Origin of the sequence: Prosthecobacter algae (genome assembly GCF_039542385.1) — a bacterium.
GTDB lineage: Bacteria > Verrucomicrobiota > Verrucomicrobiia > Verrucomicrobiales > Verrucomicrobiaceae > Prosthecobacter > Prosthecobacter algae.
The window spans coordinates 288,358-346,028 of the sequence record NZ_BAABIA010000004.1 but is presented as its reverse complement, the minus strand read 5'-3'; the positions used below and the strand labels follow the sequence as shown (position 1 = coordinate 346,028).

General features: G+C 59.3%; 38 protein-coding genes (1 of these 38 running past the window's edge). 21 read left to right on the top strand and 17 right to left on the bottom strand.

Features of this window, described 5'->3' with window-relative positions; translation table 11 throughout:
• Together ABEB25_RS11330 and ABEB25_RS11325 are read left to right on the top strand one after the other, a co-directional pair.
• Window positions 1-44, top strand: partial view of a PSD1 and planctomycete cytochrome C domain-containing protein gene (locus tag ABEB25_RS11330; protein WP_345736519.1) — the 3' end only. 2,440 nt of this gene lie to the left of the window's left edge; the window shows 44 of its 2,484 coding nt (coding positions 2,441-2,484); its start codon lies beyond the left edge, outside the window; the stop codon is at window positions 42-44.
• Window positions 45-122: 78 nt separating this feature from the next.
• A complete protein-coding gene (locus tag ABEB25_RS11325) occupies window positions 123-1,544 on the top strand; it encodes a cryptochrome/photolyase family protein (protein WP_345736518.1) in 1,422 nt (473 codons plus the stop codon).
• Between the two features lie 40 nt (window positions 1,545-1,584).
• On the opposite strand, the gene ABEB25_RS11320 is transcribed toward ABEB25_RS11325, so the two are convergent.
• On the bottom strand, window positions 1,585-2,352 hold the full coding sequence (locus ABEB25_RS11320) for a hypothetical protein (RefSeq protein WP_345736517.1): 768 nt from the start codon (window positions 2,350-2,352) through the stop codon (window positions 1,585-1,587).
• Window positions 2,353-2,603: 251 nt separating this feature from the next.
• Here ABEB25_RS11320 and ABEB25_RS11315 point away from each other — a divergent pair, with 251 nt between their 5' ends.
• The 3 genes from ABEB25_RS11315 (at window position 2,604) to ABEB25_RS11305 (ending at window position 5,937) form a co-directional block, all read left to right on the top strand.
• Window positions 2,604-3,473, top strand: a complete 870-nt coding sequence (locus ABEB25_RS11315; protein WP_345736516.1) for an alpha/beta hydrolase — start codon at window positions 2,604-2,606, stop codon at window positions 3,471-3,473.
• A gap of 121 nt (window positions 3,474-3,594) precedes the next feature.
• Window positions 3,595-4,629: a permease gene (locus ABEB25_RS11310; protein ID WP_345736515.1), complete on the top strand. Its 1,035-nt coding sequence runs from the start codon at window positions 3,595-3,597 to the stop codon at window positions 4,627-4,629.
• Window positions 4,630-4,656: 27 nt separating this feature from the next.
• The gene (locus tag ABEB25_RS11305; protein ID WP_345736514.1) at window positions 4,657-5,937 is read left to right on the top strand and encodes a TIGR03943 family putative permease subunit; all 1,281 of its coding nucleotides are present in this window, start codon (window positions 4,657-4,659) and stop codon (window positions 5,935-5,937) included.
• 74 nt (window positions 5,938-6,011) lie between these two features.
• Here the strand turns inward: ABEB25_RS11305 and ABEB25_RS11300 are convergent, their stop codons facing one another.
• The 3 genes from ABEB25_RS11300 to ABEB25_RS11290 form a co-directional block, all read right to left on the bottom strand.
• Window positions 6,012-6,758, bottom strand: a complete 747-nt coding sequence (locus tag ABEB25_RS11300) for a LamG domain-containing protein (protein ID WP_345736513.1) — start codon at window positions 6,756-6,758, stop codon at window positions 6,012-6,014.
• A 482-nt stretch (window positions 6,759-7,240) separates the two neighbouring features.
• A complete protein-coding gene (locus ABEB25_RS11295) occupies window positions 7,241-8,113 on the bottom strand; it encodes an alpha/beta hydrolase (RefSeq protein ID WP_345736512.1) in 873 nt (290 codons plus the stop codon).
• 115 nt (window positions 8,114-8,228) lie between these two features.
• Window positions 8,229-9,392 carry a KamA family radical SAM protein gene (locus ABEB25_RS11290; protein ID WP_345736511.1) on the bottom strand — a complete coding sequence of 388 codons (1,164 nt, stop codon included), beginning with the start codon at window positions 9,390-9,392 and terminating at the stop codon, window positions 8,229-8,231.
• 166 nt (window positions 9,393-9,558) lie between these two features.
• Between ABEB25_RS11290 and ABEB25_RS11285 the strand changes: the two genes are divergently transcribed.
• From ABEB25_RS11285 to ABEB25_RS11270, 4 genes are all read left to right on the top strand, one after another.
• The gene (locus tag ABEB25_RS11285) at window positions 9,559-13,494 is read left to right on the top strand and encodes a beta strand repeat-containing protein (protein ID WP_345736510.1); all 3,936 of its coding nucleotides are present in this window, start codon (window positions 9,559-9,561) and stop codon (window positions 13,492-13,494) included.
• 65 nt (window positions 13,495-13,559) lie between these two features.
• Window positions 13,560-14,210 (top strand): helix-turn-helix transcriptional regulator, encoded by a 651-nt coding sequence (locus ABEB25_RS11280; RefSeq protein WP_345736509.1) that lies wholly within the window; start codon window positions 13,560-13,562, stop codon window positions 14,208-14,210.
• A gap of 258 nt (window positions 14,211-14,468) precedes the next feature.
• Complete coding sequence (locus ABEB25_RS11275) at window positions 14,469-16,145, top strand: MbnP family protein (protein WP_345736508.1); 1,677 nt, start codon at window positions 14,469-14,471, stop codon at window positions 16,143-16,145.
• Complete coding sequence (locus ABEB25_RS11270) at window positions 16,142-24,985, top strand: lectin-like domain-containing protein (RefSeq protein ID WP_345736507.1); 8,844 nt, start codon at window positions 16,142-16,144, stop codon at window positions 24,983-24,985. Before ABEB25_RS11275 ends, ABEB25_RS11270 begins: the two co-directional genes overlap by 4 nt.
• Before the next feature lie 20 nt (window positions 24,986-25,005).
• Here ABEB25_RS11270 and ABEB25_RS11265 read toward each other — a convergent pair whose 3' ends face one another.
• Window positions 25,006-25,878 (bottom strand): alpha/beta hydrolase, encoded by an 873-nt coding sequence (locus tag ABEB25_RS11265; RefSeq protein WP_345736506.1) that lies wholly within the window; start codon window positions 25,876-25,878, stop codon window positions 25,006-25,008.
• A gap of 91 nt (window positions 25,879-25,969) precedes the next feature.
• Between ABEB25_RS11265 and ABEB25_RS11260 the strand changes: the two genes are divergently transcribed.
• The 5 genes from ABEB25_RS11260 to ABEB25_RS11240 are packed head-to-tail and all read left to right on the top strand — an operon-like array spanning window position 25,970 to window position 31,019.
• The gene (locus ABEB25_RS11260) at window positions 25,970-27,082 is read left to right on the top strand and encodes a zinc-binding dehydrogenase (protein ID WP_345736505.1); all 1,113 of its coding nucleotides are present in this window, start codon (window positions 25,970-25,972) and stop codon (window positions 27,080-27,082) included.
• Window positions 27,083-27,123: 41 nt separating this feature from the next.
• A complete protein-coding gene (locus tag ABEB25_RS11255; protein ID WP_345736504.1) occupies window positions 27,124-27,627 on the top strand; it encodes an NfeD family protein in 504 nt (167 codons plus the stop codon).
• Between the two features lie 15 nt (window positions 27,628-27,642).
• The gene (floA, locus tag ABEB25_RS11250) at window positions 27,643-28,659 is read left to right on the top strand and encodes a flotillin-like protein FloA (protein ID WP_345736503.1); all 1,017 of its coding nucleotides are present in this window, start codon (window positions 27,643-27,645) and stop codon (window positions 28,657-28,659) included.
• Window positions 28,660-28,665: 6 nt separating this feature from the next.
• Complete coding sequence (locus tag ABEB25_RS11245; RefSeq protein WP_345736502.1) at window positions 28,666-29,481, top strand: sugar phosphate isomerase/epimerase family protein; 816 nt, start codon at window positions 28,666-28,668, stop codon at window positions 29,479-29,481.
• A gap of 29 nt (window positions 29,482-29,510) precedes the next feature.
• Window positions 29,511-31,019: an arylsulfatase gene (locus ABEB25_RS11240; protein WP_345736501.1), complete on the top strand. Its 1,509-nt coding sequence runs from the start codon at window positions 29,511-29,513 to the stop codon at window positions 31,017-31,019.
• 41 nt (window positions 31,020-31,060) lie between these two features.
• Here ABEB25_RS11240 and ABEB25_RS11235 read toward each other — a convergent pair whose 3' ends face one another.
• From ABEB25_RS11235 to ABEB25_RS11200, 8 genes are all read right to left on the bottom strand, one after another.
• Complete coding sequence (locus tag ABEB25_RS11235) at window positions 31,061-32,446, bottom strand: sulfatase (RefSeq protein WP_345736500.1); 1,386 nt, start codon at window positions 32,444-32,446, stop codon at window positions 31,061-31,063.
• Between the two features lie 76 nt (window positions 32,447-32,522).
• Window positions 32,523-34,844, bottom strand: a complete 2,322-nt coding sequence (locus tag ABEB25_RS11230) for a prolyl oligopeptidase family serine peptidase (RefSeq protein WP_345736499.1) — start codon at window positions 34,842-34,844, stop codon at window positions 32,523-32,525.
• 72 nt (window positions 34,845-34,916) lie between these two features.
• Window positions 34,917-36,635 carry a hypothetical protein gene (locus tag ABEB25_RS11225; protein WP_345736498.1) on the bottom strand — a complete coding sequence of 573 codons (1,719 nt, stop codon included), beginning with the start codon at window positions 36,633-36,635 and terminating at the stop codon, window positions 34,917-34,919.
• A 119-nt stretch (window positions 36,636-36,754) separates the two neighbouring features.
• Window positions 36,755-38,479 carry a dynamin family protein gene (locus ABEB25_RS11220; protein ID WP_345736497.1) on the bottom strand — a complete coding sequence of 575 codons (1,725 nt, stop codon included), beginning with the start codon at window positions 38,477-38,479 and terminating at the stop codon, window positions 36,755-36,757.
• Between the two features lie 113 nt (window positions 38,480-38,592).
• Window positions 38,593-39,462 (bottom strand): polysaccharide deacetylase family protein, encoded by an 870-nt coding sequence (locus ABEB25_RS11215; protein ID WP_345736496.1) that lies wholly within the window; start codon window positions 39,460-39,462, stop codon window positions 38,593-38,595.
• 172 nt (window positions 39,463-39,634) lie between these two features.
• Window positions 39,635-40,693 (bottom strand): sialidase family protein, encoded by a 1,059-nt coding sequence (locus ABEB25_RS11210; protein WP_345736718.1) that lies wholly within the window; start codon window positions 40,691-40,693, stop codon window positions 39,635-39,637.
• 120 nt (window positions 40,694-40,813) lie between these two features.
• Window positions 40,814-41,734, bottom strand: a complete 921-nt coding sequence (locus ABEB25_RS11205) for a dihydrodipicolinate synthase family protein (protein WP_345736495.1) — start codon at window positions 41,732-41,734, stop codon at window positions 40,814-40,816.
• 57 nt (window positions 41,735-41,791) lie between these two features.
• Window positions 41,792-43,009: an AGE family epimerase/isomerase gene (locus ABEB25_RS11200; RefSeq protein WP_345736494.1), complete on the bottom strand. Its 1,218-nt coding sequence runs from the start codon at window positions 43,007-43,009 to the stop codon at window positions 41,792-41,794.
• Window positions 43,010-43,138: 129 nt separating this feature from the next.
• Between ABEB25_RS11200 and ABEB25_RS11195 the strand changes: the two genes are divergently transcribed.
• The 6 genes from ABEB25_RS11195 (at window position 43,139) to ABEB25_RS11170 (ending at window position 49,650) form a co-directional block, all read left to right on the top strand.
• A complete protein-coding gene (locus ABEB25_RS11195) occupies window positions 43,139-44,155 on the top strand; it encodes an NAD(P)H-dependent glycerol-3-phosphate dehydrogenase (protein ID WP_345736493.1) in 1,017 nt (338 codons plus the stop codon).
• 123 nt (window positions 44,156-44,278) lie between these two features.
• Window positions 44,279-45,307 carry an L-threonine 3-dehydrogenase gene (gene tdh, locus ABEB25_RS11190; RefSeq protein ID WP_345736492.1) on the top strand — a complete coding sequence of 343 codons (1,029 nt, stop codon included), beginning with the start codon at window positions 44,279-44,281 and terminating at the stop codon, window positions 45,305-45,307.
• A 25-nt stretch (window positions 45,308-45,332) separates the two neighbouring features.
• Window positions 45,333-46,529, top strand: a complete 1,197-nt coding sequence (locus tag ABEB25_RS11185; protein ID WP_345736491.1) for a glycine C-acetyltransferase — start codon at window positions 45,333-45,335, stop codon at window positions 46,527-46,529.
• Window positions 46,530-46,609: 80 nt separating this feature from the next.
• Complete coding sequence (locus tag ABEB25_RS11180) at window positions 46,610-47,590, top strand: alkaline phosphatase family protein (RefSeq protein WP_345736490.1); 981 nt, start codon at window positions 46,610-46,612, stop codon at window positions 47,588-47,590.
• 66 nt (window positions 47,591-47,656) lie between these two features.
• On the top strand, window positions 47,657-49,177 hold the full coding sequence (locus ABEB25_RS11175) for a sulfatase family protein (protein WP_345736489.1): 1,521 nt from the start codon (window positions 47,657-47,659) through the stop codon (window positions 49,175-49,177).
• Window positions 49,178-49,242: 65 nt separating this feature from the next.
• Window positions 49,243-49,650: a hypothetical protein gene (locus ABEB25_RS11170; protein ID WP_345736488.1), complete on the top strand. Its 408-nt coding sequence runs from the start codon at window positions 49,243-49,245 to the stop codon at window positions 49,648-49,650.
• Here the strand turns inward: ABEB25_RS11170 and ABEB25_RS11165 are convergent.
• Entirely contained in the window at window positions 49,626-50,882 is a 1,257-nt protein-coding gene (locus ABEB25_RS11165) for an NAD(P)/FAD-dependent oxidoreductase (RefSeq protein WP_345736487.1), read from the bottom strand. The two genes, ABEB25_RS11170 and ABEB25_RS11165, sit on opposite strands and share 25 nt — an antisense overlap.
• A 187-nt stretch (window positions 50,883-51,069) precedes the next feature.
• Here ABEB25_RS11165 and ABEB25_RS11160 point away from each other — a divergent pair, with 187 nt between their 5' ends.
• Window positions 51,070-52,803 (top strand): alpha/beta hydrolase-fold protein, encoded by a 1,734-nt coding sequence (locus ABEB25_RS11160; protein ID WP_345736486.1) that lies wholly within the window; start codon window positions 51,070-51,072, stop codon window positions 52,801-52,803.
• Between the two features lie 233 nt (window positions 52,804-53,036).
• Here the strand turns inward: ABEB25_RS11160 and ABEB25_RS11155 are convergent, their stop codons facing one another.
• From ABEB25_RS11155 to ABEB25_RS11145, 3 genes are all read right to left on the bottom strand, one after another.
• The gene (locus tag ABEB25_RS11155; RefSeq protein ID WP_345736485.1) at window positions 53,037-53,804 is read right to left on the bottom strand and encodes a hypothetical protein; all 768 of its coding nucleotides are present in this window, start codon (window positions 53,802-53,804) and stop codon (window positions 53,037-53,039) included.
• Window positions 53,805-53,877: 73 nt separating this feature from the next.
• On the bottom strand, window positions 53,878-56,604 hold the full coding sequence (locus ABEB25_RS11150; protein WP_345736484.1) for a DUF1592 domain-containing protein: 2,727 nt from the start codon (window positions 56,602-56,604) through the stop codon (window positions 53,878-53,880).
• A 129-nt stretch (window positions 56,605-56,733) separates the two neighbouring features.
• Window positions 56,734-57,669, bottom strand: a complete 936-nt coding sequence (locus tag ABEB25_RS11145; protein ID WP_345736483.1) for a LysR substrate-binding domain-containing protein — start codon at window positions 57,667-57,669, stop codon at window positions 56,734-56,736.
• Window positions 57,670-57,671: the final 2 nt, after the last annotated feature.

Here is a 57,671-nt window from a genome sequence, read left to right as displayed (position 1 = left end):
GCCAATCGCTGCTGGCCGGGGCGGAGTTCCGCTATGTGGACTGAAGGACCTTTTCTGCTGAAAGCCATCCATCTGCCCAAATTGATCTCGTCCAGGTTCATCGGGCCGGCGTAACCTGCGCCATGCCTCAGCATTCCACCGTCATTCATTGGTTCCGCCGCGATCTCCGGCTGATGGACAACACCGCACTCCATCACGCCGCGAAAGACGGGGTCCAAGTGGTGCCTGTCTATGTGCTGAGCGAGTGGAAGAGCCATCACGGCTGGACAGGCCCGGGACGGCAGCAGTTTCTGTGCGGTTGTCTGGAGTCCCTGAGCAAGAACTTGGAGTCCTTGGGCAGCCGGCTCATCCTGCGCTGTGGGCGGGCCGATGAAGAGCTGGAAAAGCTGATCCGGGAGACGGAGGCCAAGGCCGTGTATTTTAATCGCGACTACGATCCCTATGGGCGTGAGATGGAAAAGAAGGTGCAGGAGGTGTGTCGGCGCATCGGCATTGAGTGCCACAGCTACAAAGACCGGGTGCTGCATGAGGCCGATGAAGTGCTGACTGGCAGCGGGGGGCAGTATCGAGTTTACACCCCGTATTCCCGCAACTGGCTGGGACTGGACAAAACCGCGACGCAGGGAAAACTCGGCAGCCTGGGGACCGCCCCCTCCGAGAAGGTGAAAAGCCTGCCGCTGCCAACGCTGGAACACTGGCAGCTTCCAGAAAATACGGCCCACCTTCCCGCCCCTGGAGAGCGTGCAGCCCGCGAGCGGATGAAGACCTTCATCGAGAACCGCACCCTGCACAGCTATGCGCAGAAGCGGAACATTCCGGCAGGCACCACGACCTCACGGCTGGGCCAAGATTTGCGCTTTGGGCTCATCTCGATTCGCGAGCTCTTTTCACGCTGCCAGAGTGCGGCCGCCCAGGCCACGACAGCGGACGCCCGCACCTCCATTGAAACCTACATCAAGGAACTAGCTTGGCGTGAATTTTACCTGGCCATTCTCTGGCATTACCCGACGGTGTTTGACGAGGAATTTGCCCCGGAATTTCGTGGCATGCCCTGGCCCGGTTCCGATGAGCACTTCCTGGCCTGGAGCCAGGGGCGGACGGGATTCCCCATCGTGGATGCCGGCATGCGCGAGCTGCTGGCCACAGGTTTCATGCATAACCGGGTGCGCATGATCGTCTCCATGTTTCTCACCAAGGATCTCCACTGTCACTGGCGGCTGGGGGAGAGCTTTTTCATGCAGCACCTTCTGGATGGCGAAAACGCCAGCAACAATGGCGGCTGGCAATGGAGCGCGGGAACAGGCGCGGATGCCGCCCCTTACTTCCGCATTCAGAATCCATGGACCCAGACGAAGAGCTATGACCCGGAAGGCACTTACATACGCACCTGGGTGCCAGAACTGAAAGGCGTGTCCCCGGAGAAATTTCTAGCTCCGCCCAAAGACAACCGGGCCATCGCGCCCGGCTATCCGCTGCCGATGGTGGATCACTCCACGGAGCGCGACCGCACGCTCGCCATCTTTGCCAAGCATCGCGGCAAGTGACCGACACCTAACCAATGATGGTATTATCGCTCTTCTGAGTTCAGCGTCCTTTGTCGAGGACATCAGGAGTGATGACCACGGGCAGCTTCAGGGGGCTGGTGACGGCCCCGTCCTTGGTCTCATAATGGAAGACACGGACAGGCGGCTTGCCACTCTTGCCCGTGAGGACAAAAAAGTCGAGCTGCAGCAGCCGCGTCTCGCTTTCGGGCAACTCGGTCGGCTTAACAATGAGTGAGACATCATTGGCCCCATTTTTGAGTCCGCCAATGACGAAGAGCTTCTCGGCATGGTCCTGCATGATGGGATAATCAAAACCATTGATTCTCATGCGAGCCTCGTAACCAAAGGACTGGAGCGTGCAGCCCGCCACATTTTCCGGCACCTCACAGAGAGCTGGAACGGCAGGTGCCTTGCCCGGTGGCGTGAACTCCGGGTAGTTAAGAAAGTCCATCGGCCCAGAGCCTTTCAACTGAGCAATGAGATCGGCCTGGCCCAGCAGCTTGAGGACTTTGCTGCTATCAAAACGCCAGGTGCCGTTCTCATTGAAGAACTTCAGCATGAGGACGCTTTCAGGGATTTGCCCAGGCTCACCCCCCAGGTCCACCTTGCCGAAGTATAACGTGTGCGCCGTGTCACCCACAGCATCTGCCTCCAGCAGGCGAAGGCTTGAAATGTCAGGCGGATCCAGAGGCACGGCAAAGACCGCATCAGGAAAAGACTGCCGCTGGCTGACGATGAGATTCCGAGTCACCACCTGACGGTAACGGGTGATGGATGCCGCCCAGGCGCGTGCATCTTTCGCAAGCATGGCCGCACGCCAGGTCTGGTAAGCACGGTCAAGTTTGGAGCGTAAAGCAGGATCTTGGGCAGCGGCCTGCCCCGTGAAGATCAGGATTAAAAAAAGGCAGAGAAGACGCACAAAAGTGTTCACGGGGGGAGTGTGGCAGATTTTAGGGAGGCTTGGCACGCAAATACATCCTGAATGGAGGCTCCAAGCTAGGAAAAGATGTTGCCGGATCGAGTATTTTTGCAAGAGTCACGTTTCTGCCACACGCAATCATGGAATCACCCGGCGAAGGTCATCAACGAACACTCCCACTCGACCGAAATCGGGAACTCCTCAAATCTGCTCGCGAAGAGATCTACAAGACCGTCGGCGACATCAGCCTGCCTGTGTACATCTGGGAACCGAATGCAGACAAGACACCGCCTTATCCAAAATCGGTGGCGGCTTTCTTTTTTAGCAGCGGGTGGGACAATGGCCAGATCGCGCAGTTTGCGCCGCACTGTGTTTACTTCGCCTCGCGCGGCATGATGACGATGGCCTTTGACTATCGCATCACGCACAGAAATCGTGGCGGTCCGTTGGAAGCGATTGCGGATGCACGGTCTGCCATGCGTTGGATCCGACTCAATGCAGTGGAGCTAGGTATCAATCCGGGCAAGATCGTCGGCATCGGCGGCAGTGGCGGTGCCCATGCCATCACCTCCTCCGCGATGCTCAGCGGCTTTGATGATCCTTCGGACATTCTGGACAGCAGCCCCGCGCCGAATGCGCTGGCCCTGTTCAATCCCGTGCTGGACACTTCCAAAAAAGGCTTTGGCCTGGACCGCTTCCCCGATGCAGGCGTGGCCAAGGATGCCAACCTCATCCGCGCCATCCGCCCCGGTCTGCCCCCCATGCTGATCATGCATGGCACGGCCGACCGTGTGGTCCCCTTTGCCGGGACCTATGAGTTCGCGAAAAAGTCCTCCAAGAAAAAGAACTTCTGCCGCCTCATCGAATTCGAAGGCCAGGGACACGGGTTCTTTAACTTCAACCTCTCCTTTGAGATGTATGAAGCCACCCTCATGGCCATGGACGAGTTTTTTGTGGAACTCGGATTCCTGGAACCCGACCCAGAAGCGGGCCTGGGCAAAGTGGACTGAGCGGGCTAGCTTTTCTGCCAGGACTGTCACCTGCCGAGGGCGAATTTCTGCGCCTGAATTGTTCAGGGTGAAGGTTTACCGCTTGAACCGGGCAGCGACGCACGTTTAAAGCAGCTACTGCATGATTTTAGCTGCCTTGCCCGAACCCAGTCCCTTTGGAGATGTCCTGATGGCCTTTCTGAGCATTCTTTTCGAAGGTGCTCCCTACATCATGATCGGCACCCTGCTTTCAGGACTGATTGATGCCTTTTTGCCCGCCAAGCTCCTGGAGCGGGTACTGCCCAAAAACAAGGTATTGTCCACCCTGATGGCAGGCTTTCTGGGTCTGATCTTTCCCGTCTGCGAATGCGCGGTGGTGCCGGTGATTCGGCGGCTGGTGAAAAAGGGGCTGCCGCTTTCCTGTGCGCTCTCATACATGCTGTCCGCGCCGATCATGAACCCCATCGTGGCGGTGAGTACGCTGACGGCTTTCAAGGAATTCGAAAAAGTGACCGGCTGGGCCACCATCGGCAATGCCACCATGACCATCTCACGGCTGGCCCTGGGCTACCTGGTGGCCGTCACCATCGGTCTCATCGTCCTGCGCTTCAAACCCGCCCAAGTGCTGAAATCCAGCATCGCCCAGGACATCGAGGACTCCGCTGCAGAAAATGCCCACGGGCACGCGCCGAAGGCCAGCTTCAATGCCCGTCTGGTGCACGCCTTCCGCACCGCGATGGGTGACTTCCTGGATACCGGGATGTACTTCACCATCGGGGTCATCATCACCTCCGTCTTCAATACGCAGGTGGACCAGAGCCTGCTGGATAGCGTGGCAGGCAATGAACTGGCCGCCATTCCGTCCATCATGGGGCTGGCCTTCGTATTGTCACTATGCAGCACGTCGGATGCCTTCATCGCCGCGCCTATGGCGTCCTTCTCCATGGCGGCCAAACTGGCCTTCCTGGTCTTTGGCCCAATGATGGACATCAAGCTGATGTTCATGTACGCTGCCGTATTCAAACGCCGCATGGTCATCGCCATGCTGCTCGGCACGTTCATCCTCATCGCGCTGCTTTCCGGGCCGATGATGCTTTTCGTCACCGATCCCCGCGCCTTTCCTGAAAAATTCTGGGAGCTTATCACCGCTCCGTTTGCCGCTTTTCCTTCCAAGTAATCTCAGCCTTCAGCCCATTCTCATCCCATGAGCGGAACCCGCACTTTCACCCATCTCATCAGCATTGCTCTGCTGCTCCTCTGGAGCGCCGTGCTGCTGTATTTCCATTACTCGGGCCGTGTGAACGAGTACCTCCCGGGCGACGGCATCTTCCGTCCGATGGTTTTGTACACGGGCATCGGCCTGGCCATCATGGGCCTGTTCAATCTGCTGACCATGGGGTCCGAAGTCGCCGGCTGCGAAGGCCACGACCATGGGGCAGGCGGCTGTGGTCACGACCACGACAAGGACTGCGGCCATGATCACTCCAAAGAAGCCAAAAGCGGCTGCGGGCATGATCATGACCACAAACACGAGCATGTGCATCATGAAGGTTGCGGGCATGACCATGGCCACGTGCATCATGAAGGCTGTGGGCACGATCACGCACATGACCAGGCTCATCATGAAGGCTGCGGCCATGACCACGCACACGCCCATGGCGGTGATCATGATCACGGTCATGCGGCCAAATCCGGCTGCGGCCATGATCATAGCCACGACCATGTACACGCGCCGCACGACCATCACGGCCACGGCATCCTGGAAGAAAGCGGGTGGACTGGCAGGCTGGTGGCCATCCTGATCCTGGCAGCCCCCATTACCTGGGCGGCCATCAAATCACCCGACCGCTACAGTGCCAATGCGGTGATGAATAAAGGGGTGTATAACCAAAATTACAACTCTACCGCACGGGCTGATGAATTCACCCTGCGTGGGGACGGCTCCAAACCGAGCCGTGCGGCCCCCAAGCCGGTGCCGATGCCCGACACTCCCCTGCCCGCTCCTGACAAATTTAATGATCCCGAAGCCGTAGCTAAGGCCTCCTCAGCTCCACCGAAGGAAGCCCAGAGCTATGGCAGCTTCACCCTGGAAGACCTCAAGCAGCAGATCGAGCAAAACAGCAAAGGCGAATTTGTCCTTCAGGTGCCGGAGATCTACTACACCGGCGGCGACCTGGAAGTGCAGCGTGTGATCACGGGCCAGCCGATCGAGACGACCGCCCAGGTGCTGCCTGAAAAGGTGAACAATGCCGACGGCCACCGCCTGCGCATCTTCCGCATGCTGGTGCAGTGCTGCGCGGCGGATGCCCGCCCCTACTCGGTGCCTGTGGACTTTGGCAAAAAGGCACCCGACTTCAAAGAAATGACCTGGGTGAAAATCTCCGGCATCATGAGCTATGAGAAGGATGGCGACCAGACCATCCCAGTCATCAAAGCCACGAGCATTGAAGAGACCACCGCCCCCGATAACACGATGATCTACTGATCACCTGCAGGGCACGATTCCTAACCACAAAAATCCCCGGCCATTCTTTGCAATGACCGGGGATTTTTTTGTGATCAAGGTTTGGCAGGAACGGCAGCCGCCTGGACCTTGGTTTTGTTTTTTGCCCAGTCTGGGTTGGGCGCAGCCTCCCACACCTTGAGATGGCGCACACTGCCCTCGACACCCATGACAAACATGAGACTGTGCTTTTCACGGTCAATCAAGTCGTGGCTGCCGGTGAGACTTTGGCCATCCACCGTGCCGACCATTTCATTGCCCAGCACCTCAAAGACAACCGTGTGCCATTCATCGAGTTTGAGAGGCACTTTGGCAGCACCCAGCGGGACGGATTTGTCAGGGCCAGCATGGTCGTTGTCATCCTTGGTGATGCGAAAGCCGCCTTCATTCATGTGAATGCTGCAGACGTAGTCTTTGGCATCCACGGTGCGCACGCTGAGGCTGCGATACTTGCGGCCAGCCAGCGGCACATTGTTCATGCGCACCTCACATTGGATGACGACGTTCTTGTAAAGAAAGCCATAAGAGGCCGTGGCCGGGTGCTTCACCTCCGCCGTTTCGCGACCCGTGAACACGCCATTTTCCACGGCCCACTTGCCACCGCGAGGCACGGCATTCCAGCGCCAGCCGGAAAAGCCCGAGGCAAATCCGTTCGACTTGCCATCGAAGGGTTTCAGCGGCTGCGAAAAGTTCTGGTCCACCAGCAGCTTGCCACGAGTGGTCATGAGGGTGGGTTGATCCTCCAAGGCCAAAGCCGTGAGGGTGGTCAGCGAAAACGCGAGGATGCAAAACAGTTTTGTCATGGGCGAAAGGACCAACGTCCGAAGCGGCCCAAATATGACGAAGAATGCGCAGATCCCTGAGCAGCCCTTTTCAGCCTAAAAACGGGAATGAGAAGTATCTTTTTCCTTGCGGTGCAGCCGCCCGAGGGGAGCGCGGAGACTCTTCTCCGCAAATCGAAACAAGATGCGGCGCAGCCGTCACACTATTCAATGAAGGTGACGAACCAACACATCTTCTTCCATTCAAGACGCTTTGTGAGTTAGGCGACTTCGTCGTATGGTTTTAGGATGCGGTCAAGAGTGACCACGCTCCTCTCAATGCCATATCACCCGCAGGGTGAGCTGCCCAAGTCAACGTTTTGCCCACCCTCAGCCCATTGCGCAGATATCCTGGATCTCCGACAACTTTTCCATTTCCGTTTTTAACGATTAGCTCCTGCCCGCAAGCAGCACCGCCATCGTTTGTTAGGCTACAATCCGCCGTCTGTCAGGATTATCCAGCTTCAGGGTTTCGGCAGCAGGCCCAGCGATGCGAGGAAGGCATCGCTGCGGGCCAGGGTATCGTCCAGCAGGGTACGGTCGCGCATGAGGTAGCCGTGGACGCCGCCTTCATTGACGACGAGTTCGCTGCGGTTGCCCAGCTTTTGCATGGATTCATGAAAAGCCTTGGCTCCGGCGAAGGGAGTCACCGTATCGCCCGTGCCATGGAAGGTGAGGGTGGGAGGCACCCCGGCTCGCACATGGTGAACGGGAGAGATTTCGTGCCAGCGGTCGCCGATTTTGGCCTGGCCATAACCTTCCTTAGAGCAGTCAATCACGGGAAACAGAAGCACCAGCGCATTAGGCCGGGGCGAGACGGAGAGGTCTTCCCCCTCTTCATTCACCCCGTCAAAGAGGGCGGTGGCTACAGCCAGGTGACCACCGGCGGAGCCACCACTGACGATGATTTTCTGGGGATCAATGCCGAACTCCTGGGCATGGGCACGGAGGTAGCGGATGGCACTGCGCGCGTCTTTGACGCAGTCAAAAACCGTCAGGCCGGCCTTGGCCTGATGCAGGCGGTACTGCACGCTGATGCCCACCAGCCCCTGCTTCATGTAATGCGCGGCAAAGGGGTACATGCGCTGCGGGTTGCCACCGGTCCAGCCACCGCCATGAATGCTGACAAAACAGGGCCGCGTATCGGTGGCCTTGTGGCCCTCTGGCTCAAAGACGTGCAAGGCAAGCTCGCGGTCGCCGACTTTCTTGTAAACGACCGTCCGGGACGGGGCAAGTTTGGCCGCCAGCTCATCCACAGGGTCCGGCTTTTTGGTCTGCGCATTCAGCGATGGCAAAGCCAGGGCAACAAGGGTCAGCAAAAGAAAGAGGCGGGTCATGACAGGACCGAGTAAACGCAAGGATGGGCCGCAGCTTGCGAGAGAAAAATGCCCGCGAAGAGGTGAGTAACCTCTGGCGGGCATGAACGGGTTCCGAGGATACTTTTGGGATGGGTCAGGCCCGGACCATGGCCGGCTCCGGATACTCAAACGTGCGACCTTCAAAGTTGCGGATGAGCGTGCGCTGCTCATCCCGAAGAAGGACGTAGTCGGGGTTCACGGGCACCTTGCCACCGCCGCCGGGGGCATCAATGACGAACTGCGGCACGCCGTACCCGGTGGTGTGGCCGCGAAGCTGCTCGATGATTTCCACGCCGGTATTGACGCTGGCACGGAGGTGGGAGCTGCCCTGAATGAGGTCGCACTGATAAAGGTAATACGGACGCACACGGCACATGAGCAGCTTGTGAACGAGCGACTTCATGACATTGGCATCGTCATTGACGCCGCGCAGCAGAACGCTCTGATTGCCGAGGGGCACACCGTGGTTGGCCAGCATTTCCAGGCCAGTCTTCACCTCGGTGGTGAGCTCGCGCGGATGGTTAGTATGGATGCTGAGCCAGAGGGGGTGATACTTTTGCAACATCTGGCAGAGCTCCGGCGTGATGCGCTGGGGCAGGAAGATGGGGACGCGGCTGCCGATGCGCAGAAACTCGATATGGGGAATGGAGCGGAGACGCTTGAGGATGGCCTCCAGCTTCCCATCGCTGAACAGCAGCGGGTCACCGCCGCTGAGCAGCACGTCGCGGACTTCGTCGTGTTTTTCGAGGTAACGGAAGACGGCTTCGTAGTCGGTGTGCAGTTCCTGCTCGCCCACACCGCTGACGACACGGCTGCGGGTGCAGTAGCGGCAGTAGCTGGCGCAGCGGTCCGTCACCAGGAAGAGGACGCGGTCTGGGTAACGATGCACCAGCCCAGGGACAGGCATGTGGCTATCTTCCCCACAGGGATCGGCCATTTCATCCGGATCTTCCCAGGTTTCCTCAATCCGGGGAATGACCTGACGACGGATGGGATCCTCGATGTCATCCGGATCGATCAGATTAAAATAGTGTGGCGTGATGGCCATGGCCAGCTTGTTGCCACTGAGGAGAACGCCGGCGCGCTCCTCGTCCGTGAGGGTGATGTGCTCTTCCAGTCCGGCGAGGGTGGTCACCCGGTTGCGGAGCTGCCAGGCGGATGAATTCCAGTCCTGGGGGGCTATTTTTTTTTCCTTCCAAAAGCCGGGGGCGTGAGAGCGGAATTCCTTCTCCGGGAGCAGGGGGGGCGGCGTGCGCATTGAAGTGATGATTGGTAAGAGGTTACGCCTCTAGATTTCGGCGTGTCAAACTTGTTGCTGAAAAAGATCGGGAAGAATGGACGTTTGGGCAGAATCTTTATTCCTCCCAGGCGGCCTGAATTCTTCTTGGCTCTGGATTCGCAGGGCTCTATCCTTTTGGTCCCCCATGAAAAAGAGTCCTTCACTGGTCAGCTTGATTTCCCAGACGTTTGGCCCGGCTGTGATTGCCTTTGCGACACTGCTGCCATGGCCTGCCCCTGTGAAGGCTGCCGACCAGAACTGGATTCCGGCCAATTTGAACAATGACTGGAGCCTAACGGCCCCTAACTGGGATGCAGCCCTGCCCTGGACCAACGGGAACAATGCCATTTTCGGCGGCACCGGAGAAATCGTGGAGATCGCCAGCGACCTGACCGTGGGCAACCTGACCTTCAACAGCAACGGCTACATCATCGCCGATGCCAATAGCGACAGCCTTTTCTACCTCACCAGCAGCAGCGTGATCACGACGGCTGCGGGCGTGACGGCGACCATCAGCGAGGCGATTAACGCAGGGGCCATCACCAAGGAAGGCACCGGGACACTGGTGCTTTCGGGGGCAAACCTGTTTTCCGGAAATGTCCTGATCAATGCCGGACGGCTGAGCCTGGCTAACAATGGAGCCCTGGGAGACAGCACGGGCACCACCACCATCGCGGCTAACGGGCAACTGGAACTGCAAAACGGGGTGACCATCACGGGAGAGACGCTGAACTTGGCAGGCGGAGGCACGGACTTCTTCGGCGGCCTGCGCACGGCGGAAAACGCCACGGCCACCTGGGCAGGAACGGTGAACCTACAGGGAGGTGGGCGACTGGGCAGCCTGGGAGGCGGGGTTCTGAACATTAGCGGCCCCATCCAAAACGGCAACACGGGGAACCTCGTCATCTCGGCCACCACCTCCGCCGCAGGCCTGGGCACGGTGCGGATCTCTGGCACGGGCAACACCTACAACGGCAGCACCACCGTCTTCCGCGGGCGCTTGCAACTGGGGGCCACGGATGCACTACCGACGGGCACCACCCTGGACCTGGACTCCACCTCCGCGATCGAAGACTCCGTGTTCGATCTCAATGGCTTCAATCAGACCTTGGGCGGGTTGACACGCTCCGGCGCCGCCGCTGGGACAGGCGGCAGCTTCATCACCAACAGCAGCAGCACCGAGGCCCGGCTGACGGTGAATCAAAGCGCTATCACTACCTTCAGCGGCATCCTTCAGGATGGCACAGGTGTACTTGGCCTCACCAAGTCAGGCACAGGCGGCCTCACCCTCTCCGGCAACAACACTTACACGGGCAGCACGATCCTTTCAGCTATCGCCAACAATGAACTCGTGGTGGCCAGCAACACCGCTCTGGGCAGCACGGCAGGTGGCACCACGGTGGGGTCAGGCGCGCGTGTGACTCTGGCGAATGGCATTGTCGTGACCGGGGAAACCATCTCAATCACGGGCACCGGTGGCAACAACAACGGAGCCCTGCAAACCGCCACCGGTGCCACGGCTGAATGGGCAGGAAACATCGTAGCGAGTGGTGCTGAAGCGCGCCTCGGGGGCGGCGCGGGAGGCACGCTGATCGTATCTGGCATCATCAGCGGCGGTGCTACCACCAATATCCTTTACAGCCGGGCCAACAATGGCACCACCGTGCTGAACAACGTCAATACTTACACAGGCGACACGCAGCTTTTTGCCAATAGCGGCGCTGGTGCACGGCTGGTGATGGGGGTGGACAATGCCATCAGTGCCAGCAGCCGGCTTTCCGTCATCGCAACACAGGCCACCGTCAGCATGGCACTGGATCTCAACGGTCATGCATTGACCCTGCGCGGGCTGGACACTGCGGGCAACCACCTGAGTGGAGCCGTCCTATTTGTGGAAAACAACGGGACAGCGCCCGCGACCTTGACTGTTTCGGACAGCACCGGCACTTCCCTGTTTGCAGGGCGGCTGCGCGATGGCAGCGGCGGGCTTTCTCTGGTGAAGAATGGCAACAGTACCCAGACATTCATCGCCGCCCAGACTTACACCGGCAGCACCACGGTGAATGCAGGCACCTTGCAGATCGGCGGAGCGGTTTCTACCTTTGGAGCGAGCGGGGCCCTGGCCTCGACGAACCTCATTCTCAATGGCGGCACCCTCGCACTGGACAATGTGGGGGCCAACAACAACAGCGGCAACCGTCTGGCAGACAATGCCAGCCTCAGCTTCCGTGGGGGCAACTTTGTCTATCGGGGATCCGAGCTCGCCGCATCCACTGAAACGGTGGGCAACTTGGTTCTCGAACCGCGTCGCTCCACCCTAACGGTCAGTTTTGGCGGCAGCCAGAGCGCCACGCTGACGGCCAACCAGTTCACCCGTGCCGCGAATGGCGGTACACTGCTCGTCAATGGTACCAACCTCGGCATGAACAGCGGCACCGCCAGCATCGCCCGCATCCTGCTGACCAATGCCCCAGCCCTGGTGGGAACCACTGCCGCCCTGAATACGGGCATCAATGCAGCGGCCAAAGACACTCAGATCGTGCCCTACCTGTTGGGCGAAGCCGCCATCGGCACGGGCGGCACAGGCACGGCGACCGGTGTGATCAACACCTTTGTGACCTATGATCCCAGCACCGGATTGCGCCCGCTGAACCTGACGGATGAGTTTACCAGCAACGCCTTCACCGCTGGTCACAACACCTACATCACGGCCAACACCTCACTTGGCACCAGCACGTCCATCAATTCCCTGATCGTCAACGGCGCCACGACGACCGTCACCATCAGCTCGGGCCGCACTCTCACCGTGGCCAGCGGGGCGATTCTCTTCTCCGGCGGCACGGGGCTAGCGATCAACGGAGGCACCCTCGCCTTCGGCAACCGCGAAGGCATCGTGACGATCAATTCCGCAGGCAACACCTTCATCACCTCGCTAATCACGGGCACGGCTGGTGTCTCCTACTACGGCACGGGCACCTTGGTGATCAACCAGCAGAATCTTTACAGCGGCAACACCGGCCTGTATGTGGGCACTGTCATCCCGCAAGTGAGCTCTCAGGGAACACCGGGGGCAGCCACCAGTGGTCCTTTTGGCACAGGCACTCTGATTCTTGGCGGTGCAGCCATGCGGGCCAGCAGCGGAGGTGATGTGCTGCTGCACAATGATGTGCGCTTCCAGGCCGATACCACCATCATCAATGGATCCGTGAACCGCACGCTCACTTTCGCTGGGGATGTGACCCTGACTTCCGGCACCCGAACACTGACGCACCAATCCGCCACCAACACGTCCTTCACGGGTGTGATAGACGATGGCGGCCTGGGATATGGATTGACGGTGAATGGCACCAGCAGCGGCTTTGTCATCCTGAGCGGTGACAATACCTACACCGGACCCACGTCCCTCACAGGCAGCACCACCCTGCTGATCAATGGCAACCAAAGCGCGGCCACGGGAGCCATCACGGTCAGTGCCGGGGTGCTGGGCGGCACCGGCACGCTGGGGGGAGCCACCACCATCGGCAACGGTGGCAGTCTGAGCCCCGGTGATCCCGCGACAGCCGGTGGGCTGGGCAGGCTGAACCTGGCGCAGGGCCTCACCCTACAGGCCGGGGCCATGACCACCCTGCAAATCAGCGGAGCCACCTTCACCAGCACGGACTTTTTCGGAGGCAATGCCGTGGGCAGCCCAGGCTACATGAGCTATGTCCTGGCCAATGCCGCCGGACAGGGCAACCACGACCAGCTAAGCATCGCAGGCAGCATCAATCAGGCGACAGGGGCCAAAATCCAGGTCCTACCAGTGAGTTTTGTCCCGGCTGAAGGCCAGATTTTTAACCTGCTGGACTGGGGAGCAGCGACCGGAAACTCCTTCTCCGACAACCTCGGCAGCGCCTACCGCACGGGGGCGGAAGACAACGGCTTTGACCTCGACCTCCCGGACATCTCGGGGAGTGGCCTGAGCTGGGATACCAGCTTATTCGCCAGCCATGGCATCATCGTCGTGATTCCCGAACCCGGCAGGGCCATGCTGGTGCTTCTTGGGCTGGGTGCTCTGGGCCTGCTCCGTCGCCGCCCGTGAAATGATGTCACTGGCAGGTTGGCAAAAGGTTTCAAACCCGCTAATCTGCTGCGCATCCGGCGGTTATGATATTTCCCATCCTGCGTGACATCCTGCACACCCCGGCGGTGGACATCATTCTGCATTTGAAGCAGTCCTCCGGCATGACGGTGAAGGAGCTGTGCGCCCTCATGAAAATGAGCTACATGGGAGTGAAGCAACACTGCGATGCCCTGGCGGACAAAGGTTATCTGGACACATGGCGGCACCCGGTGCCCCATGGTCGGCCGGAAAAGATCTATCGGCTGACCGCCAGGCTGGACCCACTTTTCCCCTCCACCAATGCCGAACAGTTCATCGAACTGCTGAATCAGGCAGAGCGTTTGTTTGGTGCCACGGCACCTGAAAAGCTTTTGTATGCCTTTTTTGGTTCCAAAGCAGAACGCTATGCCCGGAAGGTGTCTGTGGAAGCCGAACTCGAAAACCGGGTACTCGTTCTGGCCCGGCTGCGCAGTGCCGATGGGTGCATGTCCGTGGTGGAAATGAGCGGCAATGGCGGGCTGCGCATGGTGGATTACCATTGCCCCTATGGGGAACTGTTGAAGCAGTATCCGCTGATCGAAGAGATCGAGTGTGAGATGATCGAGCGACTGCTGGGCTGCCCGGTGGAGCGTCAGGTGGTGGAGAAATCCGGACTCCGGCGGGTGACTTTCACCCTGGGCCGCGCTTCGGTCTAAGAAGCGGATGGAGGCAGAATGACCGCTGTGAGAGCGGTTCATTACGGTCAATCTAGGCAAAACGCCTGCCAAAGAGGCAGAAAAAGGGCGCGTTTTGCATCAATTTTACATTTTCCAGATAGAAACTGGTAAAAAAGTGGCCACTTTCCCCTCGTTTTTCAAAAACGAGAATCAATGTTGATTACGTCCGCAATTTCGAAAGTTAAGCACAGCTTAGGTTGGGTCGCTTGCTTCGTTGTAGGCGCAGTTCAGGCCCAGATGCTGGAACTGGAAATTCAACCCCAGTGGAATGACCAAGGGTTGAAAGCTGCCCCAGCTCAAAAGCAGACCACCCCGACCGTGCAGAGGCTCGATTTCCTCCTTTCCCGTCTGGCCCTCCAGCGTGCAGACGGCAGTTGGCTGGAATCGGCAGACTGGTTTGCCTTTTACAGCCTGGATAAAGGACGTCTCAAAGCCAAGACAGAGGGGCTGCCTGCGGGGCAGTTTAAGGCCATCCGTTTTGAGGTGGGTGTGCCCGAGGCGCAAGATCTGGCAGATCCCCATCTGCTGCCTGCCGACCACCCCTTGAATCCAGATGTCTGCGGGCTGCACTGGGGCTGGCAGGGCGGCTATATCTGCATGGCCCTGGAAGGTCGTTGGCTGAGAGAAGACGGCGAACTCGGGGGCTTTTCCTATCATCTGGCCAAGGCTGCCAACTCAGTGAAAGTGGAGATCCCCGTGGAGTTCCAGGGAGGCGGTCCCGTGACCCTGCAACTGACGCTGGATGTGGCTCAAATTCTGAAGGGCATTGATTTCAGCAAGGATGGCAGCTCCACCCATTCCCGGGAGGGAGATCCCCTGCTGCCGCGGCTGAGGAGCAATCTTGCCCGCGCCTTCCATCTCCAATCGGTGCGTTATGACCTCTATCAGACCGTCACCAAAAGCAGGACTGACAAAGCCTCCCTGGCCCCCACGAGTGAAGGCTACCCACTGGCGGTGACCCGCCGCTTTCCCCAGGTGAAGCTGCCAGCGGACAATCCGCTAACTCTCCAGGGAGTGGCCCTGGGCGAAAAACTGTTCCATGACCGCCGCCTGTCCATCAACAGCAGCCAGTCCTGCGCGAGCTGCCACAGCCGAGGAGCTGCCTTCAGCGATCCTCGCCAGTTCAGCACCGGGGCGGAAGGTCAAATAGGCACACGCCATGCGATGCCACTTTTCAATCTGGCCTGGGAGCAGTCCTTCTTTTGGGACGGCCGGGCCAAGAGTCTTCGGGAGCAGGTGCTGGCCCCCATCCAGGATCCGCATGAAATGAATGAGACGCTGGAACGTGTGGTGCTCAAGATCGCGGATGCGAAAGAGGACTTTGCCGCCGCCTTTGGTAGCACCGAAATCACCCCGGAGCGCATTGCCAAAGCGTTGGAGCAATATTTGTTAACCCTGGTCTCCCAGGAATCCCGTTTTGACCGCACGGTGCGCAAGGTGGCGCAGATGACAGAGGAGGAAAAACGCGGCCTGCAGCTCTTCGTGACAGAGTTCGACCCTGCACGCGGCCTGCGCGGTGCAGATTGTTTTCACTGCCATGGCGGCACCCTTTTCACCGATCATCAGTTCAAGAACAACGGTCTCGACCTCGTCCCTACCGATCTGGGTCGGATGAAGGTGACCGGAAATCCGGCGGACCGAGGCAAGTTCAAAACACCGAGCCTGCGCAACATCGCGGTCACGGCCCCCTACATGCACGACGGCCGTTTTGCCACCCTGGAAGAAGTCGTGGAGCATTACAGCAGCGGCGTAAAGCGCAGCGAAACCCTGGACCCCAACCTGGCCAAGCATCCCGACACCGGCCTGCAACTGACAGCCGAAGAGAAGAGGGCCCTGGTGGCCTTCCTCAAAACACTCACCGATGAGGAGTTCATCGCCGAACCCGCCAAAGCCAAGATCGCCCGCCGACCATGATGATTTTTTTCCGTTCTATCATCCTTCTGCTGCTGGCTCTTGGATACCCAGCCTTTGCCGCAGATGATCATGCCCTGTCAGACCTGCTTTCCGCCGAGGCGCAGATGCTGGCCCCCTCATTCATCGTGCAGACAGGCCCTGCCCCGACACCGGCCCAGCGGAACCAGGTGGGCGTGTGGTCGCCTGTCATCAACTGGACACCCCATATCCCGGTCACAGCGGCAACGCTGCCGGACGGACGGCTGCTGACCTTTTCCTCCAACCAACGCACCACCTTTCCGGTGGGGGCTGAGTTTACCTATGCGGCGGTGTGGAATCCGGCGACAGGGGTGTTCACCGAGATCAACAACAACCGTCACGACATGTTCTGCGGGGGCACCGTGCTGCTGCCGGACGGACGGCTGGTGGTCAATGGCGGGCGCAACACCACGCGGCTGACGAGCGTCTTTGACTGGCGCACCAGCCAGTGGGCGGTGATGCCCAACATGAACGATGGCCGCTGGTACAACACCAGTGTGGCGCTCACCGATGGCAGCATCTTCACCGTCACGGGCGATGGTGGCACCAATACGGCAGAACGCTGGACCGCCGCCAACAACTGGACACGGCTGAGCGGTATCAACTGGGCCACCGTGGTCAGCCAGCCAGGCTATGTGACACGCTGGCACCCGCTGATGGTCGTGGCCCCGGACGGCCGTCTTTTCCATGGCGGCCCCACACGCCAGATGAACTGGGTGACCACCGCCGGAACTGGCAGCCTAACCTACAGTGGTGTCAATGTTCCCGGCACCCATTTCCCAAAGGAGGGCTGCTTTGCCATGTATGGTGAGGGGCGAATCCTGGTGGCCGGCGGCTCGCTCAACACCAATTCCAACCCCAGCGACAGCTCCACCGGGACAAGCACCAACCTAGCCTTCACCATCGACATCCGCAGCGGCACGCCGGTGGTCGCAGCGACTTCCCCGATGAAGTATGTGCGCCAGTTTGCCAACTCCGTCATCCTGCCCAATGGCGAGGTGATGGTGATGGGCGGAAACTCCTCCGGCCTGAAGTTCAATGACACGGGCAGCATCCTGTCCCCCGAAATCTGGAATCCCACCACGGGTCAGTGGCGGGAGGTGACGGACATGAGCGTCCCGCGCAACTATCATTCCCTGGCCTTGCTGCTGCCAGACGGCCGCGTGTGGTCCGGCGGCGGCGGCCTCTCCGGCAACAGTGCCGACCATCGTGACGCCCAGCTCTACACGCCCCCGATGCTGTTCAAGGCCGATGGCAGCGCCGCCGTGCGGCCCGTGATCCAGCAGGCTCCTTCATATGTGGGCACAGGCATGACCTTCACAGTGCAGGCCACACCAGGAATCACCAAGTTCAGCTTCATCAAAATGTCCTCGCAGACGCACTCGATGAACACCGATCTGCGCTACTTGAGCCTGCCCTTCACCGAGACTTCTCCCGGCCTCTATTCCGTCACCTCCCATGCCAACCTGAACGTGATGACCCCAGGCTACTGGATGCTCTTCGGCATTGGCGCAGACGGTGCTTACTCAGAGTCCAAAGTGATCCAGGTGGATCCTGCGACGGCGGTTTCCATCAGCAATCCCGGCAGTCAATTCAGCGCGATGAATGCCGCCACCGTCCTCGCCCTCTATGGCATGGCCCCAGGCAATGGCACCCTGAGCTTCAGCGCCAGTTCCCTGCCCCCTGGCATGGTCATCCAAAGCAGCACGGGCATCATCAGCGGCACGCCTTCGACCACGGGGACCTACACCTCACGGGTGACCGTGACGGACGGCATCACCAGTGCCAGCGCCGAGTTCACCTGGACAATCACTCCGGCCAATGTGAGCCATGACTTTGCCACCTTCAGTGGCAGCAACAGCAGCCTGCAGCTCAATGGCAGTGCCAGCATCAATGGAGGCATCCTGCAATTAACCCCCAATGGAGCCAACCTAGCAGGGGCGGCCTTTTTGAAAACACCGGTGCCGGTATCTGGCGGCACCTCGTTCAACACCCGTTTTGTTTTCCGGATGAACGGCGCAGGCGATGGAGCTGACGGCATGACCTTTGTGCTTCAAAATGATCGGCTCGAGACCACCGGAAGCGCGGGCGGTGGCCTGGGCTACGAAGGCCTGATCGAAAGCCTGGCCATCGAGCTGGACACGTACGCGGGCGGCTCCGACCCCAACGCCAACCACATTGGCGTGCTGACCAATGGCATCGTCTCCCCACACCTCACCACCTACACGGCCCCTTTTGATCTGGAAAACGGAGCCAGCCACACCCTGTGGGCAGAGTATGACGGCACCACCAATACGCTGCGTGTTTACCTGGCCCAGGGAGTCGTCACCACACGCCCGGCAACCCCGGTGATGACCACCACCGGGCTGGATCTGACCTCTCTGCTGGGAGCCAGCGCTTGGGTCGGTTTCACCGGCGCCACGGGAGGCAGCACCAATACTCATGAGGTGCTGGCCTGGAGCTTTTTCAGCAATGCCTTTGCCCTGCCTACAGCCCCCGTCATCACCAGTCCCGGCCCGCAGAGCGGGGTGATGAGCATCGCGGTGACTCGGCCCGTCATGGCCACGGACATCAACCAGGATGTGCTCACTTTCAGCGCCACAGGTTTGCCCCCCGGTCTAACCATCAGTCCAACCACAGGCATCATCAGCGGCACCCCGACCGCCGCAGGCAGCTACACGCCCACAGTGACGGTGACCGATGGCAATACCGCCCCGGCCAGCACCAGCTTCTCCTGGGGGGTGAATAGCACCCTGGTGCTGCAACCGCTGACCACGACCGCCGTGATCACAGGAGTGAGCGTCAATTTCATCGCCCAGAGCAATGGTGGAGCCAATCCACGCTACCGCTGGGATTTTGGCGACGGCAGTCCGGTGACAGACTACAGCACGGCGACCCTGGCCCTGCACCCATACGCCGCACCTGGCCGCTATCTGGTGACATTGACAGCCACGGACGACACAGGTGTGGTGGCCACAACCACCGTGAACCAAGTGATCCACGCGCCGCTGACGGCGAAAAAACCCACCAATTCCACCAGCATTGCCTTTGAAGACCGTGCCGCTGGCAACGACCGCATTTGGGTGGTGAATCCTGACAGCGACAGCGTGACGGTGCTGGATGCCGTGACACGGACCAAGCTGGCTGAAACCACCGTGGGCACCGCCCCGCGCAGTGTGGCCATAGCTCCCGATGGCCGCGCCTGGGTGGTGAATGCGGAGAGCGCCACGCTCTCCATCCTCAACAGCAGCACCTTTGCCATCGCCTCCACGGTGAGCCTGCCACGCGGCTCGCGCCCGTTCGGCCTGGCTTTTGATCCGAACGGCACTGCCGCCTTTGTGGCTCTGGAAAACTCCGGTCAGGTGCTCAAACTGAATCCGCAGACGGCGGCCACCGTGAGCGTGCAGGAGGTGGGCCTGCATGTGCGCCACCTTTCAGTCAGTACCAATGGCGGGCGCATTTATGCCAGCCGTTTCATCACACCGCCGCTGCCCGGAGAGAACACCGCCACCCCGGACACGGCGGGCAAAGGAGGTGAAGTGGTGGTGCTGAATGCCGCCACCCTGGCCATCGAAAAAACCATTATCTTGCAGCACAGCGAGGCGGAAGACACCCCCACATCGGCCCGCGGCCTGCCTAACTATTTGGGGGCCATGGCCCTCTCCCCCGATGGCCTTTACGGCTGGGTCCCCTCCAAGCAGGACAACATCCGGCGCGGCACTCTCCGCAACGGCGTGGGGCTGAACCATGACCAGACGCTGCGTGCGATCGCCAGCCGAGTCAATCTGACGGCACAGGCCGAGGACTATGCGGGGCGGGTGGACTTTGACAATGCCGGCATGCCCAGCGCGGCGGCATTTGATCCCTGGGGAGGCTACCTCTTTGTGGCGCTGGAAAGCAGCCGCTCAGTCGCAGTTGTGGATGCCTGGTCCCAGCAGGAGTTGATGCGATTCAGCACTGGCCGTGCGCCGCAGGGGCTGGCTGTTTCGCCAGATGGCCGCACCCTGTATGTGCAGAATTTCATGGACCGCAGTGTCACCATTCATGACATCAGCGGCATTCTGGGCGGCAGTGCGCAATTGCCGCCTGCACCCGTCACCGTGGGCACCGTCAATACCGAAAGGCTTTCCCCTCAGGTGCTGACGGGCAAGCAGCTCTTCTATGATGCGCTCGACAGTCGGGTGGCCCTGCAGGAATACATTTCCTGCGCCGGCTGCCACAACGATGGAGGTCACGATGGCCGCACCTGGGACCTCACAGGCTTTGGCGAAGGGCTGCGCAATACCATCACACTGAAGGGTCATGGCAGCCAGGGTGCGCTGCACTGGTCTGGCAATTTCGACGAGGTGCAGGACTTTGAAGGCCAGATCCGGAATCTGGCAGGAGGCACCGGCTTGATGAGCGATGCGCAGTTCCACGCAGGCACGCGCAATCAGCCGTTAGGCGATGCCAAAGCAGGTATCAGCAGTGATCTGGATGCCCTCGCAGCCTATGTCCAATCCCTGACCGCCGAATCCCGCAGCCCGCACCGCAACAGCGACGGCAGCCTCACGGCCCAGGCAGTGGAAGGTGAAAAAACCTTCCGCCAGATGAACTGCGCAGGCTGCCACAGCGGCAGTGCATTCACCAACAGCGCCCTGAACATTTTCAGCAACGTCGGAACGATCAAGCCAGCCAGCGGCAAGCGCCTGAACGGTGCGCTCACCGGTTTTGATGTCCCGACACTGCGCGGCCTGTGGGCGACAGGCCCCTACCTGCATGACGGCTCTGCCAGCACACTGACGGCTGCCGTCCGTGCTCACAGCGGAGTCACCCTGAGTGATGCGGATGCAGCCAAACTCACGGCCTATCTGCTGCAGATCGATGAGGCTCCCGCAGCCGCCCCTCTGCCCGTGACCGTCACACTCAGCAGCACCGCAGCACCGGCTGTGAATGCACCCTTCACCGTCACGGCCACCTTCAGCCACGCGGTTTCCGGCTTCACCCTCACGGACATCACCTGCACAGGTGCCACCGCAACGGCCCTGACCGGCAGCGGCAGCAGCTACAGCTTTACGCTGACACCGACGGCGGATGTGAGCGTGAGTCTGGCGGCCAATGTGGCGCAGGATTCCAGCGGCCTCGGAAACCTGAGTTCCACAGCTCTGACGCGCAGCTACCAGTCCCCTGCCCCCGTGCTGGTGGGCCAGGACATCGGCAGCCTGCAACTGGCCGGATCGACCTCGCTGGATGCGGAGACAGGCACCTACACCCTGACGGCCTCGGGCCAGGACATCTTCTTCAATGAAGACGGCTTTCATTTCACCAAGGTCCTGCTGGACGGAGATGGCGAGATCCGCGCCCGGGTGCGCAGCTTTGACAATACCAATGCCTGGGCGAAAGCGGGCGTGATGATCCGTGAAAATCTCACGGCGGGCTCGCGCCATGCCACGATGTTTATCACCCCTCCTGCGGCGAACAACGGCTTCGGCCTCGTCGCACGCACCACTGCGAATGCGGCGACGGCCTATGCCCAAGGCCCTGCTCTGAATCCTGTGCCTAACAACTGGGTGCGCATCGTGCGGGCGGGAAATGTGCTGACGGGTTACGCCTCAGCCGACGGAACTGCCTGGACCCAGGTAAGCACCGCCACTCTCACGGGGCTGCCTTCCCAGGTTTTTATCGGTCTGGCCGTCACCTCCGGCCAAATCAATCAAACGACCTCAGCGGTGTTTGACCGCGTTCAAATCACCGGTGCCCAGAGCGTGCAGGCACCGGCCGTCACCCTGAGTGCGGCATCCACCTTGGAGACAGGACCATTCACCGTGCAGGTGCAGTTTACCCAACCGGTCACCGGGCTGGCCCTATCCGATTTTGTGGTGGGTCTCGCGACGGTCTCCAACCTTTCCGGCAGCGGTGCAAGCTACAGCCTGACTGTGACCCCCACAGCACCGGGCAACGTGACACTGAGCCTGCCTGCGGCCACGGTGATCAATGCCGGAGCCATTGGCAACACCGCCTCCAACAACCTCAACGTCACTTACGCGCCACCCGTGGCCGTGACTCTTCAGGGGCAGGATGTCGGTTCAGTGGAAGTGACGGGATCTACCTCTTTCGATGCTGGCCAATACACCCTGCAGGCAGCCGGGGAAGACATCTTCTTCGCTCAGGATGGCTTCCAATATGCCCTGACACAGCTCACGGGCGATGGCGAAATCCGCGCCCGCGTGACCAGCCAAACTCTCCTGAATGCCTGGGCCAAAGCAGGTGTCATGTTCCGTGAAAACCTGACAGGCGGCGCGCGGCACGTCATGATGTTCACCACGCCCACGGGCTCCGGAAATGGCTTTGGCAGCGTCTGGCGTCCGACGGCCAACGGGGCCACCAGCTATGCCGCAGGCCCTGCCCTGAACCCATCCCCCAACAACTGGGTGAGGCTGGTCCGGGTGGGCAATACGCTGACGGCCTACGCCTCGGCAAATGGCACCGCCTGGACGCAGGTGAACACCACCACTTTGAGCGGGCTGCCATCCTCCCTTTATGTGGGGCTGGCCCTCACCTCCGGCGCACGCACCCAGCTCGGCACCGCCACTTTCGACAATGTACAGATCGTGGGTTCGCAAAGCGCCGTGGCACCCGCGGTGACATTGACTTCACCCTCGTCCCTCGAGACAGGTTCCTTTACCCTGCAGGCACAGTTTACGCAAAGTGTCACCGGGCTGGCTTTAGCGGACTTCGTGGTGACCAATGGCACGGCGTCCAACCTCATTGGCAGCGGCACGCAATACAGTGTGACCATCACTCCAACCGCCGAGGGAAATGTCACCATCTCCCTGCCTGCGGGAGCCGCGCAAAACAGCAGCGCAATCGCCAGCAGCACCTCAAACACACTCATTGTTAGCTACATCCCACCGGCGACCATCAGCCTCCAGGGCCAGGACATCGGGAATGTGGCAGTTGCAGGCTCAACCGACTATGAGGCCAGCACCGGCACCTACACTCTGAAAGGGGCGGGCCAGGACATCTTCTTCACCCAGGACGGCTTCCAGTATGCGGCAGTCCGGCTGGTGGGAGATGGCGAAATTCGAGCCCGTGTGACCAGCCAGAGCAATCAAAATCCCTGGGGCAAGGCGGGCGTGATGTTTCGCGAATCCCTAACTCCAGGCTCCCGCCATGCCCTGATGTTCACCACGCCGACCGGTGCTGGCAACGGCTTTGGTTTTGTCTGGCGGTCCGGTGTCAATGCGGCGGCGAGTTATGCCGGCGGCCCGGCCCTGAATCCTGCGCCTAACAACTGGGTGCGACTGGCGCGGCTCGGCGATACCTTCACCGCCTATGCCTCGGCCAATGGGACGAGCTGGACACCCGTGAGCGTGGTGACCCTGGAAGGGATGCCATCCACCCTGCATGTCGGCTTGGCGGTCACCTCATCCAGCCCGGCGGCACTTTCCACGGCGGTATTTGACCAGGTCCAGATCGTCGGCACACAGGCAGTCGCAGGCGGCAGTGGCAGCACGCCCGGGACACCTGATTCCGCTCCAGGATCTTCGAATGCGAAGGACCGTGATTTCGATGGAGATGATGTCAATGACCTCATCGAATACGCCTTTAACAGCGATCACCAATACGATGCCGGCTGGTGGCTGACGACCACACCTGAAGGACGTGTGGATGCCCACCTCATCCGCCCACGCATTGTGACCGATGTCACCTTCAAGCTGGAGAGCAGCACGAATTTGCGGGACTGGCAGCCTCTGATGATGGCACCGATCGCTACTGATCTGGGTACCGATGAAGAGCAGCTCACCTGGGCAGGCATCAGCCATGTCACAGGCCAGTCTGCCCAGCGCGGCATGGTCCGCCTGCGGGTCACCCACAGCAGCGGCATCACCGCAGCCAGCACGCCGCAGTGCTGGCAGCAGATGGACCTGATCCCAGGTTCCCAGACCATCGGCGTAAGCTGGGTCAATGCCCCCCTGTATGCCGGGTTTGTCGGGGACCTTGCATCGGCCAGCTCGCTGAATGTCCAGGGCCAGATCCTGCCCGTCTATCCTGCCCATACGCCGTGCTACCTGGAAGTGCGCGACGGCGCCCATGCGGGACATCGTTATGACATCCTCAGCATCACGGGGCAGACCCTTTCCCTGGACCTCACCTCTGCCAATTCCACCCTGAAAAGTCTGCCCACCGACCTGGCGGGAGCCCGCGTGGTGGTGCGGCCGCATGTGACCCTTGGCCAAGTGTTTCCCAAGACGCTGCTGAAAGGTGCCTATGGATCCATCCAAGCAGACCAGGTACTGACCTTTGAGCAAATGGAATGGAAAAAGTACTGGCTGGAGCTTTCCTCCAACCGGCATGAATGGAGGCCGACCGGCGACAGCAGCCAGCCTTCTGCCGATGACCTGATCATTCCTCCAGGCACCGGGGTGATGGTCAAGATCGCCGCCCAGGCCAGCACCTACACGCTGACTGGTCATGTGCGCACAGGCGCGTTTGTGCGGATCCTGGATCAAACGCACAATCTTCTGGCCCTACCCTGGCCGGTGGACTCGACCCCGCAGCAATTGCAGTTCGCCGCTACGCATGGCTTCACGGCCGGCAAAAACAGCTCCGTGTCCGACCAGTTGCAACTCTGGGCAGGCGACCACTCGCCTGGGGCCGCCTCCTACACCGTTTATTGGCTGCGCCAAGCCAATACCCTGGGGGCCTGGACGCCCCGAAGCGATGCCTCGGCCCCGGACGTCAGCAACAGCCTGCTGCTGCCCGCCCATCGCTCCTTCTTCCTGAAGATCGTGCCCCGGTCAGGTGAATCGGAATGGAAGATGCCGCTCGTGAATCCTTGAATTCGGGAGAGGTCTAAGCCTCAAGGCTTGGGCGGTGTCGCTGTGTTCAATGTTGGCTCTCCCTGGATCCAGCCCAGGGAGGCCAGAAAGCGATCCGTGGCGACGAGAGTCTCATGGAAGAACTTGTTGTTAGCCTTGCCTGCATTGAAAAAACCATGCCCCTGCCCTTCGTAAAACAGCGCTTCACAGCGGACGCCTGCCTTGACCATGCCGTCTTTGAAGCGTGCGACCACGGCCACCGGGATCAGCTTGTCCTCGGTGCCTAGAAAGATGATGGCAGGAGGATCGTCGGAGGTGATGTTGTGCGCGGGAGAAAACTCCTTGTAGCGGTCTTTCATCCGGGCCGTCCCCCAGCCCTGGTCAGGACCATTGTCAAAGACCGGATTGAAAAGCGCCAGCGCATTGGCCTTGGGCGATATCGCGAGGTCATCCTGCGGATCATCCAGGCCCTTCACCATGCCAACAAAAGCTGCGAGGTGACCTCCCGCTGAACCGCCGCCTGCGCCGATGCGCTGCGGATCAATCCCCAGCTCCGCCGCATGCCCACGGACCCAACGCATGGCAGACTTCGCATCCTGCACACAGACCAGCGGCGGAGTATCGGCAGCAGTGCCTTTGAGCAAACGATACTCCACCTGGATGCAGACCAGGCCCCGAGTCGCCAGATAATCGCTGTGTTGACTGAATTGCGTGGGGCCACCGCCTACCCAGCCACCGCCATGGAAAAAGACCATGGCCGGACGCTTATCTTCAGCCTTCCAGCCCGGCGGATTGACAAGAGTCAGCTTCAACGGGCGATCCCCCACTTTTTTATAAACATGGGTCGCAGGCTCTGCCGCCTGGAGGGTGACTGAAACAGAAAGGCAGGCGAGGACGAAGAGTCGGGTGAACATGCAGCCCAGAAACGCCGGGGGTGAGATTTGCTTTCATCCGACTTCGGGCTGGATGTTCGGATGAAGAAGGGCGTATCGTCCTGGAAATATCATGCGCACCGCCCCTGCCGCCGTTCTTTACGAAACTGGAAAACCAATGGTGATCGAAGAGGTCACTGTGCTGCCTCCGCAGGCAGGTGAGGTCATGGTGAGGATGAAGGCCGCCGGGGTCTGCCACAGCGACCTGCACGTGATCAAAGGCGACCTGCCCATGACCTGCCCCATCATTCTGGGGCATGAAGGGGCAGGCATCGTGGAGGAAGTGGGTCCTGGGGTCAGCTCCGTACAACCTGGGGACCATGTCATCCCCATCTGGCGCGCCTCCTGTGGCCGCTGCGAGTACTGCCTGAATGGCAAGCCGGCCCTTTGCGATATGGGCACCGCCATGCGCTTCACCGGCACGATGCCCGATGGGCAGACCCGTTTTCGCAATGCCCGTGGTGACAGCATCCGCCACTACGCGGGTGTCTCCACCTTCAGCAGCCTTTCCACCATGCCGGAGGCGGCGGTGGTGAAAATAGACGCCGATTTCCCTCTGTGGAAAGCCGCCCTGATCGGCTGCGGAGTCATCACCGGAGTCGGGGCCGTGACGTACGCGGCGCAGGTCCGGCCCGGCTCCACCGTCGCTGTGTATGGCTGCGGCGGTATCGGTCTGAACATCATCCAGGGCGCCAGACTGGTCAGCACCGCGCAGATCATTGCCGTGGATACCGTGGCCTCCAAGGAAACCTGGGCACGGCAGATGGGGGCCACCCATTTTGTGGATGCCAGCACCTGCGATCCGGTGCAGGCCGTCAAGGACCTGACCGGCGGACGCGGCGTGGACTATGCGTTTGAAGCCATCGGCCTGCCCAGGCCCATCGAGCAAGCTTATGACAGCGTGCGCAAAGGCGGCACCTGCGTGGTTTCCGGCATCTGCCGGGCCGATGCCCGCGCGGCGATCAATGTGAACCAGCTCGTCTATGCCGAAAAGACCCTGAAAGGCACCCTCTATGGCAGTGCCCGGCCACGGGTGGACCTCCTCAACCTCATCGGCCTGCACCGCAGCGGCCATCTGCTGCTGGATGAACTGCTGACGAAGACCTATCCGCTGGAGCAGATCAATGAGGCCTATGAATCCCTGGAACGTGGCGAGGTGGCCCGCAGCCTCATCCTTTGGGACTGATCGTCCGGGACTGTACCTTGACGGTGCCCCAGACAACCTCCATGGTCCTCTTACACATGGTCACCACCGTCGCCATCATTGTGATCCTCGGGGTTCTCCTCATGATCTTGGAGACCTTTGTTCCCGGCATGATCGCCGGGATTTTGGGCGCTCTGTTCGTTTTGAGCGGCGTGCTGCTGGTCATGACGGCCGATGAGTTCTCCAGCTGGCCAAGCTGGGGACGCGGAGCTGCGGCTTGCGGCATCATCATCGGCTCGGCTGCCTTGCAACTCATCTGGCTGCGCTTCTTTGCGGTCAAATTTTGGAGCCGCTCATTCACGCTCCAGGCGGAGATCCCTTCAGCCGACTCTACCCAAACACTGGCCTGTGGCACGGAGGGCGTGGCCCTCACGGAATTACGCCCGCTCGGACGGGCGGAGTTTAATGGCAGCCGGCGCGAGGTCCGCTGCGAGGACGGTTTTGTCCCCGCCGGTTCACGGCTCCGCATCACCGGTTCAGAACCGGGCAATCTTTTGGTCCGCGTCATCCTCCACCAACCCCTCTAGCCAGACCCTCTTCTTATGGATAACATGCAGCTGCTTCTCGTCGGGGGTGCGATCATCGTCGCACTCGTCCTGTTCCTCATTGTGGCCAAGTTTTTCAATCTGTGGCTGCGGGCCCGGATTTCCAATGCCCCCGTCAGCATCGTCAACCTCCTGGCCATGTATCTGCGGGGAGTGCCCAATGCACTCATTGTGGATACCCGCATCACCTCCGCCAAGGCAGGCATTCCTATCAACACGGACCAGCTTGAGGCCCACTACCTCTCCGGCGGTGATGTCACCCATGTGGTCCTTTCCCTCATCGCTGCCGACAAGGCGGGCATCCCCTTGGATTTCCGCCGTGCCTGCGCCATTGACCTTGCCTGTAAAGGCACCTCCAAGACCGTGCTGGAAGCCGTGCGCACCAGCATCAATCCCAAGGTCATCGACTGCCCTCATCCGGACATGGGGCGCGGGGGCAAAATCGATGCCGTGGCCAAAGACGGCATCTCCCTGCGGGTGCGTGCCCGTGTCACTGTCCGCACCAATCTTGACCGCTTCATCGGCGGTGCCACGGAAGAGACCGTGGTCGCCCGTGTGGGTGAAGGCATCGTGACCTGCATCGGCTCCTCCGCCTCATACAAGGACGTGCTGGAGAATCCGGACAGCATCTCCAAACTGGTGCTGCACAAAGGCGTAGATGCAGGCACGGCCTTTGAGATCCTTTCCATTGATATCGCCGACATTGACGTGGGTGAAAACGTGGGTGCCAAGCTCCAGGCCGAACAGGCGGAGACGGACAAAAAGATCGCCCAGGCCAATGCCGAAGTGCGCCGTGCCGCCGCTGTGGCCGTGGAGCAGGAAATGGCCGCCCGCACCCAGGAAATGCGCGCCCGCGTCGTCGAGGCCGAAGCCCAGATCCCGATGGCCATGGCCGAAGCCTTCCGCAATGGCAATCTCGGCATCATGGACTTTGCCCGTTACAAAAACATCGCGGCAGACACCGACATGCGCGCAAAAATTGCTGGCACGGCGACCGGGTCCCCTCAATCCTGAGGACTCATGCGCCGCCTCTGCATCCACACCATCACCACCAAGCCCTGGACCACAGAAGAATGCATCTCCCGTTATGCCGCTGCCGGCGTGGGGGGCATCACCTTCTGGCGCTATAATTTGGAAGGTCGAAATCCGGCGGTGGTCGGCAAACAGGCCCGCGAAGCTGGGCTGGACATCGTCAGCCTCTGCCGGGGAGGTTTCTTCCCGGCATCGTCCGCCGAAGGCCGCCAGAAGGCCATTGATGACAATCGCCGCTGCATTGAGGAAGCCCAGGCCCTGGGCGCACCTCTGATCGTCCTCGTCTGCGGCGCAGTCCCTGGACAGTCGCTGGAAGAATCAAGAAAGCAGATTGCCGATGGCATCGCCGCCGTCCTGCCAGACGCCGAAGCGGCGGGAGTGAAGCTGGGCATCGAGCCCCTGCACCCCATGTATGCGGATGACCGCAGCGCCGTGAACACCATGCGCCAGGCCAATGACATCTGCGATGCTCTGGGCTCTCCAGACATGCTGGGCATTGCCGCAGACGTTTACCACATCTGGTGGGATCCGGAACTGCAGCATCAGATTGAGTTCACTGCCGCCCAGAAGCGACTCTTTGCCTTCCACATCTGCGACTGGAAAACTCCGACGACAGACTTTCTGAATGATCGCGGCCTGATGGGTGAAGGCTGCATCCCCATCCGCCAGATTTCAGACTGGGTGGATGCCACCGGCTACAAAGGCCCCCGGGAGGTCGAGATCTTTTCGCATCGTTACTGGGCCATGGACCAGGACGAATACCTGGGCAAAATCACCGAATCTTACCGCCAACTTTACGTGTGATCGTCCTTTGACGAAACGTTGAAGGCAGGATGAAACGTCTGCGTTTTTTCCTTTTTGCCCTCGCCACCTTTAGCCTGACGGGCACAGGCCTGTTTGGGGCAGCGGGTGACAAACCCTTGAATGTCGTTTTCATCCTGGCCGATGACCTTGGCTGGGGAGAGCTGGGGAGCTATGGCCAGAAAAAGATCCCCACACCGCATCTGGACCGCCTCGCAAAAGAGGGTTCCCGCTTCACCCGGCACTATTCTGGGGCCCCTGTGTGCGCCCCATCGCGCTGTGTGCTGATGACGGGCAAACACCTGGGGCATGCCGAAATTCGTGGCAACCTCCCTGCCCCCAAACTCCTGCCCCAGTTTACCGAGGGGCAGTATCCGCTCTCGGAACAGGCGGTGACCCTTGCGCAGACTTTTCAAAAAGCTGGTTATACAACAGGAGCCCTGGGAAAATGGGGCCTGGGCCCGGTGGGAAGCACGGGCGAGCCTAACAAAAAGGGCTTCGATCTGTTTTTTGGCTACAACTGCCAGTCCCTGGCGCACAGCTTTTATCCCGAATATCTCTGGCGCAATTCGGAGAAAGTCATCATCAACACCAAGCCCGTGCCCGGCCATGGAAAACAGCCGGAAGGCGAGGTGAAGATGGAGGACTGGATCGGCGAAACCTATGCCCCCAAGCTGATGATCCAGGAGGCGGAAAAGTTCATCCAGGCCCAGGCGGCCAAGCCCTTCTTTCTCTACCTCGCCTTCATCGAGCCGCATGTCTCCATGCACCCGCCCCGTGAATCCGTGGAAAGGTTTCCAGAAGAGTGGGATACGGAACCTTACCGGGGCCAGAACGGCTACGTCCCCCATCCGCGTCCACGCGCAGGCTATGCCGCCATGATCTCGGATCTGGACAGCTATGTGGGCCGTGTGATGACCGCCCTGGACAAAGCGGGTGTGGCTGAAAACACGCTGATCATTTTCACCAGCGACAATGGCACCACCCACCCGCGTTCCGCCAAAACACACTTCCATGTGGGCGGCGTGGATGCGGCGTTTTTTAACAGCACCGCCGGCCTCCGCGGTTACAAAGGAAGCGTGTATGAAGGCGGCATCCGCGTACCCATGATCGCCCGGCTTCCGGGCCGTATCCCTGCTGGCAGCGTCAATGAAACTCCCGGCTTTTTTGCCGACTGGTTTCCCACGCTGTGTGAGGCCGCAGGCCTGAAAGCCCCCGCCGGATTGGATGGGCAAAGCCTCTGGACAGCCCTCACCAGCGGGCAGAAACAGGAACGAACGAAGCCGCTGCTGTGGGTGTTCCCAGAATACGAAGGCCAGGTGGCCGTGCGCCTGGGCGACATGAAGGCCGTCCGCCAGAAACTGAAGACCAAGTCTCCAGGGGCCTGGGAACTCTACGACTTGTCCAAAGACCCGGCGGAATCTGCTGACATCGCGGCAACGCATCCTGAGATCGTCCAGCAGGCGGAAGCGCTGCTGAAACAGGAAATGGCCGACAACGCCATCTTTCCTCTGACGGTGCCAGGCGTGACCCAACCTTGAGACTCCCCTTCCCTTCGCCAGCCTTGCTGGCATCGCGGAACTCAGTTCTCCGCATTCTTCTTTCCTTTGGCCAGTTCATCAGCTCTGGCCGGGTCATGATTGGGATTGGCCACGGGCATCTGCGCATTCACCTGAGTCCGCCATTCGGCGAGATCCGCGCGAAGCTTGGCCACCTTGGCAGGCTCCGCCGCAGCCAGATCCCGCGCTTCAGAAGGATCTGAATCGAGCCTATAAAGCTGCACCGAATCCGTTTCATAAAACTCGATGAGTTTCCAGCCTCCCTGACGAATCGCGCTGGCCGGAGTGCCATGATGGTAATGCGGCAGATGCCAGAAGAGAGTGTCACGCGCGATCTTGGCTTCCGGATTTCTCAGCATGGCCGCCAGGCTCACACCATCCTGCGGCTGGCCCGCCAATGGCTGAACATCCCCCAGTTCCGTGAGGGTGGGATAGACGTCCATGGTGATCACGGGGGTGTGGCATTCGCTGCCGGGCGGCACACGTCCTGGCCAGCGGGCGATGGCGGGGATGCGGATGCCGCCTTCATACAGAGTGCCTTTTTCTCCACGCAGAGGCCGGTTGGAGGTCACGACGCGTCCGCTCTGCTCATGCTCGATGCCGCCATTGTCGGAAAGGAAAAGGATGAGTGTCTTTTCTGCCAGCCCGGCCGCATCCACGGCATTCATCACACGGCCCACACTCTGGTCCAGCTCTTCCAGCAGACCTGCATAGAGAGGATTGCTGGGGTAGCCAGTCATGGGCTTTTTGGCCTCGTACTTCTTCTGCAATTCCGGTGTGGTGGAAAGCGGGATATGCACGGCGTAATGCGAAAGCTGGATCACAAAGGGACGCTCCCGATGGGCCGCAATGAACGCCTCCGCCTTGCCCGTCAGATAGTCGGCTGTTCTCTGCGATTGGCCTGTCCCGGTGACATTGGCAGGCTGAGTGTGCCCCTGGCATTCCATCACGGTTTGCCAGCCTTGATCCTGCGGGCCATAACCTTCCTTGCCCAGATGCCATTTGCCAAAGTAACCGGTGACATAACCAGAAGTGCTGAGGCGTTCCGCATAAGTTTCCACCTCCAACGGCAAGTGCGAGGCCACCACAGGATCGGTCAGTTTGGCAAAAGGGCGACGGTGTCCCGGAATGTGCTGAGTGATGCCGAAACGAGCCTGATCCTGCCCGCTTTGCAGATTGGCCCGGGTGGGGGAGCAGACGGGGCCTGCATAAAACTGGGTGAACCGCATGCCCTCACGTGCCAGACGGTCCAGGTTCGGCGTTTCGTTAAACGTGTTTCCATAGCAGCCGAGGTCTGACCAACCCAGGTCGTCGGCCAAGATGATGATGAAGTTGGGGCGTTCAGGCTCGGCGCAGAGTGACACCGTGAAAAGCCCAAGGCCGAGAAGTGTGAAAAGAAGACGTTTCATGGCCATGGTAGGGTCAGCTCTCAAACGAAGCCACTGACCTTACATTTCCTGAAATGTCTCCTCCCGCAGCCTTTGCTCAGGGGTGCAGATGTTTCACCAAAAAGTTCATCTGCAGCCTCGTGCCAAAAGGCGTCTCCGCCGCTCCATGCCCAGCGCCGATGATAGGCATGAATTCAAAACTTTTGCCCGCTTTTTGCAGGGCATTGACCACCTGAAAAGTGGTGGCGGGATCCACGTTGTCATCCACTTCTCCAACGATCAGCAGGAGCTGCCCCTGAAGTTTGCCAGCATCCTCGACGTTGGAATTCTTCTTGTAACTGTCATCCACAGGCCAGCCCAGCCACTGCTCATTCCACCAGATTTTGTCCATGCGATTGTCATGACAGCCGCAGTCTGCCACAGCCGCCTGGTAAAAGTCGTGGTGATCCAGCAAAGCGCGCATGGCGCTCTGGCCACCGGCACTGCCACCGTAAATGCCCACCCGCTGAAGATCCATCCAAGGCCGTGACTGGGCGGCAGCCTTGATCCAGGCAATGCGGTCCGGGAAGCCTGCGTCTTTGAGATTTTTCCAGCACACATCATGGAACTTTTTGCCCCGATGATTGGTCCCTATTCCGTCGGCCTGCACGACGATGAATCCGAGTTCGGCCATCCGGTGCTGCCGGGCGAGAGTGCCGAATGACTTCGGAACAAACGCGCTGTGAGGTCCGGCATAGATCTGTTCCACCACTGGGTACTTTTTAGCAGGATCAAAGGATGATGGGCGGATGATGATCCCGTGGATGTCCGTCTGGCCATCGCGGCCTTTGGCGACGAACCTCTCGGGCATCTGCCAGCCTGTGGCCAGCAGGGCTTTGGCATCGGCCACTTCCAGGCCACAGACCAAGCCGCCATCTTCACTGCGACGCAGCTCCGTGACGGGTGGTAGATCCGCCCGCGACCAAGAATCCACGAAATACTTTTTGTTCGGCGACCAGACAATCTCATGCAGCCCGTCCCCCTCGGTCAGTTGACGGAATCCAGAACCGTCCACCTGGATGCGGCAAAGATGCTGATGATAAGGATCCTCCCCTTTTCTCAGGCCAGCGGCCATGAACCAGACCTGCCCCTTCTCCTCATCCACATGCAGTACCTTGCGCAGCACCCATTCCCCCTTCGTGACCTGCCGCTTCACCTTGCCTGTGCCACTGTCATACAGCCACAGATGGCACCAGCCGTCACGCTCGCTCATCCAGAGCAGTTCACCGCTTTTCGGCAGCCAATGACGCCAGGTTTTCTGAGTATGGTCAATAAAAGTCGTGCTGGTCTCCTCTACCACAGTACGGCTGGCCGCCGTGAATGCATCCACCCCGATGATGCGGTACAGCTGATGCCCGCGCTGGTTGTAGTCGAAGTAAAACTCACGGCTGTCCGGTGCCCAGCGAATATCCAGACGGTCGGTCTGGATGAAGGGATTTGAAAACAGGTCTGTCTTCACCACCTTCGATTCGCAGCCGTTCGCCGTCAGCCTGACAATGACAGGCACGGGCTTGGGCAGCGGATCGCCCGGCTTGGGATAATCGATCTCCTTTCTCCTGGGCTCCACCTGATCCGAAGGAGACGAGTAGAGCAGTGAGATGCGGCGTTTCACCCAATTCTCTGCACAGGAGACCACCAGACTGGAAGAATCGGGAGCCCAAGTGATGCCGCCTTGAAAGGGAGGATGAGGTTCTCCACCAGTCATCACCGGCAAAGTTTTGCCGGTGCTCTCTTCCTTCAAGATCAGCCGCCCATGCTCCACACTTGCAGACCACTGGCCATTGGGGGATTTGACCTCGCCTGCCTTAGGTTTTGGCGGAGCCGCCTCGGTCAAAGCCCGGGAAGCGGCATCAATTTCCACCTCCAGAGGTTCAGCCCGGGCGCTGACGACCGTCAAAGGCTGCCCCTTGTCGTCTTTGACCAGCCAGACATGATCCTCAAAGGTGTTTTGCCGAAAGGTCTTCCCTGGAGCTAGGGCCTTGTAGTCGTGATGTTTGCCTTTCGCGTCGATCCAGAACATGTGCACGGGCTGAGACAGACGGTTGTGAAACACGATGGTGGTGGCGCTGCCATTGCCGGAGGGATGGATCTTCTCCTTGCTCTCAGATGCCTTCAGCGATTCGTGAGGCGGGAGACCGATGCCCTGCCGAGTGGGCGACGCCTGACGTGTCCCCTTTTGTGCATCAATGAGAACGTATTCCTCACTTTTAGGCCCGGTCTGAACACGATACCAAAAATGATCTTCATCCAGCCAGACAGGTTTTACCTGATGACGATACAATTGGTTATCCCATTTTTTGGTGGCCAGGATAGCCTCATCAACAGTGGCTGCCGCAAGTGCAGAAGAAATAAGAAGGAGGGCAAAAAGAAAGCGAGGCATGGCGGAGTGTCCCAAACCAAACGTGTGGAGACCGCAATCCTTGGAATGCAATGTGCCATGCCCCGATGAGGCTCAGCGAAAAACCACATCCACCCCCATGGCACTTTTGGAGGCAAAGCCGGGAATCCAATGAGGCCTGCGGGCTGCGATGAAGCGATAAATGAGCGAGAGCGCACTCAGGATGATTAGTCTGTCCACCACGCGGTACCCGCGCTGGCGGCGCATGAGAAAACGAATGGCCCAGCCCAGATGGCGGGGATTGAGGAGCAGCGGTTTGAAGTCGGTCTTCACCCGGTAGCGAGCGCGCAGGCCGCGTTTGTTATACTTGGCCTTGTAGGCAGTCTTTGCGGCTGCGATGCGCTCTTCAATGTCATTCACATCCTCGGCAAAATAATACTCCCTGGCCAGGGCCAGCAGGCGGAAGGTATCCCGCATGTATTCAAAATCGGCCACCGGCACACCGGCTCGCACCGCCAGGGGGATCATGGCATCCAGGTTGTCCATGCAGCGGCGGGCACTGCGCAAGGCCGCGTCGGCATCCCGGACAAAGTAGCGCAGCAGCTTGCGGATGCTGTGGCTGACAAACAAGTTTCCCCAATAGACCGTCAGCATGGGGGGGATGCGCACACGACGAAAGAAGAGCTTTTGCTGGGCGAACTCCTCCACATACAGAAGCTCACGCACGCATTCATCAGACAGCCGCAACAATTCCAGCAGGGCATCCGGATCTCCCAGCTGACGCTCTTTGGCAAAGGCATGCACCGCATCTTCCACCAGGGTCCCCTCGCGGATCAGCCGGATGGTGACAAAGGTGTTCAAATCATTCCACAGGGCTTCACGATCCAGAAAGGCCAGCCGCCGAAACGGCACCCAACCGCCCGTCTGGCACCAGACCATGCAGCCGATGACATTCTCCGCCTGCTTCAGCTCGCGGACATAGCGCTCATACATCCAGCCGGTGAAGCTGGGATACTCACCGCAACCCTCGTATTCCCGGCGGGTCTGCAGCTCGACAATCTTGGCCAGAGGCGTACGGAAGAAATTCCGGTTCAGCGGCAGGTAGCGGAAAAAATCGCTCTCACCATACTTCATCGAGACAACGAGCGAGTGGCTGGTGATGCCCCTGAACGTTTCTGCAAAGGTGCCGCGATGCCACATCAGATCCCCGATGGGGTAGGCCCCCACCGTCCAGGTGCGGAAGATGAGGCGACGGCCATGCTTCTCAAAGATGGGCAGGAGCTGTTCCAGGAACTCGCGTGCATGGGCAGGCGTTTTGATCACAAGCTGGCTGCGGAAATCATCGTGTACATCCTTGCCATCGGCCTCCCCGATCCGGACGATGACACCCGCCACTTCGGGGAAATCCGTGAGAAACTGGTCCAGCAGTTCCCGCAGGTACTCATTGACGCTCTTATTCTCAAACTCCAGGCGCTGGAGAAGTCCAGGCGTGGCCGAAAACACATCCATCGTCACATGCACCGCCAGACCCGCCTGGGTGAGCACCCGGAAACAGTCGCGCATCTCCATGCGGTATCGGGCGATGCGGCGGCGGACTTCAGGCTCGATCCAGGCATGGTCTGCCAGATGGGCCACGTCATCCATGGACGCGGCATTGAATCCCCAACTCGAGGCCTGGCGGCCGATGATCCCGAGCTCACGACAAACAGTTTCCCACCAGGCCACGCCCTGACGCCCGGCATGATCCCAGGGTATTTTCGACCAGTTGATGACACGGCGGTCATAACCACGAAAGAAAGGGCCGATGGTGTCAATGAGAAGCAGTTCAGTCACAGCCGTTGCAGGGATGCAGGGTGAGGCCGGATGCAAAGGCCTGTCTGTGACGTTTTGGACACGAGAGGCACGCTCTTGGTTCAGGATTCCACCCTGGGCCGACCGTCACCCTCGGCCAATCAGTGCGCCATTTCACGCTGGAAGGCATGAAAGGAATCCGAAAGGGCCTCCAGGCGCTCCGTCTGGCTGAGCAGGAGCTTCTCCCGGGCATTGGCCTCCACCTGGGCTGGCTGCAGCAAAGGCACAAAGCGGGCAAAGAGGCTTTCCACATCGCTTTGCACCTGGGTCAGGAGCATTTCCCGCAGCTTCATGGTCGAGGTTTCCAGGCGGTCCACCAACTGGCCACGGGTGTGGTTAAGGGCAGACTGGGTGATGAGAAGCGCAAACCCCACCAGCAGCATGCCGCCCCCGGCGGAGATCGCAGCCCCTACTGGGCCATCGAAATACCACGCTGCACCCACCGCCGCGAGTACGGGCAGGATGAGCCAGGGAACCCAGCGCGCGCGTTTACGGGCTTTGTTAAGCCCAGGTTCGATCGCCTCATCCAGCCGCAAACTGAGGACAAAACGCCGGATGGTGCTGTCAATGTGTGCCGCAAAGAGACGACGCAGCTCTGGATCAGACTCCGTGGGCAGCACCGTATCCTCGGGGAAGAGGGTGCCGCGGCCCTGCGAATGCAGAAAGCGGTCATACTGCAGGCAGTCCTCTTCCAAAATGATGCCTACCTGACGCCAGCGATCCCCGGTGCGGAATTGAAGATCCTGAAACAGGCGATGGTCCAGGCTCTCCGGCTTGATCTCTTCCTGCACTTCGGACGGATCCTTTTTGAAGGCCTGCCGAGTGGCCAAGGCATCATCCGCGAGGCCCGCCACCCGCAGGCAGGACTCGTGGTAGTCTCTTTCCGTGGCATCCAGGGCCGGCAGGATCTTTTTCAAGGTGCGGTCCACCTGCATCTCCCGCTCGGTCAGAAATTCCTGAATCAGCGCCGCCGAGTGCTGGGCATGCTGCGCCTGGTGGGCGACATGGTCGCGCAGATTCGTCAAAAGCTGCCGCGCCAGACGGACGGTGCTGGAAAGCTTGTTCAGGCGGGAGGCATTGCGCGCCACCAGATTGGAGATGTGCTCTTCCAGACGCTGAAAGCCGCTTTCTTCCATGAGGCGTTCACGATCCACCCCGGAACTGCGGGCCATGTAGGCCTTTTTGGCCGAAACCGGGAAGAGCGGAAAATCCTGCCCGTAACGCTGGCGGGAAAGCTGGCCCATGTAGTCTGTGATGACCTGAATCTCCTCAGGGCTGCGTAGATCGCACTGCTGGAGGATGAACACCACATGCCGCATCCAGTGCTTGTGTACCTTGTCCAGAAACTGCCAGGCCGATGCCCCCCAGGGGTTCATGGCACTGAAGACAAAGATCACCAGATCGGCGATGGGAACAAAACGCTCCGTGATTTCCTGGTGCTCGTTCTCGATCGAATTCGTTCCAGGCGTATCAACGATGTGAAAATCCCGCAGGATGTCATTGGGCACGTGGACTTCGTCCAGCGTCGCCGTGATGGGCACGATCTGCTGCTGCGGCCCATGCTTGAAAAACAGGATCTTGTCCGTCGTCGGCATCACGCCAGTGCGGGAAAAGTCCTGGCCAAAAAGGGCATTGAGGAAGGTGGACTTGCCCACATTCACCTCGCCCACGACCACAAAGACAAAAGGCTCCTTGAGGCTGGCGATGAGGTTTTCGGCGATGGCCACCGATTCAGGATCCCCGCCGAGGTCACGAATGACTTCCGCAAGCGAATGCAGCTCCCCGCTCAGGCGGGTGCGCAGCTGGAAGTACTCATCACCGATCATGATTTTGGGAGATTCAGAATCCGAGGGTCAAAAATTAAAACATTCACGAGAGGCTCACACCAGCGAGGGTGCAGCCACTCTAGTCCTGAACCCTCCAACCTGAAACCCTGAACTTACTGGGGCAAGGGGGTCGGGTCTTTGTCATCCACGGCCATAGCCGGACGAATGACCACTCCCACGGGCATGTTGGCCTTCTCCATGTTCAGCAGCTGGCTAACCGTGACGAACTGATATCCCTTGGCAAGAAGCTGGTCGAACATGGCCGGCATGGCCTCAATGGTCGGAGGATGGATGTCATGGGCCAGCATGATGGCACCGGGATGGGCTCCATTCACCAGACGGCTGGTCACCACTGAAACGCCAGGGCGACGCCAGTCCTGAGGGTCCACGGACCACATGATGGTCGAGTAGCCGAATTCAGAGAACATCAGCTGCTTGATGCGGGTATTGATGGCGCCGTAGGGAGGGCGGATCAGGTGCGGGCGATAGTTCGCCGCAGCCACCAGGGCGTCTTCGCTCTGCTGCAGTTCCGTGCGGATCTGGGCATCGGAGCGGCTGGTCAGGCTGGCGTGGGTCCAGGTATGGTTGGCGACTTCATGCCCTTCAGCGATCATCCGGCGAATGATGTTCGGGTAGGTTTTCGCACTGCGGCCGATGACGAAGAAGGTGCACTTGATGTTGCGGGCCTTCAGGATGTCCAGCAGCTTGGGAGTCAGGGTCGGGTGTGGGCCATCGTCGAAGGTCATGGCCACCACCTTCTCCGTGATGTTCACCTGGGAATAGCCGATCTTGGCCCCCGCAGGCGGCACAGTCGGCATGGTGGAAGGGTTGTTCATTCGCTTGGCCAGCGGATTGTCCAAGATGACCGGATCTGGGGTGGCCAGAGCAGCTTGGCGCACTTCAGCGAGCTCGTCCGGCTTTTTTTCGGTAGAACTGCAGCCTGAGCTGCCCATGAGGATGCCTAGCCAGATACTGAGATACATGCGTTGAGAAATCACGGGGGCGAGATTAGTTCAGTGCGCCATTTAGGAAAGCATGAAGTTTGTGGAAATTGAACATTCGTGAGCTTCCCAGTCCGCCTTGCCCGGTGGTCCCCAAGGAAAACCGGGTGCCGCAAAGGCGACACCCGGCCCAAAAGATCTGCTCAGGCACCTGTCACTTCTTCATGGCGTCCAATTCGCTGAGTTTCAGCCGCACACTCATGATGTAGGGCATTTCACCGGCGGTCCAGTGCCCGTAAGTCGTGGTGACGATGGTATCATCCGGCAAGACCTCCACCCCGGGATAGGCGCAGTCATAACCTTTGGTGTTGTCCATGAGGCGGACGTGATACTGGCCGGGTTTTCCCTCAACTAGGTCTTCGTAACGCCCCACCCAGGCCACCCAATCTCCCAAATAGGGGATGGTCTTGCCTTTGGGGGCCACGCTGCGGAAGGAGATAAACAGGCGGCCATCGGCAGTGTACTTGCCGGTGTGGCGGTCGCCATTCAGGGAGTCGGGCAGTTCACGCGGGGCGGTCCAGGTTTGGCCTTCATCCCGGCTGAAGATGATGTGGGCGTTCTTTTTGCGGGCATTCTCCCGCAGCAGCACGGCGATTTCCTTGCCATCGGGGGAGCGGATGAATCCGGGCTCGCAGAGGTTGACCTCGCTGCTTTGAAACACCGGCTCCGGCTTGCCCCAGGTGAGGCCGCCATCTTGGGAAAAGACCTTGTAGAGGATGAACAGCGGCGGCTTAGCGTGAGTATTGGTGCTGCTAAAATAGCGTCCGTCATCGTGAAACATCGCCATGTAATAGCCCGGTGTTTTCAGCGGTTCCGTAAAGCCCATGACAACGATGCCACCCCAGTCCCCGGCAGGTTTCAGCCCGCTCCAGCTCGCCCCGTCGTCCTCACTCACCGCCAGCCGTGCCGGATAGAGGCCGCTCCACATGATGAGACGCTTTTTCCCCGCCGCATCCACGACGCGGTGCAGGGTGGGCACTTCCCGCGAAGTGACCCAGTTTTCGGGCGTAGGCAGACGGTCGCTCCAAGTGAGGCCGCCATCGGCACTGCGTTTGTAAACAATGCCACCTTTGCCGTGACCTTTGGGATACACACAGAGCATGGTTTTGCCATCTTCCAGAAGCACCGTGGTCGGGTGCCCCAGGTATTGACCGGGCTCGCGGTCCACCTGGACCTGGCGCGCCCCATCCTTGGACAGATCCAGGGCTGGCACTGGCAAGGAAGATTCCTGAGCCACAGAAAGCGCAGCGAACGACAGAAAGGAGATTATTTTACGCATTGTTTGTTAGGTTGCTGACATTGAAGGTTCCAATGGGATTGAAAAAACGGGCGGCTACAGCTTAAACTCGGCGCTCAGCAGCCCCATCCCGTCCAGATCGGCAGACAAAGCCTTTTCCTGGGCCGCATCGAGATTCGAGTGGGGCAGTCGGGCCGGGCCGACATCCACCCCGAGGATTTTCATCACGGCCTTGGCGGCCCCCATGTAGCCCACGGAAGCCAGCCGGGCGACCAGTTCGACCGACCGCTTTTGCTCCGCACGAGCCGTCTCAAAATCCTTTTCGGCAAAGGCGCGGATGATTCTCTGATAAATCGGCGCGGCAAAATTGTAGGTGCTGCCCACAGCGCCCGTGGCACCGAGGGCCAAGCCAGCCAAAAGGCATTCATCCGTTCCCCACAAAATGGAAAACGCCTTCTCCGTATGATAGAGGCACTGCTGGAACATCATGCCATCCGGATTGGTAAACTTGATGCCGGCCAAGGTGGGCAGCCGCTCTTTCCCCAGGCTCAGAAACTCAGGCATCGAAAGTGAAATGCCTGTGAACGAGGGAATGTCATACAGGAAAAACGGCAGTTCCGGTGCTGCGGCGGTGATCTGCGCACAGCAGTCCACCAGCGACTCCACACTGCGCGGCTTGAAGTAACTGGGAGCCAGCGCGCTGATGGCATCGGCCCCGAGCGCCTGCGCCTGGGCAGCCAGCGCGGCCACATCGCCCAGGCAGTTCGCGCCTACATGCACCACGACTTTCAGAGACGTGCCTTTCGTGACTTCCATCCAGCGTTCGGTCAGCGCCTGCCGTTCCGCCAAACTCAGCGAATGGCTTTCACCGGTGGTGCCGCCGATGAACGCCCTGGCCACTCCAGTATGCAGAAGGTGGGCCGCCTGTTTTTCAACGATGGACAGGTTCAGAGAACCGTCCTGATGAAACGGGGTATGCGTCGCTGCGACAAGACCGGCAATGGGATGGGAGAGCATGACGAGTAATATAACGCCCAATGGGCTCGCGATAACTCCCCCGATCACCTGTCCTTTTTAGGAATGGGTTGGAGGCTCCTTGGACTCCTGTAAGATCTGAGAGCAATACCAGAGCATCCTCGGCAGGTGGAAGGGGCCCTTAAACATGTTTCCCTTCGCCCTCTGAGACACGCTGCCATCGCGGTGCAGGTAGCCATACCACTCTCCGTATTCAGGATCGGCAAAATGGGCAAAGCTCCAGTCGTGCACCTGCTGGTGCATCGCCGCATACTTGGCATCCCCGCTCACCTCATAGGCCAGCAGCGTGGCAATGATGGCTTCATTGTGCGGCCACCAGAACTTCATGTCATGCCAGTACTCCTGCACAGGCTTGTCATGGATGTCACGGTAATAGAACAGACCGCCCATCCCCTCATCCCAGCCGCGTTTCCACATGCAATCTAGAATGCCCAGGCCTAACTGAATGTAACTCTTTTCACCCCGCAGGCGGCCTTCATGAAGGATGAACCAGGCACACTCAATGGCATGGCCCGGATTGAGAATGCGCCCATCCAGGTGATCCAGAATGCTGCCATCAGGGGCGACCGTCTCAAGCAGCACCTCCAGTTCCGGTTTGTAAAATAGGCGCTGGATGTCCAGGATGAAGAGGTCAATCCACTCCGTCAGACTGCGCCCGGCCACATCCTTGTGCCCCAGGTTGGTCCGCAGTTCCTGGGCCGTGACGATGCCAATCATAAGCGCGCCAATGCCCACCATCGGGCGCGTGTTCGAGTCCACCTTGGGCATCATGTAGCCCGGCTCAAAGGAATGGCGCAGATAGAAGGAGAAATCACGCACCGCCGACTCCGCATAATGAACATCGCCGCTGGCCTTGAAGTAGGCCGCATGGGCGATGCTGGCAAAGGCCTCGCTGTAAGCGTAACGGCGCATGCGCAGCGGCTTGCCCTCGCGGGTGACGGTGAAAAAAAGCTTTCCGTCCGTGGCATAGCCGTGCTTTTCCAAAAAGGCCAGGCAGGAGCCTGCCGCATCAAAGTAGGCGCGGTCCTGCGTCACCGTATTAAACAGGGTGGAAAACATCCAGCCCGCCCGTCCCTGAAACCAGATGCTTTTGTCCGTGTCCAGCAGGCTGCCATCACGATCCAGCGCCGTCATGATGCCATCATGCTCTGCATCCATGCCGTGCCTGAGCCAAAAGGGCATCACATCGCGGAGCAAGGTGTCTTGATAAAAGGTGGCCAGTTCGCGGCGGCCTTCTGGATGCGTGAGGAGATTCATGGAATGAGAAAGGATAACGCAGGCCAGCCAAAGTCCTGAGGGAAACGGCTGTTTTATCTGAGAACATCGTTGCAGATGACACTAGCGGTCGGGCCGGGACTGCTCTTTGATAGCTTCGATTCACCCGACATGTCCTCTGCCCTGCCCTATTCAAATGCCCTCGTCATCGGAGCCGGAAGCTGGGGGACGGCGCTCACCGCCGTCCTGGCAGAACGTGGCCTGCAAGTGCAGTTCTGGGGACGTGATCCCGCCCTGATGGAAGAGATCCAGAGCACGCGCAGAAACTCGCGCTACCTGCCGGGCCTCGTTTTGCCAGAGAGCATCCAAGCGACCGCCCGGATGGAGGACCTGCGTCCTGCGGATTTGGTGGTGTTTGTCGTCCCTTCCAAGGCCGTTCGCGAAACGGCTCACAGCATGGCCGCCCTGCCAGCCGTCAAAGATGCCCAAGTGATCATCTCCTGCGCCAAGGGCATCGAGCTGAACAGCGGCAAACGCCTGACGCAGATCCTTGCGGAATCTTTTACCCAGACACCTCTGGCCGTGCTCACGGGCCCCAATCATGCGGAGGAAGTGTCCCAGCGCATGGCCACCGCCGCCGTGGTCGCCTGTGAAAAAGAAACCGTCGCACTCGACGTGCAGGCCTGCTTCACCCTGCCCTGGTTCCGCACCTACACCAGCGATGATGTGACCGGCGTGGAATGGGCGGGCGCGATGAAAAACCCCTATGCCATCGCAGCCGGCATCGCGCTGGGATTGAAGCTGGGAGACAATGCCATCGCCGCTTTGGTCACCCGGGCCCTGGCTGAAATGGTGCGCATGGGCGTGGCCATGGGGGGCCGGGCAGAGTCCTTCATGGGACTGGGCGGCGTGGGCGACCTGATGGCCACCTGCTACTCCGAGCATAGCCGCAATCACCGGGTGGGCCGTCTCATCGGTGAAGGCATGCCCCTCCAGGAAATCATGTCCAGCACCCGCATGGTGGCAGAGGGCGTGCCCAACACCGCCAGCCTGCATGGAGCCGCCAAGGCCAAAGGCGTGCGCACTCCTTTGCTGGATGAGATCTATGCCATGCTCTATGAGGCCAAACCGGCCAAAGAAGCCATGCGCGCCCTCCTTTCCCGCGATCCACGGGCGGAAACTGAGTAATAGGGCCGTAGAAGACCCTGTTGCCTTCACGCCCCCAATGACAATATAAAGGAAACGAATCCTTCATCATGGAATAATTCCTCTTGCCATTTTACCGGATTTACGTCCAATATACCGCCACACATGAAAGCGCTCGTCAAAGCTCACGCGGAACGCGGCCTCTGGCTGCAGGATGTCCCGGAACCCGAAGTCGGCATCAACGATGTCCTGATCAAAGTCCGCAAAACGGGCATCTGCGGCACGGATCTGCACATTTATAAATGGGATGCCTGGGCTCAGAAAACCATTCCGGTGCCGATGGTGGTGGGTCATGAGTTTGTGGGCGAAGTGGTAAGTGTAGGCGCGAACGTCAGCGACTTTCACCCTGGCGAAATCGTCAGCGCCGAAGGGCATGTGGTCTGCGGCCGCTGTCGCAATTGCCTGGCTGGCCGTCGCCATCTGTGCAAGGACACCGTGGGCATCGGCGTCAACCGCACAGGAGCCTTTGCCGAGTACATCAGCGTGCCGATGACGAATGTCTGGCATCATCGTGAAGGCGTGGATGAAGAGGTGGCCTCCATTTTCGATCCCTTTGGCAATGCAGTGCACACGGCCTTGGCCTTTGAATGCCTGGGTGAAGATGTACTGATCACCGGCGCGGGACCTATCGGCATCATGGCCATCCCCGTGGTCAAGCATGCAGGCGCACGCCACGTCGTCATCACCGATGTCAACGAGTACCGCCTGGACCTCGCACGCCAGATGGGCGCAACTTTGGCCGTGAATGTGCAGACGCAAAACCTGGCCGATGTGCAAAAACAACTCGGCATGAAGGAAGGCTTCGATGTCGGTCTGGAAATGAGCGGCAATGCCTCCGCCTTTCACAGCATGATTGATAACATGTGCCACGGCGGCAAGATCGCCATGCTGGGCATCCCCTCCGGTCCCATGGCCATTGATTGGAACAAGGTCATCTTCAACATGCTGACCCTCAAGGGAATCTACGGACGTGAGATGTACGAAACCTGGTACCAGATGAGCGTCATGCTGGAGTGCGGATTGAATTTGAAACCTGTCATCACCCACCGTTTCCACTATACCGACTTTGAACAAGGCTTTGCCGCCATGGAGTCCGGCCACTGTGGCAAAGTGGTCCTGGACTGGACCACCTGAGTTGATCTCCCCTTCCCCTGCTTTTATGAAAGCCTATTCCTCTTTCCAAGCTCATCTCGCCACTCAGTTGGAGGCCGTCCGCGAAGCTGGCACCTACAAGCGTGAACGCACGCTGACGACGCCCCAAGGCACGCTTGTCCGCGCCAATGGTGGCAAGCCCGTCATCAATCTCTGTGCCAACAACTACCTCGGCCTGGCCCAGCACAGCAAGGTACGTCAAGCCGCCCATGAAGCCCTGGAACACTGGGGCTATGGCCTGGCCAGCGTGCGCTTCATCTGCGGCACGCAAAGCGTACACAAGGAACTGGAAGCCAGCCTGAGCGATTTCCTGGGAACGGAGGACACCATCCTCTACAGCTCATGCTTTGATGCCAATGGCGGTTTGTTTGAAACCTTGTTAGGCCCCGAGGACGCCATCATCAGCGATGAACTGAACCACGCCTCCATCATTGACGGCATCCGCCTCTGCAAAGCCCAGCGCTACCGTTACAAAAACAATGACATGACCGATCTGGAAACCCAGCTCCAAGAAGCCAGCGCCAAAGGTGCGCGTTTTAAGCTCATCGCCACAGATGGTGTGTTTTCCATGGATGGATACATCGCCAATCTGAAGGCCATCTGCGACCTAGCCGACCAATACGGAGCCCTCGTCATGGTGGATGATTCCCACGCCGTCGGATTCATGGGCAAGCAGGGACGCGGCACCCATGAACACTGCGATGTCATGGGCCGGGTGGATATTCTGACAGGCACCCTGGGCAAGGCCCTGGGAGGTGCCAGCGGCGGTTACACCAGCGGCCGCAAAGAGATCATCGAATGGCTGCGCCAGCGGTCACGGCCCTACCTCTTTTCTAATACCCTCGCCCCCACCATCGCCGGGGCCTCCATCGCTGCGCTGGACTTGCTCAAAAAATCCACCCAGCTTCGCGACACACTGGAAGCCAACACCCGCTTTTTCCGGCAGGAAATGACGGTGGCTGGATTCAACCTCCTGCCGGGGGAGCATCCCATCGTCCCCATCATGCTCGGGGATGCTTCACTGGCATCCAAATTCGCCGAAGCCATGCTCGCGCGGGGTGTCTATGTCATCGGCTTCAGCTACCCGGTCGTGCCTCAGGGAAAGGCACGCATCCGCACCCAGATCAGTGCAGCCCATACGAGGGAGGAACTGGAGCGGGCCGTGCAAGCGTTTGTCGAAGTGAAGAAAGAACTGGGTCTGTAAAAGCAGACGCCGTCCTGTTTCCTGACGTTTGTTTGCATCAAACACCGTTTGTCCGACGATTTCTCAGCCACCTATCCGGCATGAATACGAAGCCTGCTCGCTCCCTCCTTTGCATCCTAACCCTCTTTTCGTCAGGCCCTCAGCTCCTGGCCCATGGCCCCGGAAAGGACAGTGACTTTGAAGGCCGCAGGGTCCTGTTCATTGGCATGGACGGCTGCCGCGCGGATGCCATCGCAGCGGCCATGGAGAAAGGCCTCGCACCTCACCTCAAGGCCCTGGCCGCCGATCCTCAAGGTCTGCACAGCAGGCAGGTTTACGCAGGCGGCGAACTGGGAGAGGTCACCCACCAGCCCACCGTCAGCGGTCCAGGCTGGTCCAGCCTGCTGACCGGTGTGTGGATGGACAAGCACCGCGTCAAAGACAACCGTTTCTTCGGTGCACGCTTTCAAGCCCACGGGCATTTCATGCGCCACATCAAGAATGTGAAGCCCACCTCCTGGTGCGCCTCCTTTGCTGACTGGAAACCCATTCATGACATGATCGCCGATGGCTCCCGCGTGAATGGGCAAGAGTTTTTGGACGTCAAGTTCACCCTGGAATCCCATGCCGAACAGTACGTGGCCCATGATGAATCCATGCGCGATCAGGCGCTGCAAACGCTGCGCACCCAGAACCCCGACGTGATGTTTGTGTACTTTGGCCAGGTGGATGAAGTGGGCCATGCCGCCAGTGACAAACGTGGAAGCTTTTCGCCAGACAATGAATGGTACCTGAAGGCCATCTCGGCTGTGGATACCCACATCGGCAGCCTCCTTGAGGCCATGCGTGCGAGGCCACAATTCAACGAAGAAGACTGGCTGGTGATCATCACCACAGATCATGGCGGCACCGGCACCAAGCATGGCGGCGACACCGATGAAGAGAGAAAGATCTGGCTCATCGCCCACGGTAAGGAGCTGCCCAAAGACAGGCTGCTCAATACGCCAGTCCCGCAGACAGCGATCGTCCCACTGATTTACGATCACCTGAAAATCTCCACCCCGCTCCCAACCGAGCCCTGAGTTGCCCAAAGGCTAAATCTTTTCTCGCGCGATATTTCGGGCACATCCCTGCGTTTATCACGCTCCATGATTCGCCGAATTCTTCCCATCCTTGCCCTGGCCTGCCTGAGTGCTGTGGCGGCTGAACCCAGCAAGCCTAACATCCTGTTCATCATGGCCGATGACGTCGGCTATGGGGATCTCGGCTGTTATGGAGCCAAGCTGGTGAAGACGCCAACGCTGGACAAACTGGCCGCGCAGGGCTGCCGCTTTACTGATGCCCACTCACCCGCCGCCACCTGCACCCCCACACGCCGGGCCTTTCTGACAGGCACCTACTCCTGGCGGCAGCAGCCAGGATCCAGCATCGCCCCTGGAGACGCCGCCATCACCATCGAGCCAGGAACTGTCACCGTGGCCTCCCTCATGAAACAGGCAGGGTATCGCACCGGCATCGTCGGCAAATGGCATCTGGGACTGGGCGGTGAAGGCGGGCCGAACTGGAACGGCGACATCAAACCCAGCCCTCTCGACCTGGGTTTTGACTCCTCCTTCATCATGGCCGCCACCGGCGACCGTGTGCCCACCGTGTATGTGGACCAGCGCCGCATCGTCGGCCTGGATCCAGCCGATCCTATCAGCGTCAGCTACAAAGCCAAAGTCGGCACCGAGCCGACAGGCCAGGAAAACCCGGACCTGCTGAAGCTGAAACATACTCACGGGCACGACATGACCATCGTGAACGGCGTGGGCCGCATCGGCTGGATGACCGGAGGCAAGGCCGCACGCTGGCGCGATGAGGACATGGCCGACACCTTCGCCAAACAGGCCGTCAAATTCATCGAAGAGAGCACTGAAAAACCCTTCTTTCTGTTCTTTGCCACTCATGGCATTCACGTACCTCGTGTGCCTAACGAACGATTCGTTGGCAGCAGCACTCTGGGTGCCCGTGGCGACGCCATCCACGAATTGGACGACACCGTTTCCCAGGTCCTGGCCGCTTTGGAAAAACGCGGCATCGCCGACAATACTCTCGTCATCTTCACCAGCGACAATGGCGGTGTCTGGGATGACGGTTATGAAGATCACGGCCCCGCCGATGTCCATGCCCTGAACGGAGCCCTGCGCGGCACCAAAGGCACCCTCTTTGAAGGCGGCCATCGCGTGCCCTTCATTGCCCGCTGGCCGGGTAAAATCAAGGCTGGCAGCGAGAACAAAGCCCTCATCGCCCATGTGGACATGCCCTCCACGCTGGCCAGCCTGACAGGCATCAGCCTGCCTGCTGACGCCGCCCCAGACAGCTTCAATGTCCTCCCCGCCCTGCTGGGTGAAAGCCAGGCCGCCCGTGAGCACGCCATCTTCCACGTCGGGGGCACCAAAACACCGCTGACACTGCGCCACGGAAACTGGAAATTCATGGAGGCAGGCAAAGGCGGCTACGGCAAAGCAGCCGCCAAAAAAGACAGCGGCGGCAACCAGGTCCAGCTCTATGACCTGAGCCAGGATCCCGCCGAACAAAACAACCTCGCTGAAAAGCTCCCTGAGAAGGTCCAGGAGTTCGGCGACTTTCTGCGCCAAGCTCGCGAAGCCGGACGGACACGGCCTTGATCGGAGCAGCTAGTCTTCAGTTGTGATTTGACGGCATGGCCTTTGTCATGCTGCATCCGTCATTGATGACCCGACTCCTTCATTATCTGCGCGACCTCTCCACAGGGCGAGTCATCCTGTGGTGTTATGCCATCTGGTACACGGTCAATGTCATCGGCCACTTTGATTCGCGCCCGCGCATTTGGCTCACCTCCCTGGGTCTCAGTGGCATCATCGGTGCGGCCCTCATCATCAGCACCCGGCCAGCAGGTGGTCAAAAGACCCGCATGGATCCCTGGGTAACCTTTCGTCTCTTCCTGATGCCTTTTTGCGTCAGCAGTTTCGCGGCCTTGGTGAAGGACGCGGGTTTCGTGCTCATTTTCCCGCCTTCCTGGCAGGAAAACCTGATCGGCCTGGCAGCCATCGTGGCTTTTCTGGCCATCGTTTACATCGTCAAGAAAACTCAAGCTCAGGCCGCCAAAGGCAGCCCGTAAGGCAGGTCTTCAGGCAGCTTTACAAACTCGCGGATGCGGTTCCAAAGCGGGGTGTAGTCCTTGTTCAAGTCACCTGATAGACAGTCAGTCAGCTCGGCTCCCGCCTCAGGATACTTCATCACCACATCCTTGAAGGAGAAGTTAGGATCGTAAAAGGCATAGACCAGCTTGCGCATGTTTTCCACGCCCTCACGGATCTGCCGGCCATAGTCGGCAAAACGTTCCGGTGACAAATCATTGGCCACCAGGGCTTCATGCACGGCATCGCCTGCAAGCACCCCACTTTTCAGCGCCAGCATCACCCCGCTGCTGAAGACAGGATCCAGGAAAGCGAAGGCATCGCCCACCAAGAGCAGTCCTGGTGAAGATCCATATTTGGAATGACGGGAGTACTCGCTCGTCAGCCAATATTCCCCGGTGCATTCCCCCGTGGAAAGATGCTCTTTGATCCACTGGTTTTGCCCGATCTCACGCTGGAACATCGCCTCCGGATCGCGGAAGCCATCGCGAGTTAGATACTTGCCCTCTGCCACGATGCCCACACTCACCATGTCATTATGCTGTGGGATGTGCCAGAACCAGCCCTTGTCAGGTACAAAGGCAATGGTGGTGGCCCCTTCATCCAGGTCCTCCGCACGTTTGGATCCCTTGTAATAGGTCCAAATGGCCACCTTGTTCAGGTAAGGATCGCCCACACGCCAGCCCTGGCGGCTGGAGGCAAAGGCTTCTTTGCCAGAGGCATCAATGACCAACTTGGCATACAACTGTTCCAGACTGCCGTCCTTGTTTTTGACCTCCACGCCAACGACATGACCGCTGTCGTTTTTCAACAGCTGAACCACCGTGGTTTCTTCTCTCACGTGGGCTCCCTTGTCGCGGGCATTGTTCAGCAGCATTTCATCGAACTCAGAACGCAGCACCTGCCAGGTCTGGGCGATGGTTTCCTTGTCGTAACGAGTGTGAAAATAAAAGGGCTGCGAGCGACGGCCATCCGGCTGCACGAAGCTGACGCTGTACTTCTTCATGAAGTGGCTCTTCTTCATTTTCGGGATCATGCCCAGCCGCTCCAAGGGGCCAAAGGTAAAAGGGATCAAGGACTCGCCCACGTGGTAGCGGGGAAATTTGGCACGCTCGATAACCAAAGCCCGATGACCATGCTCAGCCAAAATCGTGGCCACGCTGGCTCCAGCAGGGCCACCACCGATGATCAGGACGTCGTATTGGGAATTCATGAAAAAAGTCTGCTTCCAGTTGAGGTTCACCAATCATTACGCCTGCAAATCATGCAACTATGATTCCATTAACGCATCACCATCATGCTTTAATGCGATAAGTCACGCATACCGAAACTGTGATAGGCCCCAATCCATTGGCAGAAAGCTTGTCATCGTGACGTTCGTCTCTCAGAGTCTCATTTTCATGAAGTTCCTTTCTCTGCTTTTTTGTGCTTTCACGGTCAGCATCACAGCCGCCGAGCCCGAATTTCCCCTGACGGCGGATTCAAAACCGCAGGCCGACGTGGCCAAGGGCACGCTGATCAAGGACAGCTACACCGCCTCTGAAAGCAGTGTCTTCCCAGGCACCGTGCGGGAATACCAGATCTACCTGCCTGCCGGCTTTGATAAGGCCCAGCCTGCCCACTTCATGGTCTTTCAGGACGGTGTCATCTACCAAGCCCCCGTGGTGTTCGATAACCTCATCGCCAAAAAGGACATCCCCTCCCTCGTCGGCATCTTCATCAAACCCGGCGTCGTCCCGGCTGCAAATGACAATGCCCTGCCCCGCTTCAACCGCAGCTACGAGTATGACAGCATCACGCCCACGTATTCGAAATTCCTCATCGAAGAATTCCTCCCGGCGATCGAAAAAAAGCATGCCATTTCTCTGAGCCAGGATCCCAATCACGCTGCCATTTCAGGCAATAGCAGCGGCGGCATCTGCGCCTTCATGGTCGCCTGGCATCGGCCCGACCGCTTCCGCCGCGTCTTCACCGGGGTCGGCACCTATGTCGGCATCCATGGGGCGGATCAGCTCCCCGTGCTCGTCCGCAAAATCGAACCCAAACCCCTGCGCATCTATCTGCAAAGCGGCACTGGCGACAACAACCTCTACTGCGGCGACTGGTGGATGGCCAATCAGATGATGGAACGCAGCCTCGCCTGGGCCGGTTACGACGTCAACCACGCCTGGGGCGAAGGCGGGCATAACCAAAAGCATGCCAGTCAGATCTTCCCCGATGTCCTCCGCTGGCTCTGGCGCGACTGGCAGACCGACATCGAAGTGAAAGCTAACCCCAAGGGAGAATCGAAGTGGAAGGGGTATGAGGTGGTGGAAGATGAGAAATGGGTGGCTGCCAAAGAATCATGCTCATATGCCTCTGTAATTACATCTGACAGCAACGGCGATGTTGTTTGGCTTGAAGAGAATTCCACTCATCATGCCCTATTCTTGACAAGGCATTCGTCTGGCGACAATCCCAGGCGTTTTGGAGAATCCTTTTCTCCGTTCGCCCTGCACGATATCGCCTTTGGAAAGGATAACTGTCTTTACGTGTTGTGCAGCATGAAGGCTACCAAAGACACCGTCTTCAAAATCGATAGAGCGGGTCAAAGGCACGATGTAAAATTCATTTCGAAAGATACATTAGCGGTGGCATTTAACTCCGTATTGAGTATTGCTCGGGCTGGTGGCCTCGTGGGCAATTGGCCAGCAACAGAACACCTTCCAGGCTTATCTGAATATGGTGGCAAAATCACGATATCACCAGATCAAACCACTATTTATCAGGCCCAGCAAGGAGCCGAAATTATCGCATGGCAATATGGAACGAACGGCTCTCTGAATCAGCGTCAGCCGTATTGTATGCTGCAGCTTGATTCCGAAGCAGTAGTTAATCCCCAAAGCCTCTGCGTGGACACCGAAGGCCGTCTCTACGTGGCCACCTCCCTCGGCATCCAGGTCTGTGATCAGGCTGGCCGGGTGAACTTCATCATCCCGACACCGAAGCCCGCCCACGATGTCTGTTTTGGCGGCAAGGATTTGAGCGAGCTCTTCATTGCCTGCGGTGACTCCATCTACAAACGCCCGACGAAAGTCCACGGTGTCGTCAGTGGTCAGCAGGCCCCCATCAAACCAGCGCCGCCCAAGCTGTAGGCGCTAAGCAGTTAAAAAAGGATGTAGCCCGCCTGTGCAGGATGAATTTCGGGGCGATTCACACCTCGTTCGATGTCTCATCCAGAACTTCCAAAAGAGCATTCCCTCTCCCCCAAGAATTGGGGGACGAGGCCCAGGTGAGGGGGGCGCAGCACGCAGAAAGTCCGTCTGCAAAGGCTGCTCTTTTCCCAAAAACAACGCTTCGAGTCTTCGATCCCCGAGACCCCGCCACCCTACTCCACCGCTTTCAACAACCGGCCCTTCAGCGCCTGCGCTGCGGCCAGTGTGGTAGGTGTGTCCACCGTTTCAGGCAGGGCGGTAATGACGGTGCCGGTTTCCTGCACACGAAAAGCTTCGTTGAGGGCCTTCATGGTTCCCTCAGAAGGAGCCCCGGCCACCAGCACCTGCATGAAGCGCTCATCCTTACCACGGGCAGCAGAGACAAAACGTTCGATAGCCCCCTTCTCAGCCCCCACCGGCACCACAGCCAGACGCAGAGTCTGCGAACCTGCCTCACCCGTGATGGCATGGGCCAGTGACATCAGCAAAGCGATGGAATGGACTTCGGCGTTGAGACGGGCCGGATCGCCATACGGCACCAGCAAAAGCACCACCTCACGGAAGCGTGTCTTGCCCGTCAGTTCCACATCCACATTGGCGAGTTCTAGGGACTCTTTCTGGAAGCGCACCCGGCGCACCTGGTAGCCCATGTTTTCAGCCCCCATGCTGGACTCCAGATAAGCTGCCACAGCAGGGATCTTCTGGGAGTCCGGCTGAGCCATGACATCCTTGAGGATGTCCACATGCCGCTGCAGGCCGGCTTCGGTCAGATCGCGTCGCAGGGCCAGGGCGTACTTGTAGCCGCGCTCCTCCACCTTCACTTTTTTTGTCCACCAGATGCCAAAGGAGGCAATGCCCAGAATGACCGTGCCAAAGGGGAAGATGATGAGAGCAGCGCGAATGACGCGGCCCTGAGTGGTGGAAGCGGGGGTATCAGACATGAAAGGAAGTTTGCTCAGGAGAGACAGCCTCCTGAACAGCATGCATAGCGAGGATGGGGCGGCAGCGCAACGGTCACTCCGCCTCGGCACCCACACGCATCTTTTGGAAAGGCACACTTTCCACGACAGCGAGGATCAGCGAATGGAATTTGTATTCCCCCTCCTTGGTGCGGCGCACGATTTCCTTCACCGCAGGTTTGTCACTGTGCTCCAGGCCGCGGCCCAGGGCAAAGGTGAGGATGTTTTCCGCCAGATTCCGGGTGAAATCATCGGCCATGTCACGGGCCAGAATCGTGCGCAGTTCCGTCATGTTTTGGAAAGACTGGCCACGCACCAGAGTGCCTGCGGCATCAATGGGCAGATCCTTTTCCTTCTCACGATAACGACCGATGGCATCGTAATGCTCAAACGCAAAACCCATAGGATCCAGGAAGGCGTGACAGCCTGCACAGGAGGTGTTGGCACGATGTTCGGCGAACTGCTCGCGCAGCGTCATCTTGGATTTGCGCACCTTGGTTTCATCCAGTGGCGGCACACCTCCCGGGGCTGGCGGTGGTGGGGTGCCCAGAATGTTTTCCAGCAGATACTTGCCGCGCTTCACCGGCGAAGTGCGGGTCTGGCCAGAGGTCAGAGTGAGCACACTTCCCTGCGTCAAGATACCCCCGCGTGGAGTGCCCTGGAGGGAGACCTTTTGAAACTTCTCACCCTGGAAATCCTTGATCCCATACCACTCGGCCAATTTCTTGTCCGCAAAGGTATAGTCGGCATTCAGGAAGTCGATGACGCTGCGGTTCTCGCGCAAGATGTGGTCAAAAAACATCTGACTCTCCCGCTTCATGCTGAAGGCGATGCCGCCTTTCCATTCAGGGAAACGCTTGGTGTCGGGGGAGACGATGTCCATGTCGCGCAACTGCAACCACTGGCCGGCGAAATCCTCCGTAAGGGCTGCCGCTTTCCAGTCCCCAATCATGCGGGTCAACTGAGCTGGGAGGTTTTTCCGCAGTTCGCCTTTGGCAGCCAATTGCAGCAAGGCATCATCAGGGGGTGCGGACCAGAGGAAGTAAGACAGGCGTGCCGCCAGACTATACTCATCAATCAAGGCCGATCCATCCGCCACTGCTCCAGCAGGCTGCGGATCGCCACGGAAGAGGAACGAAGGAGATACCAGCATGCCTTCAAGAACATAACTCAGGGCGCCGAGTGGCTTCTCACCCTCCTTGATGGCGAGCTCAGCAAAAGCCTGCCACTTGGTCTTTTCATCGGCCGTCATTGGGCGGCGGAAAAGTCGCGTCCCCATTTTCTCCACCAATGCAGGGACAGCATCCGCCGCCAAAGCACCACCTTGATCCACAGGACCCTCCAGCTTCACCTGATGCACCCACAGATTGCGATCAGCCTTGGTGGCTTCGTCATAAAAATCATTGAGGAACCAGATCTGAATCTCATGGCTGCCTTCAGGCAGATCTGTATCAAGGCTGAACCATTGCGGGGCCTGATTCTTGGCCGTGACTGAGAAAGCTCCCACCGTTTTGCCAGCAATGCGCACATCAAATTTGGCGGGATCCTCCCCGGCCTGCTGCGCCCCAGCTTTCACCGTGATGCGATACTTGCCTGCCTTGGTCAGTTGCAGCGGATGTTTGACATAACCACTGCTCGCCAGGGCGATGCCGCCCGTGTCACGATTGGCATTACCCTGACCGCTTTCCAGGTCTTCACCCGTGAGCTGGATCGCAGGCAGGCCCACGGGTTTGCCGTCCAGCAGCCAGCGCAGGAAACGGCTGCCACGGGGGGCCAGCAGGCTGTTAGGCCCTTTGATCTCCACCTTGTCCAGCACCACATTGCGGTCGCGCTTGGCTGGATCCGAGTTTTTGTCATCACTGAAATCATTCAGGAAGGCGATGGAGAGCTTGGACTCTCCTGCTTTCAGAGCCAGCGTGTAGGTGATCTCCTGGAACTCAGGCTTCTCCGCCTTCCAGCGCTTGGTGACATCAAAGGTGGATACATCCTTGCCATTCAGTTTCATCCCGATTTTCGCAGGTTCGCCACCGGCCTCGGTCGCGGCCACATGCAGGGTCACCGTGTAATTGCCATCCGCTGGCGCACCAAATTTCTGCGACACCTCAGCATTGGCGAAAAAAAAGCGGCGAGTGCCATCCTCGCGAGTGTCGCCCTTTTGCTTGTAGAATTTGCGGCCCTGAATCTCCAGGTCGGCATGGCCAGGCGTCTGGGTATCCATGGCATCTTCGGCCACCGCACGGGAGGCACGCAGGTACTTCTCCATCAGCATGGGGGAAAGGCTCAGGACATCGCCAATGTTGTCGTAACCGTAACCAGTGTCATCTGGCGGAAACTCGCGAGCCGGGCGGCTGTCCACGTAAAGAAGATCTCGCACGGTATTGTTATACTCCGTGCGATTGAGACGACGATAGGTCACATGGCCAGGGTCAGGCTTGGTGGGATCAAACCAAAAGATGGCATCGTCAATCCAGGCCACCATTTCATCCCGTTGCTCAAGGCTAGGCTTGTCCTTTTTCTCAGGTGGCATCACGTGCGTGACGATCTGCTGCCGCACATGATCCCAGAACTTCATGTCCGCACGCAGGGCGGTGTAGTCGGTGTGCTTGTCCCAGGTGAAGCTGCCCTTGTCCATGCCGTCCGCATGGCAATCAAAGCAGTATTTCTCCAGCATCGGTTTGATCTTCTGATCATACATGGCCTGACCACGGGTGGCCAAGGCCTCCGCCGCAGGCGCTGCAGCAGGCACAACAAACAAAAGAGCAATAAAACGGGGAAAGTGCATGGATAAAGGTCTGGGGGAAGAACCGAGGGTATCAATAGACACCCATATCCATTACGCATCATCCGGCCAGGAGATTTCCCGGAGTGTGAATTGTCTTCAAGTCGCCGTTTTTTGCGCGGCTCCGCGCCCCTATTCCCAAAGACGGCCCGCAGCCTGCCACTCCCCCACCAGTTCACGAAAGGCCTGCACCGGCGGCGGATCTTCCTCCGGATTCCACACGAGCACCAGCGGCACCGTTCGCTCCGGCGTCACACTCAGATATTTCAGCGAAGGCGACATGGAGACCGCAGCCACACTGTCCGTCGCGATCCCGACCCCGGCACCGGCTTCGGCATAACTGAGTACGGTGCCCATCAAACTAGGACTGTAGGCAATGCGCGGGGTGAAACCTGCCGCCCGACAAGCCGCCAAAATTTCATCATGCAAACCTACCCCCTCCCGGCGGGCGAGCACGATCAAAGGCTCCTGCGCCAGCATCTTCCAGGTCACACTTTCCCGATCCGCCAGCGGATGATCCAGTGGAACCACAATGCCCAGGGGTTCCTTGCGCAAAAGCAGCGTCTCCAGTGAACGCTCCCCCTGCCCAGGCAGAGGCCGGGTGATGGCCACGGAAAGCCGACCTTTCGCCACCATTTCCCAGACACGCTCCGGCGTCCGCTCTTCCAGATGCACAGATACCTTGGGATAGCGCGCGCGATAGTCATGCAGCAGGCGTCCCAGAAAGCCCTGTGTAGGAGGTCCGATGTAGCCCAGACGCAGTTCCCCCTCCTCCCCGGTCGCAGTGCGCCGCACGCGCCTCATGGATTCTTCAAAGCGCTCCAGCAGCAGCCCTGCCTCATGCAGTAAAACAGCCCCCGCAGGTGTCAGCGCCACCGTACGGCGATCACGCTCGATCAGCCGCGTTCCCAGCTCGCTCTCCAAATCCTGCACCGCCCTGGAAAGAGCAGGCTGGGCAATGTGCAGACGCCGGGAAGCCTGCGAGAAGCTCAATTCTTCCGCCACTGCCTGAAAGTAACGTAAATGCCGCAGATCCATGATCTGCGGCATTACGCTTGGAGCCTTCATCA

Bases quoted from the DNA above. Each gene is read 5' to 3' on its own strand.
- ABEB25_RS11195 (WP_345736493.1), top strand. From the start codon at position 43,139: ATGTCCTCTGCCCTGCCCTATTCAAATGCCCTCGTCATCGGAGCCGGA.
- ABEB25_RS11275 (WP_345736508.1), top strand. From the start codon at position 14,469: ATGCTGGAACTGGAAATTCAACCCCAGTGGAATGACCAAGGGTTGAAA.
- ABEB25_RS11155 (WP_345736485.1), bottom strand. From the start codon at position 53,804: ATGTCTGATACCCCCGCTTCCACCACTCAGGGCCGCGTCATTCGCGCT.
- ABEB25_RS11260 (WP_345736505.1), top strand. From the start codon at position 25,970: ATGCGCACCGCCCCTGCCGCCGTTCTTTACGAAACTGGAAAACCAATG.
- floA (WP_345736503.1), top strand. From the start codon at position 27,643: ATGGATAACATGCAGCTGCTTCTCGTCGGGGGTGCGATCATCGTCGCA.
- ABEB25_RS11320 (WP_345736517.1), bottom strand. From the start codon at position 2,352: ATGCTTGCGAAAGATGCACGCGCCTGGGCGGCATCCATCACCCGTTAC.
- ABEB25_RS11270 (WP_345736507.1), top strand. From the start codon at position 16,142: ATGATGATTTTTTTCCGTTCTATCATCCTTCTGCTGCTGGCTCTTGGA.
- ABEB25_RS11240 (WP_345736501.1), top strand. From the start codon at position 29,511: ATGAAACGTCTGCGTTTTTTCCTTTTTGCCCTCGCCACCTTTAGCCTG.
- ABEB25_RS11165 (WP_345736487.1), bottom strand. From the start codon at position 50,882: ATGAATTCCCAATACGACGTCCTGATCATCGGTGGTGGCCCTGCTGGA.
- ABEB25_RS11315 (WP_345736516.1), top strand. From the start codon at position 2,604: ATGGAATCACCCGGCGAAGGTCATCAACGAACACTCCCACTCGACCGA.
- ABEB25_RS11300 (WP_345736513.1), bottom strand. From the start codon at position 6,758: ATGACAAAACTGTTTTGCATCCTCGCGTTTTCGCTGACCACCCTCACG.
- ABEB25_RS11185 (WP_345736491.1), top strand. From the start codon at position 45,333: ATGAAAGCCTATTCCTCTTTCCAAGCTCATCTCGCCACTCAGTTGGAG.
- ABEB25_RS11145 (WP_345736483.1), bottom strand. From the start codon at position 57,669: ATGAAGGCTCCAAGCGTAATGCCGCAGATCATGGATCTGCGGCATTTA.
- ABEB25_RS11160 (WP_345736486.1), top strand. From the start codon at position 51,070: ATGAAGTTCCTTTCTCTGCTTTTTTGTGCTTTCACGGTCAGCATCACA.
- ABEB25_RS11230 (WP_345736499.1), bottom strand. From the start codon at position 34,844: ATGCCTCGCTTTCTTTTTGCCCTCCTTCTTATTTCTTCTGCACTTGCG.
- ABEB25_RS11220 (WP_345736497.1), bottom strand. From the start codon at position 38,479: ATGATCGGTGATGAGTACTTCCAGCTGCGCACCCGCCTGAGCGGGGAG.
- ABEB25_RS11215 (WP_345736496.1), bottom strand. From the start codon at position 39,462: ATGTATCTCAGTATCTGGCTAGGCATCCTCATGGGCAGCTCAGGCTGC.
- ABEB25_RS11310 (WP_345736515.1), top strand. From the start codon at position 3,595: ATGATTTTAGCTGCCTTGCCCGAACCCAGTCCCTTTGGAGATGTCCTG.
- ABEB25_RS11175 (WP_345736489.1), top strand. From the start codon at position 47,657: ATGATTCGCCGAATTCTTCCCATCCTTGCCCTGGCCTGCCTGAGTGCT.
- ABEB25_RS11200 (WP_345736494.1), bottom strand. From the start codon at position 43,009: ATGAATCTCCTCACGCATCCAGAAGGCCGCCGCGAACTGGCCACCTTT.
- ABEB25_RS11245 (WP_345736502.1), top strand. From the start codon at position 28,666: ATGCGCCGCCTCTGCATCCACACCATCACCACCAAGCCCTGGACCACA.
- ABEB25_RS11150 (WP_345736484.1), bottom strand. From the start codon at position 56,604: ATGCACTTTCCCCGTTTTATTGCTCTTTTGTTTGTTGTGCCTGCTGCA.
- ABEB25_RS11305 (WP_345736514.1), top strand. From the start codon at position 4,657: ATGAGCGGAACCCGCACTTTCACCCATCTCATCAGCATTGCTCTGCTG.
- ABEB25_RS11290 (WP_345736511.1), bottom strand. From the start codon at position 9,392: ATGCGCACGCCGCCCCCCCTGCTCCCGGAGAAGGAATTCCGCTCTCAC.
- ABEB25_RS11235 (WP_345736500.1), bottom strand. From the start codon at position 32,446: ATGAAACGTCTTCTTTTCACACTTCTCGGCCTTGGGCTTTTCACGGTG.
- ABEB25_RS11285 (WP_345736510.1), top strand. From the start codon at position 9,559: ATGAAAAAGAGTCCTTCACTGGTCAGCTTGATTTCCCAGACGTTTGGC.
- ABEB25_RS11170 (WP_345736488.1), top strand. From the start codon at position 49,243: ATGACCCGACTCCTTCATTATCTGCGCGACCTCTCCACAGGGCGAGTC.
- ABEB25_RS11295 (WP_345736512.1), bottom strand. From the start codon at position 8,113: ATGACCCGCCTCTTTCTTTTGCTGACCCTTGTTGCCCTGGCTTTGCCA.
- ABEB25_RS11280 (WP_345736509.1), top strand. From the start codon at position 13,560: ATGATATTTCCCATCCTGCGTGACATCCTGCACACCCCGGCGGTGGAC.
- ABEB25_RS11325 (WP_345736518.1), top strand. From the start codon at position 123: ATGCCTCAGCATTCCACCGTCATTCATTGGTTCCGCCGCGATCTCCGG.
- ABEB25_RS11265 (WP_345736506.1), bottom strand. From the start codon at position 25,878: ATGTTCACCCGACTCTTCGTCCTCGCCTGCCTTTCTGTTTCAGTCACC.
- tdh (WP_345736492.1), top strand. From the start codon at position 44,279: ATGAAAGCGCTCGTCAAAGCTCACGCGGAACGCGGCCTCTGGCTGCAG.
- ABEB25_RS11180 (WP_345736490.1), top strand. From the start codon at position 46,610: ATGAATACGAAGCCTGCTCGCTCCCTCCTTTGCATCCTAACCCTCTTT.
- ABEB25_RS11255 (WP_345736504.1), top strand. From the start codon at position 27,124: ATGGTCCTCTTACACATGGTCACCACCGTCGCCATCATTGTGATCCTC.
- ABEB25_RS11205 (WP_345736495.1), bottom strand. From the start codon at position 41,734: ATGCTCTCCCATCCCATTGCCGGTCTTGTCGCAGCGACGCATACCCCG.